This is a genomic window from Streptomyces albipurpureus (assembly GCF_023701525.1).
Lineage (GTDB): Bacteria > Actinomycetota > Actinomycetes > Streptomycetales > Streptomycetaceae > Streptomyces > Streptomyces albipurpureus.
Genome location: NZ_JAMQAW010000024.1, coordinates 63,408 through 120,151, shown reverse-complemented (window position 1 = coordinate 120,151; position 56,744 = coordinate 63,408). Strand labels below are relative to the sequence as shown.

The 56,744-nt window shown below is 67.2% G+C and carries 53 protein-coding genes and 1 tRNA gene (2 of these 54 cut by a window edge); 31 read left to right on the top strand and 23 right to left on the bottom strand.

Annotated features, from left to right (window positions below):
* From mshC to NBG84_RS18970, 4 genes are all read right to left on the bottom strand, one after another.
* Positions 1-878 carry the 5' portion of a cysteine--1-D-myo-inosityl 2-amino-2-deoxy-alpha-D-glucopyranoside ligase gene (mshC, locus tag NBG84_RS18985; protein WP_250920686.1) on the bottom strand. It extends 352 nt beyond the left edge of the window, so the window shows 878 of its 1,230 coding nt (coding positions 1-878); it begins with the start codon at positions 876-878; the stop codon falls past the left edge of the window.
* Positions 879-1,376: 498 nt separating this feature from the next.
* On the bottom strand, positions 1,377-2,195 hold the full coding sequence (locus NBG84_RS18980; RefSeq protein ID WP_250920685.1) for an SCO1664 family protein: 819 nt from the start codon (positions 2,193-2,195) through the stop codon (positions 1,377-1,379).
* Positions 2,159-2,749: a DUF3090 domain-containing protein gene (locus NBG84_RS18975; protein WP_250920684.1), complete on the bottom strand. Its 591-nt coding sequence runs from the start codon at positions 2,747-2,749 to the stop codon at positions 2,159-2,161. Before NBG84_RS18975 ends, NBG84_RS18980 begins: the two co-directional genes overlap by 37 nt.
* Positions 2,750-2,861: 112 nt before the next feature.
* Positions 2,862-3,614 carry a histidine phosphatase family protein gene (locus NBG84_RS18970; RefSeq protein WP_250920683.1) on the bottom strand — a complete coding sequence of 251 codons (753 nt, stop codon included), beginning with the start codon at positions 3,612-3,614 and terminating at the stop codon, positions 2,862-2,864.
* 128 nt (positions 3,615-3,742) lie between these two features.
* On the opposite strand from NBG84_RS18970, the gene NBG84_RS18965 reads away from it, so the two are divergent.
* Complete coding sequence (locus NBG84_RS18965; protein ID WP_250920801.1) at positions 3,743-4,804, top strand: magnesium and cobalt transport protein CorA; 1,062 nt, start codon at positions 3,743-3,745, stop codon at positions 4,802-4,804.
* A 107-nt stretch (positions 4,805-4,911) separates the two neighbouring features.
* Here NBG84_RS18965 and NBG84_RS18960 read toward each other — a convergent pair whose 3' ends face one another.
* The gene (locus tag NBG84_RS18960) at positions 4,912-5,697 is read right to left on the bottom strand and encodes a ferritin-like domain-containing protein (protein WP_250920682.1); all 786 of its coding nucleotides are present in this window, start codon (positions 5,695-5,697) and stop codon (positions 4,912-4,914) included.
* A 367-nt stretch (positions 5,698-6,064) separates the two neighbouring features.
* A complete protein-coding gene (locus NBG84_RS18955) occupies positions 6,065-7,114 on the bottom strand; it encodes an LLM class F420-dependent oxidoreductase (protein ID WP_250920681.1) in 1,050 nt (349 codons plus the stop codon).
* A 154-nt stretch (positions 7,115-7,268) separates the two neighbouring features.
* On the opposite strand from NBG84_RS18955, the gene NBG84_RS18950 reads away from it, so the two are divergent.
* Both NBG84_RS18950 and NBG84_RS18945 read left to right on the top strand, forming a co-directional pair.
* Entirely contained in the window at positions 7,269-8,252 is a 984-nt protein-coding gene (locus tag NBG84_RS18950) for an aldo/keto reductase (protein ID WP_250920680.1), read from the top strand.
* Positions 8,249-10,585: a helix-hairpin-helix domain-containing protein gene (locus tag NBG84_RS18945; protein WP_250920679.1), complete on the top strand. Its 2,337-nt coding sequence runs from the start codon at positions 8,249-8,251 to the stop codon at positions 10,583-10,585. The genes NBG84_RS18950 and NBG84_RS18945 overlap by 4 nt, the downstream gene beginning before the upstream one ends.
* A gap of 112 nt (positions 10,586-10,697) precedes the next feature.
* Here NBG84_RS18945 and NBG84_RS18940 read toward each other — a convergent pair whose 3' ends face one another.
* A complete protein-coding gene (locus tag NBG84_RS18940) occupies positions 10,698-11,357 on the bottom strand; it encodes a hypothetical protein (RefSeq protein WP_250920678.1) in 660 nt (219 codons plus the stop codon).
* Positions 11,358-11,404: 47 nt separating this feature from the next.
* On the opposite strand from NBG84_RS18940, the gene NBG84_RS18935 reads away from it, so the two are divergent.
* Complete coding sequence (locus tag NBG84_RS18935; protein WP_250920677.1) at positions 11,405-11,593, top strand: DUF5703 family protein; 189 nt, start codon at positions 11,405-11,407, stop codon at positions 11,591-11,593.
* A gap of 224 nt (positions 11,594-11,817) precedes the next feature.
* Here NBG84_RS18935 and NBG84_RS18930 read toward each other — a convergent pair whose 3' ends face one another.
* The 3 genes from NBG84_RS18930 to NBG84_RS18920 form a co-directional block, all read right to left on the bottom strand.
* Complete coding sequence (locus tag NBG84_RS18930; protein WP_250920676.1) at positions 11,818-12,648, bottom strand: chaplin; 831 nt, start codon at positions 12,646-12,648, stop codon at positions 11,818-11,820.
* A gap of 142 nt (positions 12,649-12,790) precedes the next feature.
* On the bottom strand, positions 12,791-13,024 hold the full coding sequence (gene chpH / locus NBG84_RS18925) for a chaplin ChpH (protein ID WP_250920675.1): 234 nt from the start codon (positions 13,022-13,024) through the stop codon (positions 12,791-12,793).
* Between the two features lie 232 nt (positions 13,025-13,256).
* Positions 13,257-14,579 (bottom strand): M20/M25/M40 family metallo-hydrolase, encoded by a 1,323-nt coding sequence (locus NBG84_RS18920; RefSeq protein ID WP_250920800.1) that lies wholly within the window; start codon positions 14,577-14,579, stop codon positions 13,257-13,259.
* A 261-nt stretch (positions 14,580-14,840) separates the two neighbouring features.
* On the opposite strand from NBG84_RS18920, the gene NBG84_RS18915 reads away from it, so the two are divergent.
* A tRNA-Leu gene (locus tag NBG84_RS18915) sits at positions 14,841-14,928 on the top strand.
* A gap of 88 nt (positions 14,929-15,016) precedes the next feature.
* Here the strand turns inward: NBG84_RS18915 and NBG84_RS18910 are convergent.
* Both NBG84_RS18910 and NBG84_RS18905 read right to left on the bottom strand, forming a co-directional pair.
* Positions 15,017-16,246 (bottom strand): tyrosine-type recombinase/integrase, encoded by a 1,230-nt coding sequence (locus NBG84_RS18910; RefSeq protein WP_250920674.1) that lies wholly within the window; start codon positions 16,244-16,246, stop codon positions 15,017-15,019.
* A 40-nt stretch (positions 16,247-16,286) separates the two neighbouring features.
* The gene (locus tag NBG84_RS18905; protein WP_250920673.1) at positions 16,287-16,850 is read right to left on the bottom strand and encodes a helix-turn-helix domain containing protein; all 564 of its coding nucleotides are present in this window, start codon (positions 16,848-16,850) and stop codon (positions 16,287-16,289) included.
* A gap of 153 nt (positions 16,851-17,003) precedes the next feature.
* Between NBG84_RS18905 and NBG84_RS18900 the strand changes: the two genes are divergently transcribed.
* From NBG84_RS18900 to NBG84_RS18885, 5 genes are all read left to right on the top strand, one after another.
* Positions 17,004-17,168 carry a helix-turn-helix domain-containing protein gene (locus tag NBG84_RS18900; RefSeq protein WP_308312084.1) on the top strand — a complete coding sequence of 55 codons (165 nt, stop codon included), beginning with the start codon at positions 17,004-17,006 and terminating at the stop codon, positions 17,166-17,168.
* Between the two features lie 1,470 nt (positions 17,169-18,638).
* A complete protein-coding gene (locus tag NBG84_RS18895; protein ID WP_250920672.1) occupies positions 18,639-19,544 on the top strand; it encodes a phage major capsid protein in 906 nt (301 codons plus the stop codon).
* Between the two features lie 445 nt (positions 19,545-19,989).
* Entirely contained in the window at positions 19,990-20,724 is a 735-nt protein-coding gene (locus NBG84_RS41575) for an Lsr2 family DNA-binding protein (protein WP_425608659.1), read from the top strand.
* Between the two features lie 62 nt (positions 20,725-20,786).
* Positions 20,787-21,137, top strand: a complete 351-nt coding sequence (locus tag NBG84_RS18890; protein WP_250920671.1) for a hypothetical protein — start codon at positions 20,787-20,789, stop codon at positions 21,135-21,137.
* Entirely contained in the window at positions 21,134-22,498 is a 1,365-nt protein-coding gene (locus NBG84_RS18885) for a DUF3987 domain-containing protein (protein WP_250920670.1), read from the top strand. The genes NBG84_RS18890 and NBG84_RS18885 overlap by 4 nt, the downstream gene beginning before the upstream one ends.
* Before the next feature lie 59 nt (positions 22,499-22,557).
* Here NBG84_RS18885 and NBG84_RS18880 read toward each other — a convergent pair whose 3' ends face one another.
* A complete protein-coding gene (locus NBG84_RS18880) occupies positions 22,558-23,898 on the bottom strand; it encodes a tetratricopeptide repeat protein (protein WP_250920669.1) in 1,341 nt (446 codons plus the stop codon).
* A gap of 444 nt (positions 23,899-24,342) precedes the next feature.
* Between NBG84_RS18880 and NBG84_RS18875 the strand changes: the two genes are divergently transcribed.
* Positions 24,343-24,465, top strand: a complete 123-nt coding sequence (locus NBG84_RS18875; RefSeq protein ID WP_250920668.1) for an inorganic phosphate transporter — start codon at positions 24,343-24,345, stop codon at positions 24,463-24,465.
* 732 nt (positions 24,466-25,197) lie between these two features.
* A complete protein-coding gene (locus tag NBG84_RS18870; protein ID WP_250920667.1) occupies positions 25,198-25,410 on the top strand; it encodes a DUF397 domain-containing protein in 213 nt (70 codons plus the stop codon).
* A gap of 499 nt (positions 25,411-25,909) precedes the next feature.
* On the opposite strand, the gene NBG84_RS18865 is transcribed toward NBG84_RS18870, so the two are convergent.
* Entirely contained in the window at positions 25,910-26,788 is an 879-nt protein-coding gene (locus NBG84_RS18865; protein WP_250920666.1) for a hypothetical protein, read from the bottom strand.
* A 1-nt stretch (position 26,789) separates the two neighbouring features.
* On the opposite strand from NBG84_RS18865, the gene NBG84_RS18860 reads away from it, so the two are divergent.
* Positions 26,790-27,164 (top strand): hypothetical protein, encoded by a 375-nt coding sequence (locus NBG84_RS18860; protein WP_250920665.1) that lies wholly within the window; start codon positions 26,790-26,792, stop codon positions 27,162-27,164.
* Positions 27,165-28,219: 1,055 nt separating this feature from the next.
* The gene (locus NBG84_RS18855) at positions 28,220-29,053 is read left to right on the top strand and encodes a recombinase family protein (RefSeq protein WP_250920664.1); all 834 of its coding nucleotides are present in this window, start codon (positions 28,220-28,222) and stop codon (positions 29,051-29,053) included.
* Positions 29,054-29,400: 347 nt separating this feature from the next.
* Here the strand turns inward: NBG84_RS18855 and NBG84_RS18850 are convergent, their stop codons facing one another.
* Positions 29,401-30,612 (bottom strand): helix-turn-helix transcriptional regulator, encoded by a 1,212-nt coding sequence (locus NBG84_RS18850; RefSeq protein WP_250920663.1) that lies wholly within the window; start codon positions 30,610-30,612, stop codon positions 29,401-29,403.
* A 345-nt stretch (positions 30,613-30,957) separates the two neighbouring features.
* Between NBG84_RS18850 and NBG84_RS18845 the strand changes: the two genes are divergently transcribed.
* From NBG84_RS18845 to NBG84_RS18830, 4 genes are all read left to right on the top strand, one after another.
* A complete protein-coding gene (locus NBG84_RS18845) occupies positions 30,958-31,131 on the top strand; it encodes a hypothetical protein (RefSeq protein ID WP_250920662.1) in 174 nt (57 codons plus the stop codon).
* 54 nt (positions 31,132-31,185) lie between these two features.
* Positions 31,186-32,094, top strand: a complete 909-nt coding sequence (locus NBG84_RS18840; protein ID WP_250920661.1) for a radical SAM/SPASM domain-containing protein — start codon at positions 31,186-31,188, stop codon at positions 32,092-32,094.
* 26 nt (positions 32,095-32,120) lie between these two features.
* Positions 32,121-32,462, top strand: a complete 342-nt coding sequence (locus NBG84_RS18835) for a hypothetical protein (RefSeq protein WP_250920660.1) — start codon at positions 32,121-32,123, stop codon at positions 32,460-32,462.
* A 444-nt stretch (positions 32,463-32,906) separates the two neighbouring features.
* On the top strand, positions 32,907-33,845 hold the full coding sequence (locus tag NBG84_RS18830) for a pseudouridine synthase (protein WP_250920659.1): 939 nt from the start codon (positions 32,907-32,909) through the stop codon (positions 33,843-33,845).
* Here NBG84_RS18830 and NBG84_RS18825 read toward each other — a convergent pair.
* On the bottom strand, positions 33,839-34,477 hold the full coding sequence (locus NBG84_RS18825) for an MBL fold metallo-hydrolase (RefSeq protein WP_250920658.1): 639 nt from the start codon (positions 34,475-34,477) through the stop codon (positions 33,839-33,841). The genes NBG84_RS18830 and NBG84_RS18825 overlap by 7 nt on opposite strands.
* Entirely contained in the window at positions 34,477-35,562 is a 1,086-nt protein-coding gene (locus tag NBG84_RS18820; RefSeq protein ID WP_250920657.1) for an S-(hydroxymethyl)mycothiol dehydrogenase, read from the bottom strand. Before NBG84_RS18820 ends, NBG84_RS18825 begins: the two co-directional genes overlap by 1 nt.
* Positions 35,563-35,777: 215 nt before the next feature.
* On the opposite strand from NBG84_RS18820, the gene phsA reads away from it, so the two are divergent.
* On the top strand, positions 35,778-37,730 hold the full coding sequence (gene phsA, locus NBG84_RS18815) for an O-aminophenol oxidase PhsA (protein WP_345780616.1): 1,953 nt from the start codon (positions 35,778-35,780) through the stop codon (positions 37,728-37,730).
* A 134-nt stretch (positions 37,731-37,864) separates the two neighbouring features.
* Here phsA and NBG84_RS18810 read toward each other — a convergent pair whose 3' ends face one another.
* Complete coding sequence (locus tag NBG84_RS18810) at positions 37,865-38,596, bottom strand: FadR/GntR family transcriptional regulator (RefSeq protein WP_250920656.1); 732 nt, start codon at positions 38,594-38,596, stop codon at positions 37,865-37,867.
* 145 nt (positions 38,597-38,741) lie between these two features.
* Here NBG84_RS18810 and NBG84_RS18805 point away from each other — a divergent pair, with 145 nt between their 5' ends.
* Together NBG84_RS18805 and NBG84_RS18800 are read left to right on the top strand one after the other, a co-directional pair.
* Positions 38,742-39,251: a gluconokinase gene (locus tag NBG84_RS18805; protein WP_250920655.1), complete on the top strand. Its 510-nt coding sequence runs from the start codon at positions 38,742-38,744 to the stop codon at positions 39,249-39,251.
* A gap of 134 nt (positions 39,252-39,385) precedes the next feature.
* Positions 39,386-40,783, top strand: coding sequence for a GntT/GntP/DsdX family permease (locus NBG84_RS18800; protein WP_250920654.1), 1,398 nt, complete (start codon positions 39,386-39,388; stop codon positions 40,781-40,783).
* 150 nt (positions 40,784-40,933) lie between these two features.
* On the opposite strand, the gene NBG84_RS18795 is transcribed toward NBG84_RS18800, so the two are convergent.
* Positions 40,934-42,589: an FAD-binding dehydrogenase gene (locus tag NBG84_RS18795; protein WP_250920653.1), complete on the bottom strand. Its 1,656-nt coding sequence runs from the start codon at positions 42,587-42,589 to the stop codon at positions 40,934-40,936.
* 144 nt (positions 42,590-42,733) lie between these two features.
* On the opposite strand from NBG84_RS18795, the gene NBG84_RS18790 reads away from it, so the two are divergent.
* The 6 genes from NBG84_RS18790 to NBG84_RS18765 all read left to right on the top strand — a co-directional run bounded on the left by NBG84_RS18790 (position 42,734) and on the right by NBG84_RS18765 (position 48,509).
* Complete coding sequence (locus NBG84_RS18790) at positions 42,734-43,279, top strand: NUDIX hydrolase (protein ID WP_250920797.1); 546 nt, start codon at positions 42,734-42,736, stop codon at positions 43,277-43,279.
* On the top strand, positions 43,279-43,677 hold the full coding sequence (locus NBG84_RS18785) for a YidH family protein (protein WP_250920652.1): 399 nt from the start codon (positions 43,279-43,281) through the stop codon (positions 43,675-43,677). Before NBG84_RS18790 ends, NBG84_RS18785 begins: the two co-directional genes overlap by 1 nt.
* Positions 43,674-44,072, top strand: a complete 399-nt coding sequence (locus tag NBG84_RS18780; RefSeq protein ID WP_308312083.1) for a DUF202 domain-containing protein — start codon at positions 43,674-43,676, stop codon at positions 44,070-44,072. Before NBG84_RS18785 ends, NBG84_RS18780 begins: the two co-directional genes overlap by 4 nt.
* 152 nt (positions 44,073-44,224) lie before the next feature.
* Complete coding sequence (locus tag NBG84_RS18775) at positions 44,225-45,484, top strand: exo-beta-N-acetylmuramidase NamZ family protein (protein WP_250920651.1); 1,260 nt, start codon at positions 44,225-44,227, stop codon at positions 45,482-45,484.
* Between the two features lie 516 nt (positions 45,485-46,000).
* Entirely contained in the window at positions 46,001-47,347 is a 1,347-nt protein-coding gene (locus NBG84_RS18770; protein WP_250920650.1) for a serine-threonine protein kinase, read from the top strand.
* 550 nt (positions 47,348-47,897) lie between these two features.
* Positions 47,898-48,509 carry a hypothetical protein gene (locus NBG84_RS18765; protein WP_250920649.1) on the top strand — a complete coding sequence of 204 codons (612 nt, stop codon included), beginning with the start codon at positions 47,898-47,900 and terminating at the stop codon, positions 48,507-48,509.
* Positions 48,510-48,709: 200 nt separating this feature from the next.
* Here the strand turns inward: NBG84_RS18765 and soxR are convergent, their stop codons facing one another.
* A complete protein-coding gene (soxR, locus tag NBG84_RS18760) occupies positions 48,710-49,186 on the bottom strand; it encodes a redox-sensitive transcriptional activator SoxR (RefSeq protein WP_250920648.1) in 477 nt (158 codons plus the stop codon).
* Positions 49,187-49,728: 542 nt separating this feature from the next.
* Between soxR and NBG84_RS18755 the strand changes: the two genes are divergently transcribed.
* The 3 genes from NBG84_RS18755 to NBG84_RS18745 all read left to right on the top strand — a co-directional run bounded on the left by NBG84_RS18755 (position 49,729) and on the right by NBG84_RS18745 (position 51,398).
* Positions 49,729-50,190, top strand: coding sequence for a MaoC family dehydratase (locus NBG84_RS18755; protein ID WP_250920647.1), 462 nt, complete (start codon positions 49,729-49,731; stop codon positions 50,188-50,190).
* Between the two features lie 211 nt (positions 50,191-50,401).
* Entirely contained in the window at positions 50,402-51,106 is a 705-nt protein-coding gene (locus NBG84_RS18750) for a DUF998 domain-containing protein (protein ID WP_250920646.1), read from the top strand.
* 79 nt (positions 51,107-51,185) lie between these two features.
* The gene (locus NBG84_RS18745; RefSeq protein WP_250920645.1) at positions 51,186-51,398 is read left to right on the top strand and encodes a DUF4287 domain-containing protein; all 213 of its coding nucleotides are present in this window, start codon (positions 51,186-51,188) and stop codon (positions 51,396-51,398) included.
* 146 nt (positions 51,399-51,544) lie between these two features.
* Here NBG84_RS18745 and NBG84_RS18740 read toward each other — a convergent pair whose 3' ends face one another.
* On the bottom strand, positions 51,545-52,189 hold the full coding sequence (locus tag NBG84_RS18740) for a TetR/AcrR family transcriptional regulator (RefSeq protein WP_250920644.1): 645 nt from the start codon (positions 52,187-52,189) through the stop codon (positions 51,545-51,547).
* Between the two features lie 214 nt (positions 52,190-52,403).
* Between NBG84_RS18740 and NBG84_RS18735 the strand changes: the two genes are divergently transcribed.
* Positions 52,404-53,063 (top strand): TetR/AcrR family transcriptional regulator, encoded by a 660-nt coding sequence (locus tag NBG84_RS18735; RefSeq protein WP_250920643.1) that lies wholly within the window; start codon positions 52,404-52,406, stop codon positions 53,061-53,063.
* 1,569 nt (positions 53,064-54,632) lie between these two features.
* Here NBG84_RS18735 and NBG84_RS18730 read toward each other — a convergent pair.
* Together NBG84_RS18730 and NBG84_RS18725 are read right to left on the bottom strand one after the other, a co-directional pair.
* Positions 54,633-56,003, bottom strand: a complete 1,371-nt coding sequence (locus NBG84_RS18730; protein ID WP_250920642.1) for an ABC transporter ATP-binding protein — start codon at positions 56,001-56,003, stop codon at positions 54,633-54,635.
* Between the two features lie 441 nt (positions 56,004-56,444).
* Positions 56,445-56,744: the final stretch of a CitMHS family transporter gene (locus NBG84_RS18725; RefSeq protein WP_250920641.1), read on the bottom strand. Its footprint extends 1,221 nt past the window's final position; 300 of the gene's 1,521 nt are visible here — the last part of the coding sequence; the start codon falls outside the window, past its right edge; it ends in the stop codon at positions 56,445-56,447.

Below are 56,744 nucleotides of genomic sequence, written 5' to 3'. Positions count from 1 at the left end.
TTGCCCTTGGACTTCGACATCTTCTCGCCGTTGAGGGCGACCATTCCGGCGTGCACATACGCCTGGGCGAAGGGGTGCTCGCCGGTGAGGGCCTGGGCGTGGGAAGCCCCCATCTCGTGGTGCGGGAAGACCAGGTCGGAACCGCCGCCCTGGACGTCGAAGCCCATACCGAGGTGGTCCAAAGCGATGGCGACGCACTCGATGTGCCAACCGGGCCGGCCGGGCCCGAGGCTACCGCCGTCCCAACTGGGCTCGCCCTCGCGGGCGGCCATCCAGAGCATGGGGTCGACCGGGTTCTTCTTACCGGGACGGTCCGGGTCGCCGCCGCGCTCGGCGGAGAGGAGCCGCATGGCCTCAGCGTCCAGGTGGGACACCTCGCCGAAGTGCGGGTCGGCCTCGACGGAGAAGTAGAAGTCGCCGTCGATCTCATAGGCCGCGCCCGCGTCACGGAGGCGCTCGACGAGCGGAACGATGCCCGGTATCGATTCGACGGCTCCGATGTAGTGCTGGGGCGGGAGCATCCGTAGCGCGGTCATGTCCTCGCGGAAGAGGGCCGTCTCGCGCTCGGCGAGCCGGGTCCAGTCCTCGCCGTCGCGGATGGCGCGCTCCAGGAGCGGGTCATCGATGTCGGTGACGTTCTGGACGTAGTGAACCTGCCGCTTGGTGTCGAGCCACACGCGCTGCACGAGGTCGAACGCGTTGTAGGTCGCCGCGTGTCCCAGGTGGGTGGCGTCGTAGGGCGTGATGCCGCAGACGTAGATACGGGCGACGGGACCGGGGGCCAGGGTGAGTGGACCGCCGGTCGCGGTGTCGTGAATCCGAAGGTCGCGGCCCGTGCCAGGCAGGGCGGGGACCTCAGAAGCGGGCCAGGCATACATGATCTGAGCCTAACCGGACGGGTGATCCGGATACGAACCGGATCACGCCGGTTGGCCGGTTAGGCACTCTTGTGAGTTCTCTGCGCGCTGTGCTGCACCCGTAGAGTCCTCGGGCCGTCCCGCCCGAAGCCGGGTGGGCGAACTCGGGCGAGGGCTGCGGATGGGGGCAAACCCGAACCGGGGGCGAGGGCTGAAGGGCCTGCCCAGGAGAGAGGAAACTCACCAACCGGCGGCAGCGCGGCCGCTCCCCCGCATGGGATCGGAAGGGGTTCGGTCGACGATTTCCGCCGGACGATTTCCGCCGGACGGTTTCCGCCGCAGGTCTTCATCGGAGGTCTTCATCGCAGGAGTTCTGCCGAATGAGCCCGGGCCTGCGTACCCCGGCGGCGGGCGTGGTACGGAAGGCGAAGGGGCGGAAGGGGAAGGCGCGGAAGGCGAGATGTGGGCACCTGCCGTCCCCCGGACCAGGTCAGGGCTGGCGGTCGTCCGTCTCGGTACTCACACCGGTGGCCAGGGAATCGCCGGCCACTCCCCCGACGGCACCGGATGCCTTCCGGTGTCCCGCAGCGCCGACACCCGGGCCCGGACCGCGGTCACCTCCGCCGGAGTCAGCAGTTGCGCCAGCCGGGTGTCCAGCGGCTCCCCGACGGTCAGGGCCGCCGAGAGCGCGCCGAGCGCGGTTACGGCTTCACCGGACAGCGGTTCCCCCGCCCAGCCCCAGAGCAGCGTGCGTAGTTTGTCGTCCACATGGAAGGTGACCCCGTGGTCGATGGCGTACAGCGCACCGTCCGCGACGGGGAGAAGGTGCCCGCCCTTGCGGTCACCGTTGTTGATCACAGCGTCGAGCACGGCCAGTCGGCGCAACCGGATGTCGTCGGCGTGCACCAGAAGGGCGGTGCGCCCCTGGCCCACCTCGGCGAAGCCGACCGCCTTCCAGCCCTCGCCCGGCTCTTCGCCTTCGACCAGCCCGAGCAGGGACGCTGAGGTGTCCGCCTCGATCCAGAGCTGGACCATGCCTTGGCCGTAGGGGCCGTCCCGCAGGACCGTCGGGGGGATCAGAGACCATCCCAGCGCCTCGGAGACCTCGTACGCGGCAACCTCGCGCTGGGCGAGGTTGCCGTCCGGGAAGTCCCACAGCGGTCGCTCTCCGGCGACCGGCTTGTAGACGCAGGAGGCTTCCTCACCCGCGTGGGAGACCGAGCCGAACAGCACCGCGTTGGACGCCTCACGGACCTGGCCGCGGATGGTGAGCTCGCCCTGGGCAAGCAAGTCGAGGGCGGTCACACTCCTCGGCGGTATCCGTTCTGGCGCGGGCATACGTGTCCTTCCGGATCGAGCGGCAGACTGCACAGCGGGCACGGGGGGCGACCGGCGTTGACCACGTCCAGGGCGCGCTTGGCGAAGGCGCGGGCCTGCGCCCCGCTCAGCCGTACCCGGAGCATGGGCGGGCCGTTCTCCTCGTCCCTCAGCAGCCGCTCCTCGGCATCCGCGAGGTCTTCGTCGGATTCCGCTTCCAGCTCTACCAGCGCCTGCGCCTCGACGATCATGCGCTGTTCCTCACCGTCCCAGGCCAGCGCCATGGTGCCGACCCGGAACTCCTCCTCGACCGGGGAGTCCAGGGGCGCGGTGTCCGCGACATCCGTCGGCGCCACCGCGGGTACGGGCGCGTTGCCTCCGGTGCGGCGTACGACCTCGTCGAGGAGTTCATCGATGCGTTCGGCGAGCGCGGAGACCTGGGTCTTCTCCAGGGCCACACTGGTGACGCGCCCTCCGGCCGATGCCTGGAGGAAGAACGTACGGCGTCCAGGCAGCCCGACCGTACCGGCCACAAACCGGTCCGGTGGGTCGTAGAGGAACACCTGACGGGACACGCTCTGACTCCCTCAAAACTCGGGAACGACCTGCAAGGACTTGTGTGGACGGCCCGCGAGGCCGCCCCGGCGGTGCTGGCGCACTCGACCCGTCCACCCTACTGCCAGGCGATCACCGGGCGCCCGTGCCGCCACCGACGACGGCATCCCCGTCGCCGGTTCCGGTGTCCACGGTCCCCTCACCGTCGCCTCCATCGGCACTTCTGCCACTGCTCGCGCCCTCACCTCTGTCTCGCGGGGCCAGCGAGCCGAGTTCGCCGGAGTCTCCGAGACGCAGAAGAAATGGCCGCGTACGGGTGTAACGGATCGCTGTCACGGAACAAGGTTCCACATGGACCCGCTGGAAAAGATCGAGATGCATACCGAGTGCGTCCGCGACGATCGACTTGATGATGTCCCCGTGCGAACAGATCGCATAGACCGCGTCCCCGCCGTGCTCGGCGTCGATGCGCTGGTTCCAGTCGCGTACGGCGTCGACCGCCCGCGCCTGCATGGCGCGCATGGATTCACCACCAGGGAAGACCGCCGCAGAAGCATGCTGTTGCACCACCTGCATCAGTGGTTCGTCGGCCAGTTCACTGAGTTTGCGCCCCGACCAGTCCCCGTAGTGGCACTCCCCCACCCGGTCATCGGTTTCGAACCGCAGCTCCGGGCGGGCGTCCAGCAACGGTTGCACGGTCTGCACACAGCGTTCCAGCGGGCTGCTGACCACGGTGGCGAGCGGCAGACCGGCCAGCCGGTCCGGCAGGGCGGCGGCCTGTGCGGCGCCGTGATCATCGAGATGAACACCAGGGGTCCAGCCCGCGAGTATCCCTGCGGTGTTCGCGGTGGAGCGTCCGTGTCGTACCAGAATCAGCGTGGCCATGCCCGCCAGCCTAGGTCGTGTCGTCAACGTCCTGGTCGCCCACCGTGCGGGGGCAGGTCTTCACGCTCGTCGGCACACCCGGCGGCGGCCCGCCCGCCGGGGTGCGCAGGCCAGGCGCTCACGGAAGAATACGCACCGTGATCGTCGACTGCGCCATCTATCGCGAGGGGCGCCGCACCGAGGGCCCGGCCGACCTCTCCGACGCACTCGCCGAGGCCAGATCAAGCGGTGACGCCTTTCTCTGGATCGGCATGTACGAGCCGACAGACAAGGAGTTCGACCTGGTCAAGCGGGAGTTCGGGTTGCATCCCCTGGCCGTGGAGGACGCCTTGAGAGCACATCAGCGCCCCAAGTTGGAGGTGTACGACGACTCCCTCTTCATGGTTCTCAAGCCGGTGGTCTATGAACCGAAGACGGACACCGTGACCACCGGTGAGCTGATGGTTTTCATCGGTGACTCCTTCGTGGTCACCGTCCGCCACGGGGAGGGCTCACCGCTCGCTGCCGTACGCCAGCGGTTGGAGGCGGAACCCGAGGTGTTGGCGCACGGTCCGACGGCTGTGCTGTACGCGGTCAGTGATGCCGTGGTCGACCAGTACATCGAGGTGGCGGGCGAGCTCCAGGTGGACTTGGAGGAGATGGAGGCGGAGGTGTTCGCCCCGGCCAGCAAGGACTCCCGCCCGTCCGAGAAGGCGAAGCGGGATCAGAAGACCGGCGCGGGCGAACGGGACGGCACACCGGCAGGCCCTCCGACGGCGGCTCGGATCTACGTCTTCAAGCGCCAGGTGCTGGAGTTCCGCAGGGCGACCGTGCCGCTGGGTGGACCGATGTCCCGGCTGGCGAGCGCGGGGGTGCCCTTTGTCCATGAGCGCTCGCAGCCGTTCTTCCGCGATGTCAGCGACCATCTGACCCGTGCCAATGAACAGGTGGAGGGCTTGGACCGGCTCCTGTCGGACATCCTCGCCGCGCATCTCGCACAGCAGAGCGTCCGGCAGAACGACGACATGCGGAAGATCTCGGCCTGGGCCGCGATGGCCGCGGTGCCCACGATGGTCGCGGGGATCTACGGAATGAACTTTCAGCACATGCCCGAGCTGGGTTGGGTGTGGGCCTATCCGGCGGTGTTGCTGTTGATGGCAGGGGCGGTCTACGGCCTGTTCCGACTGTTCAAGCGCCGCGGTTGGCTGTGAGGGCGGCGCTTGCGCAACTGGCTCCCGGGTACCGCGACGGGTGTCGTGCACAGGTGGGTTCCCGCAGGAGAGGGGACGCGTCTTCACCAGGACCAAGGACTGGCAGGTCAAAAGGCGGGGGCGGCGGTCGGTGGTCCGTCGAGGGCGCCGCGCCGCTCCGGCAGGGCGAGGCTGATCATCCGGTGCCAGCCGCCGAAGCGCTCATACGCGTACATCCCGTGGATACCGGCGGCGAGCGCGGCGGACTTGGCCTTGGGCCAGTTCAGCAGTCGGCCCATGTGTGACATGACGGCGAGGCTGACATCGCGATAGACCTGGATCTCCGCGAGGGCGCTCGCGCGCAGGACGTGATGGATGGTACGGCCGTGGCCGTCGGCGGCGAGGCGAAGTAGCTCCTCGTGGCAGTAGGCGAGGTGGTTGTCCTCGTCGTTGCAGATCATCCGGATGGCATTGCCGAGCTCTGGATGGTCGCCGAAGTGCTTGACCAGCATGTCCATCTGGTCGGCCGCGCGCTGCTCGGTGACCCTGCTGTGCGCGAGGTAGATGACGATGTCCTCCTCGGTCAGGGGCTCATCACGGCGCAGCTTGTCGTGGGCGAGGCCGATGCCGTGCTGTTCCAGGAGCATCGTGTAGTCGGTCTCGGGCGGTACGGGCACCGCTTCGAGCCCGCGCTTCTTCAGCAGGGCGTTGAAGATCCTTCCGTGCTTGTCCTCGTCAGCGCCGTGCCGGGCGATCTTGGGCGCGAGGGTGGCCATGCCCGGAGGCACGAGGGCGGCGATACGGGTGTTCTCCCAGCCGCCTTGGGCCTCGCCGCTGGCGGCGATGGAGCAGAACAGTTGAAAGGAATCGTCGTGATCGATGATTTCCTGGAAAAGGCTTCGAGCCGAGAGCATCACTGCCACCTCCTGAAGGAGTCCGCAGAGAAAGAGTCAAATGCGGGAAGGAGGGCAAGGCAACAGGTGCGTCGACCAACTGCGCCGAACGGGGGATATGACCGTCTACGAACGGCTCACCCGGGTGGGCTTGGTGGTGTCACAGCGGCAGCGGGGTATCACGGGCCGACCCGGCCCTTCGGCACGGTGTCCACCGCGCCGAAGGCGACCGGCCCATCCCCGTAGGGCCTGTCCGGCCAGGGTCCGGGTTCGTCTGAAGCCGCTCGGAGCCCCGCTTCGGGGGCCCACCGTTCTCGTGGGGGCCTTTCGACCCGCAGCGGGGACGGACAGAGGTTCGTAGCGCCGGGCCCGGGGACTCGCTGCGGACCTACGCGAGCCCGGAGCGCTCCAGGGCCTCGGTGCCCGCGCGCAAGGCGGCGATGCGCTCGTCGAGGGTGAACCCGGCCGGGGCCAGGGTCAGGGTGGTGACGCCTGCCTCCGCGTACTGCCGCATGCGGTCGGCGATCCGCTCCACGGAGCCCAACAGGGTGGTGGAGTCGATCAGTTCCTTCGGGACGGCCGCCGCCGCTCCGTCCTTGTCGCCGGAGAGATACCGGTCCTGGATGTCGGCGGCAGCCTTCTCGTAGCCCATCCGCTGGGCAAGCTGGTTGTAGAAGTTCTGCTGGCGACTACCCATACCGCCGACGTACAGGGCGGTGTACGGACGGAACACGTCGGCGAGGGCGTCGACGTCGTCGCCCAAGGCCAGCGGCAGGGTGGGACAGACGTCGAAGCCGTCCATCGTCTTGCCGGCCTTCTGTCGGCCAGTCCGCAGATGCCGGATCGCGGTCTCCTCCAGATGGTCGGCGGATGGGAAGATCAACAGCGCTCCGTCGGCGATCTCCCCGGTCTGCTCCAGGTTCTTGGGGCCGATCGCGGCGATATAGAGGGGGATGTGCTCGCGCTCGGGGTGCACGGTGAGCTTCAACGGCTTCCCGGGGCCGTCGGGGAGGGGCAGCGTCCAATGCTCTCCCTCGTACGACAGCCGCTCACGGGTCATCGCCTTGCGGACGATCTCCACGTACTCACGGGTGCGGGCGAGGGGCTTGTCGAACTTCACGCCGTACCAGCCCTCGGAGACCTGCGGGCCGGAGACCCCGAGGCCGAGGCGGAAGCGGCCGTGGGAGAGGGAGTCGAGGGTGGCGGCGGTCATCGCGGTCATCGCTGGCTGGCGGGCCGGGATCTGGAGGATCGCGGAGCCCACGTCGATGCGCTCGGTTTGGGCCGCGACCCAGGCGAGGACCGTGGGGGCGTCGGAACCGTAGGCCTCCGCGGCCCAGCAGACGTCATAGCCGAGCCGGTCGGCCTCCTGGGCAACAGCGAGGTTGTCGCCGTCCATCCCCGCGCCCCAGTAGCCGAGGTTGATGCCGAGTCGCATAACCACTCCCTCTTACCGATCAGTAACTTCTGCCTTTCGGGGACTCTAGCGCGGGTGACGTAGATCCGTCAGGGGGGACCGGGCTGGCGGGGCGGGAGGGCGGTTATCCACAGGGTCCCTCAGGGGCGTCCCCTGGCCAGTAATCTCAGCGCTCATGGAGCAGAGGCATCTCGGCCGCACTGGCCTGCGCGTGTCCCGGATCGGACTCGGCACCCTGACCTGGGGCCGGGACACCGATGAGCATGACGCCGCGGATCAACTGAAGGCGTTCTGGGAAGCGGGCGGGACACTGGTCGATACCGCCGATGTGTACGGCGGCGGGGATGCGGAGTATCTACTGGGGCAATTGATCGAGCGGTTGGTGCCCCGGCGGGACCTGGTGATAGCCACCAAGGCGGGCAGCGTGCTCGATCCGGACCGCCGCTTCAATGGCTCCCGAGGGCATCTGCTGGCCTCCCTGGACGATTCGCTGCAACGGCTCGGGACGGATTACGTCGATCTCTGGCAGGTCCACGCGTTCGATGTGCTGACCCCGTTGGAGGAGACGCTCCAGGCGTTGGACATAGCCGTGAGCAGCGGCCGGGTCCGCTATGCGGGGGTGTCGAACTTCTGCGGTTGGCAGTTGGCGAAGGCAGCGACCTGGCAGATGGCATCGCCCGGTCCGCGCACCCGCCTGGCGAGCACACAGATGGAGTACTCACTGCTTCAGCGCGGTGTGGAGCGTGAAGTCCTGCCCGCGGCGCTCGATCTGGGGGTGGGCCTGCTGCCGTCGTCCCCGCTGGGTCGTGGGGTGTTGACCGGGAAGTACCGGCACGGCACTCCTTCGGACTCACGAGGTGCGTCGGAGATACTGGGCCCTTTCGTCGAGCCGTATCTCGACGAGACCGCGGATGGCATCGTGGACGCGGTGCTCACGGCTGCGGATGGGCTGGCGACGACGGCGTTGCATGTGGCGCTCGCCTGGGTGCGGGACCAACCCGGAGTGGTGGCCCCGATCATCGGCGCGCGCAACGCGCAGCAGCTTTTGGCCGCACTGTCAGTGGAGGCGCTTACGCTTCCTGACGAGATCCGGCGGGCGCTCGACGATGTGTCGGCGCCCGTGCACCGCTATCCCGACCAGGACTGGAGCATGTTGTGACCGCGTCACCCTTGGGGCAGGGCCCCGGTCCCCATGCCGAGTCCGCACCCGCACCCGCCGCTGAACCCGTATCCGCACCCGTATCCGGCGCTGAACCCGCACCCGCCGCTGAACCCGTATCCGTATCCGTATCCGTATCCGGCGCTGAACCCGCACCTGAGTCCGGATCCGCCGGTGAGGCAGACCAGACCGATGAGTCAACGACCGATGGGGCGACAACGGCCGAGCCCACCGAAGCGTTGACCACTCCCCCGCCCGCCGCCGACACCGATGGCGAAGGTCTGCCGTCGGACGGGGTCGATACCACCGCCGCGGGTGGCAGCGACGCCGCAGAGCCTTCCGAGGCGGCGGCTGCGTTGATCGCCCAGCGGGAGTTGCGGAAGCGGATCGAGCAGCGCAAGGCGGAGAAGGACGGACCGATCGCGAGCGGCGCCAAACTGAGCGGGCAGGCGGCGGATCTGCTGGCGGCCGTGCGAGCGGTGGAGAGCGGGGAGAAGCGAAGCAGCGCCTTCTACGACGCCCCGGCGCCGAGCCGCGCGGCGTCCGCCGAGCCTGCCCGCGCCGCGGCCACCGGGCCGACCCGCCCGCCGCAGTCACCCCAGGCCCCAACGGAGTCCGGCGCGGTGCGGTCAAGCTCCCCGGAGACCCTTGCCGCGGTACGGACGGTGCTCGGCGCGGGCGGCGCGCCCGAGGCCCTCGCGGTGCAGGCGGCGGACGTGCTGGGTGACCAGGCGGGGGCGGTCCTGCGGGCGGACCCCTGGCAGCTGCTGTCGGTACCCGGCGTCTCCCCTGAGCAGGCCGATGGATTCGCTCGGGCCCTCCTCGGCGCTGAGTGCGGCCCCGGTGACGATCGCCGGTCGGCGGCGCTGGTCATGTGGCAGTTGGAGCGGGCCGCCCGGCAAGGACACACCGCGGTGGACTCCGCATCCGTCTGCGCCGCACTGGCCGAGCGGTCGGTGCCCGAGCCGGAGGAAGCGCTCCATCGCGCGGCGGCGGATGGGGTGGTGCTGATCTTTGACAGCCACTCCACGGACGGTGAGGAGGAACCGGCCGACGACGACTCGGAGGAAGCCCCCGCGGCTGGCCCGGTACTGCTGGGGCTCGACCGCTACGCGCTCGCGGAGGAGAGCCTGGCGGACGGTCTGGCCCGGCTGGCGCGGTCGGATGCGGACGACCGGTGGGCGGCCGTCGGATCGGATGAGCTGGCCCGGGCCGTCGTCGCGAGTGGTCTGGTGGTCCACACGGGCGGTGAGGCCGCACGGGCCGAGCCGGTCGCCCTGGCCGGGGCCGCGGCCGCGCTCGGGCTGCGTACCGTCGTCGCGGTCCACAGTGAGTACACGGTCCAGGACGAGCACGGCGTGCGGGGCGCGGTCACCGTGCCGGGTCTGCTCTCCGGTGCCCAGGGGCCGGGTCGGGACAAGGACGGCGCGCTGGCGCTGGACCTCCTGGTGGTGTTGGACGCTCCCCAGTTGGATGTGGAGACGGCGGCGATGCTGGTGGAGTCGCTGCCTGACGGCAGTCGGCTGCTGCTCAGCGGTGACCCGGGGCAGTTGGGCTCGGCGGGAGCCGGACGGGTGTTCGCGGATCTGCTGGCCGCCCGGGTGTGCCCGAGCGTCTCCTCACGGACGCCGGATCCGGGGCCCATCGGCGAGTTGGTCTCGGGAATCGGGGCCGGGGAGCTCGGTGTGGTGGACGCACCGGGCAAGGAAGTCGTCATCATCCCCGTGCGGGACGCGGGCGAGGCCGTACACCGTACGGTGCAGTTGGTCGCCGACTCGGTGCCGAGGGCCATCGGCGTGCCGACGGAACAGACCCAGGTGATCACGGTGGGCCATGGCGGTTCCGCGGGCACCCGTGCGCTCAACGCGGCGCTGAAGCAGCGGCTGAACCCGGGCCCCGGTCGATTCGGCGGCTTCGACCCGGGCGACCGGGTGGCGTACACCCCGGCGCTCGGCCGGACCGTACCGGGCACGGTGGTCTCAGCGGACGCCGAGGGCCTGCGGCTGGAGTGCGGGAACACACCGGTGACCGTGCCCAAGGAGCGGGTCGACACGGCCCTGCGCCATGGCTGGGCCATGACGGCCCACCAGGCGGCCGGGATGCGCTGGCCCGCGGCGGTGGTGGTGCTGCCCGGGGACGCCGTACCGGGGTTGAGCCGCCCTTGGGTGTACACGGCCTTCGGCCGGGCCGCGCGCCATCTGTCCGTTGTGCACGGTGTGGATCGGGCGCTGCCCCATGCGGTGGCCCAGATCCCGTCCCAGGAGCGCACCACCCGGCTGCGGACGCTGCTCGAAGGTCTGCTCCTGCTGCCCGAACCGGCCCCGGAGTCCTAGCGGGGTAGCGCTCCGGGCAGGAGGCGGATCGACGCCCCACGGCTCGGGCCCCGCCCCTCGACGCTGAGGCGTCAGGGGGACGGGCCCGAGCCGTCCGGGGGACGACGCCTGGTCAGAGGCCGGTCTCATCGAGATCGTCGAGGTCCTCGCCCAGATCGTCTTCGTCGAAGACCGCGCTGACGTCGAACCGGATCACCACCCGCTGCGGGTCCGCCTGCTCAAAGGGCGCGCTGAGCCATTCGCCTGCCTCGGGCAGATCCTCCAGGGCCGACACCCACAGGGTCGAGTCCCCCTCCTCCAGACCGAACTCCTTGTGCTGCGAAACGATCTCGTCCGGTTCATACTCCGCGAAGAGCACTCCGAGTGCCGCATGAACGCTGCTCGCCGCCGACTGGGAGTCCTGCGGGCCGGCGTCGTCAGGGTCGGCAGCGGCGATGCGATGCGCCTGGGCAAGCAGTCGCTGGGGCTCCACCACCGCGTAGTCACGGCGGATCAGCACACTGAGGGCATTGGGTTCCTCCGGGCCCGCGTACGGCGGCAGTGCCTCATCCGCACCCGGGATCTCGAAGGGCGTCACCTCGTCATAGCGGTCATAGAGTCGCTCGTCGTACGTCTCCGCCGCCACGGCCAGAGCGTTGAACGCGTCGTAGACGGCCGGGTCGTCGTCTCCCGTGCGGCTCTCGACCGCCGCGAGGTGACGGTCCAGTGCGGCTTTGACGGCCTCGGCGGCGGCGCGTACCTCGGCAGCGGTGGGCTGCGCAGCATCAGACATAGTGCAGACGCTATCCGTACTGGGCCTCTGCCCGCACAATAGATGCGATGCCGGAATACGAATTTGTCGATGTGTATGTCCCGCGCGGGGTCTCCCGCCAGGAAGCGACACGCCTGCTGACCGACCATGCCGAGTACGGACACTGGGAGTTGGACCGACTGACCCTGCACCGCGACGGCAGCCGCCGGGTGCGGTTGCGCCGCCGTATCATCCGCCAGGTTCGCGCCACCTGGTGATCACCGCATCAGTACGGAGCAGGCCCCGCCACCGCGGAACCCACTCCGTTCCCACTGTTTCCCGCAACCGTGTCGGTTGCCGCTCGCGCTGCTGATGTCGCCGTTTTCCCGCCGTGCCCGCGCTCAGCGCGGTGCGCACCGGGGAACAGCGGCATCAGCCATGAGGGCTGTCCCGCAATCCCTGACGGGCGCGTGGTGATCCGCCCCGGATCGCCGGACCTGCGCTAGGCGGCGGCGCGGGCGCGGCGGTAGAGCACCGCTCCCGCGAGCAGCATGGCCGCGCCGGCGGGGACGGCCGCACCGAGCGTCCCCATACCGGTCTCCGCGAGCGCCCCCCTGTCGTCTGTCTGGGCGACCGCGCGGGGGGCGGGGTCATCAGCCTTGGGCGGGGTGCCGCGCTCCCCAGGGGTCTTGGGCCCGGTCTGGGTGCCGGAGGTGTCCGGGGGCACGTTGCGGGGCTCACTCGGGCCGGCCGGGTTGCCGGGGGCGGGCTCGGCGGGCTTGGGGCTACCCGGGGTTACGGGCTGCTGGGGGGTGCCCGGCCGGCTGACCGACGACGCGTTGGCGCAGTCGTTGCCGAACGTCGGGTTGAGCGCGCCGACGACGTCCACGGAGTTGCCGCAGGCGTTGACGGGAACACTCACCGGTACCTGGACCGAGTTCCCGGAGGCGACACCCGGGGAGTTCGACGTCCCCCCGCTCGCCTGGGCGCCACCGCCCTGACCGCCGGTGCTCACCGACCCGCCGGCCTGAGTGCCACCGCCGTTCTGGGAGCCCCCGGCGTGCGCGCCACCACCCGGCTTCGCCTGGCCGGAGGAGCCGTTGTGGCACGAATTGCCGAACGCGGGGTTGAGCGCGCCGACGACGTTCACCGAGTTGCCGCAGGCGTTGATCGGAACGTTCACCGGTACCTGGACCGAGTTCCCGGAGGCGACACCCGGGGAGTTCGACGCCCCGCCGTAAGCCCCGGAGTCCGCGTGGGCGTAGCCGCCGAGCGCCATCGCGCTACCCGCAGCCGCCATGGTGATCAGGCCTTTGCGCGTGACCTGTCGCATAGGTTGATTCCTTGCCTTCTTGCTGGACTGCCTCCGGGCCCATCGCCCGAAAGCGGAAAAGCCCGGGCGGTCCCGGAGTGCTGGTGAGCACTCCGGGACCGCCCGGGTTCAAACCCAGGCCCCGATGGGCCGATTCACAACATCAAGAGTTGATGCAGGTGTTGCCGAAGGTGGGGTTCAGCAGCCCGATCACGGAGATCGTGTTGCCGCACACGTTGACCGGCACGTGGACGGGCACCTGGACGAGGTTGCCCGAGAGCACGCCGGGAGAGCCCACAGCGGCGCCCTGGGCACCAGCGTCAGCCATGGCCACGCCCGCACCCGCGAGAATCAGGCCACCAGTGGCAGCCGCAGCAGCGACGACCTTCTTGATCATTTTTCCTCCTTGTTGGCAATGCGGTCCCAGCCGCGGACCGCACCACTTGTAACGAGGAGAGACCGATGGGGCTACGAGCCCCAAGGTCGTTTCACTCTTCTCAGTCAGTCACGCACAGATTGACGATTGTGGGAGTTTCGTTTCAGTACACCGCGCACGGCAGCACGGCAGGAGTACCCGTGCCCGGTGGCCTCTCGCTGGATCTCTTGAGGTCTCTTGGGATCTCTCTCGGCTAGCTCTGGTCGATAAAGCGGTCGAGGACGCGCACCCCGAAGGTGAGGCCGTCCACCGGAACCCGCTCGTCAACGCCGTGGAACATGCCCGCGAAGTCCAGTTCCGGCGGCAGCTTCAGGGGCGCGAACCCGAAGCAGCGAATACCGAGATCGTCGAAGGACTTGGCGTCGGTGCCGCCGGAGAGCATGTACGGGACGGCCCGAGCGATCGGGTCCTCGGCCCTGAGCGCGATCTGCATCGCGTCCACCAGGTCACCGTCGAAGCTGGTCTCCAGCGCCTTGTCACCATGGACGTCCTCCCTCTTGACCCGTGGCCCGAGCAGCCGGTCCAGGTCGGCGAGGAACTCCTCCTCGTACCCCGGCAGAAATCGGCCGTCGACATGTGCCGTGGCCTGACCGGGGATGACATTCACCTTGTAGCCGGCGCCCAGCATGGTGGGGGCGGCGGAGTTGCGGAGGGTCGCGCCCACCATCTTGGCGATTCCGCCGAGCTTGGCGAGGGTCGCGTCCATGTCCTCGGGGTCGAGCGGGGTGCCGAGGGCATCGGACAGCTCGTCCAGGAACGACCGTACGGTCTTGGTCATGCGCACCGGCCACTTGTGGCGACCGAGACGGCCCACGGCCTCACACAGCTCCGTGATGGCGTTGTCGTTGTTGGTCATCGAGCCATGGCCTGCCGTGCCGTCCACGGTCAGCCGCATCCAGTGCATCCCCTTCTGGGCCGTCTCCACGAGATAGAGCCGTAGCTGCTCATTGACGGTGAAGGAGAATCCGCCGACCTCGCCGATCGCCTCGGTGACGCCCTCGAAGAGGTCGGGGTGCTTGTCCACGAGATGACGGGCGCCATAGGTGCCGCCCGCCTCCTCGTCGGCGAGGAAGGCCAGCACGATGTCGCGCGGGGGTTTGCGGCCGGTGCGCATCCGATCGCGGATCACGGCGAGCGTCATCGCGTCCATGTCCTTCATGTCCACCGCCCCCCGCCCCCAGACGCAGCCGTCGGCGATCTCTCCCGAGAAGGGGTGGTGGGTCCAGTCATCGGCGTTCGCCGGTACGACGTCGGTGTGGCCGTGGATGAGCAGCGCGGGCCGGGAGGGGTCCTCGCCCTCGATCCGGGCGACCGTGGACGCACGGCCGGGGTGGGATTCGAAGATCTTCGGTTCCAACCCCACCTCGGCGAGCTTCTCGGCGATGTACTCGGCCGCGGCCCGCTCACCGGGACCGGAGTGGTCTCCGTAGTTGCTGGTGTCGATCCGGATCAGCTCACGGCAGAGGTCGACGACCTCGTCCTGGCCCGAGACGGCACGGGCCGTCGACTCGCTCACGGACTCGCTCACGCTGATTCCTCCCGCTGTCGCTGCTGGTGGTTCATGCCTATCCTGCCGCGATGGGTCGCGGCCCCCAAGGGTCGCACCACTCACGAGGGGTCGCGGCCGGGCGGGACGAGCGCCGGAGCGGCATCACGGCGGTGGACGTCGAAGGCCGCGGGGAGCTTCCGAGAGCCCCATGGGACGTGATCGAGCACTCCGAATGTTTGCTATGGTTTTCCACGTCGCGACGGCCGAAAGCCAGGCGACAGACACCTTGTCCGGGTGGCGGAATGGCAGACGCGCTAGCTTGAGGTGCTAGTGCCCTTTAACGGGCGTGGGGGTTCAAGTCCCCCCTCGGACACCAGCTGAGACCCCTGTTGATCAGGGGTTTTCTGCATTTCTAGACTGCGGCGTGACCAACCACGTGACCAACAGCCAAGAAATTCCCCAGGTCAGACCAGGGATGACAGGCCGAGTCGGCCCGCCCCGGAGGCGGCCAAGCGGCGCGCTCCATCCTTACGTGTGTGGCCGTACCGGGCCATGGTGTAGCCCGGCGAGTGGTGCCGAACGTTCGCGGAGACCTCTACCGGGTTCTCTCCGGCCTCTAGATCGTTCGTGACCTTGCTGTGCCGCCAGTCATGCAGCCGGAAGTTCTCCGGCAGGTGCAGCCGGTTCCGCAGGGTGCGCCAACGAGCCGAGACCTTCTCGGGGTCCTGAGGTCCGCCCGCCTCACCCCGGTACAGCTTGAAGCCGTCCCGGGCGAACACGAGATCACTGTCCACCCAGGCATCCCCAAGTCGGGCACGCTCCACGTTCTGTCGTTCTCTCTGCCGCTTGAGAACATTCATCACGGACTGATCCACATAGATCCGCGCGTTGTCGTCCCCATCCTTGGGCAGCCTCCGTAGCAGGAAGGTGTTGCCTACCTCCACCACTACCCAGCCCAGTTCAATGACGCCCTGGTCCCAGTTGATGAGCGACCATCTCATTCCCATGGCCTCACTGCGCCGAACGCCCGTCACCGCGATCGTGGTCCAGAGTGCCGCGTCTCGAAGGCAGTGGTGCAGCGGCCCGCACCGGCGCCCGCCACACGGCTCCCAGACCGCCGAAAGGAACCGTCGAGTCTGGTCGTCGTCCAGTGTTGGGAACTTGGATTCCTGCGCCTTGATCTGCCGGGCGGTTGGCGGGTGTGCTGTCGCGGCTGGGTTGGTCGGTATTAGTTTCGGCACGGCTGCGCCGAGCGCTCCGGACAGGATGTTGTGGATATGTCTCACGCTCTTGGCTCCAAGAGGCTTTCCCCAGTTGGTGGGACACGGGGCAGACTCCAAGAGCCGATAGAGGTCATCCAAGGTGTCATCGGTAACCTCGCACAGCTTGACTCCGCCGATGTGCGGTTTGATGTGCAGCCGTATCTTTGTCTCGTATCCGGCCAAAGTGGTTCCCTCCTTCCTGTGATTGCTCAGCCACTTGTCGAGCCAGTCACCCAACTTCATGTCCGAGCGGGCCGCGAGCTTGCCCGCGTCATGGTCGGTCATCCACTTCCGTGAGGCCCTTTCCGCCTCGGTCTTGTTCTTGAACTCCCTGCCTATCCAATAGCGCTCCTTCTGGCCTGTGGCCTTGTTGAGGTGCAGGGGAGTACGTACGCCCCAGGTGTTCGGTCGTCCCTTGCGCGGGATCTCCACCGGAGTCCCCCCGAGCCCATTACCGCGTTTAGTCAAAGCTCTAGCTGCCTTTCTGGTCATGACGCCACTGGATGAGAATCTCGTGAGCCTTTTCGGTTAGCCGCCGTCCGTCCCAGAGGCCAAGCTCCTTGGATCGTTTGATGCGTTCGGACATTGTGGCTTTGCCGATGCCTAGGTTGGCAGCCAACTCCCCTTGCGGGGCAGTGGTACCGGTTGCGCGCATACGGGCCAATTCTGCGACCAGTAGCGCGTAGTCCTCTTCGGTGTGGCAGCGTGCCGGGACTGGGTAGTGGTCATTCATGGCCCTGTCCTCCTGCCGGGACAAGGCGGCGCGAGCTTCCGCCTTGATCTCTGCAAGCGGGATCTGACGCAAGAGACTGGCGGGGATGCCATCTGTCTCCAACGCTTGGTCCATGTCCTTCAAGATCGCCTTCTCATCTGTCCCGCCCACGGCGAGGCGGACGGTCAGTTCAGATGGGCCGTTGAAGGGGGCGTGCACCGGGCAGCGTGCAGTGACCAGCCAGGGACCGTAAGCGCGGTTCCAGACCAGTTCGTTGCCTTCTCGTTGCCAGCCGTCGGGCGGGTTGGCCTGTTGTGTGTTCATGTCTCCACCATACACGAAAGCGAACTAGATGCAGGGAGTTCGGGAAGTGAAATGAACTTGACGCAACCAGTTCGGCTTGTGTCATCTTGATTGAGCGTCAGGCAGTAACGGGCGGAACGGCCGCCCCTACTGAACGGCTCAGGGAGAACATCAATGAACAAGCTGATGACCGTTAACGATGTGGCTGAATATCTCAGTAAGCCCTGTTCCTGGGTGTACGGGAACTGGAAAAGGGAGTTGATCCCGTTCCGGAAGGTGGGCCAGTCTTTGCGCTGCCGTAGGAATGATCTGGAGAAGTGGCTCGACGAACAGTCTTGATTAGTTAGGTATCCAACTGGGGCCCCCGAGGCTAGTCGGGGGCTTTTTTGTTTCGAGAGGGCAATACGATCAGTGAAATGCCGCCACTAGGCGACCGGAAGCGCGACAGGCTGGAGCAGGAAGCAACGGATTTGTTGAACAAGGCAGGAGAGGAAAAGTGGGAGGACTGGCCTAGCCCCTGGCGGGGGCGCGAGAGAATGTCCTTCTCCCAGGTGGTCGCTTTCCTTAACCGGTTGGTTCATTTGCTGAAGGACCCCAGTGCGGCGAAACTGCCGCCCTTCGACTCGGAGCACAAGCGCAACGAGCTGCGCGACCTGATGTCGGGGCCTCCCGGTGTGGTCAGACCTGGTTTTCTCGGCGAACTGCGCTCGCTCTGGGCTGAATCGCAGAAGGCAGGGGCTAAGTACGGTTCGGGCTTCTTGATCGAACGCCGGAACTTTCCTTCGGAATGGTGCCGGTGGAAAGGCTGCGGGAGGCCCCTGTATAGCCCTCAGGAGCCGCGAGGGAAGGGGCGCCCTCTTAGGTACTGCCCTGGACACCAGAAGCACGCCAAGAGCCGCACACAGCGGCTCAGGCGGAAAGGAATTTTCATTGGCATCCATCGGAACTGGACGTACAGACCCCCGGAGATGCCTCCGGACATCGCCATATGGAAGAAGGCCCCGAAAATCGGGGGAAAGAGTACAGATCAGTTCCAACAGTCTCGGGAAGTGTGGGAGGGGATCATCCTGTCCCAAGAACGATGAAGCATTTATTCAGAGACTGTGGAGGGATTTCCCTCTGGGGCCATGCACACTCGGCGGTGTGCCTCTGGCACGGCCTACGGGCCGGGCAGTTCCTAAGTCGTTATGAGGCTCTGCGGAAACCTCCCTGTGAGGGGGCAACGTAGAGAAACAGCTCTTCTCTTGCTTCCTTCTGGTCACATCACAGTGGGGGGTAAGGGGGGCAGTGTTTCTCTTACGTTGTCCTCTTGTGAGGTAACAGGGCCGCCCTTAAGGCGGCCCTAGTGACAGAGACTCTAAGTCTTGGAAACTCCCTATTGGATAATTGAATAGTTGTTTTGATTCTTAGTTATCTCTATTTTGGGTGGGTGGTTTTATGGAGGGTCAGGGAGAAGTCGGGTCCGTAGGGAATCCAGGCTCTGTTGCGGATCATGCCGAGGCGATCCGTGCCGAGGTACAGAGTGAGTACGCCGGAAAGCTCGCACACGCCGAGTTGAGGGCTCAGGCAGCCAAGGATGGAATTAGCCTCCCCGAGGGGTTCACCGAATATCTAAATACTTCCAAACTGCTAGAGGAGGACGGTTCACCTTCAGTAAAAGAAATTGCCAAGCTTCTTGAGCCTTTCCAGCCCAAAGCGCCTACCTATCTGCAAGGGATTGGGCTTGGCCGTCAAGGCGGCTACGTCGGCCCCAGCAAGCCCAGCCTTTCCCTTGACGCTCGCAACCGATAGCCCCTAGCAAGGAGTGTTATGGCCTTCACCTATCAGAATCCTACTTCTCATACCTTTGTCCCTGAAATTTGGGATTCCGAACTACTTGTTGCTTTTGATTCTCTGCTTGTTTGGTGTTCCCGGCTCGTCTCGAATCGAAAGTATGAAGGAAAGATTCGTGAGCAGGGGGATGTTGTTCACATCAACTCTCTCGTCAGTCCGACTGTTGGCGATTACAAGTTGTCGGATGGGATGACTTCCCAGCGGCCCGAGACCGTGAAGCAGAGCCTTCCGATTACCGAGGCAAAGTACCTTCAGGTGCTTGTGGAGGATGCGGAGAAGGTTCAGCTTGCGGGAGGGCTCAACTCTCCCATCAACCAGCAGATGATTCGGGCGTTGGCGCGCGAGGCAGACAGCTTTATGAGCGGTGTCATCGCCACGAAAGCTACTGCGCTGCCCAATGTCACGCTCACTGCCGCAACCACTCCACAGGCCCTCTATAGCGCGATCCTGGACATGATGCTTGTGCTTGATGGCAGCGATGTTCCTGACGGTCGTTACGTCGTTGTATCCCCGAAGGTAAAGCGCTATCTCATTGAGCATCCTTCCATTGCGAATGCTGCGGCCTACGGTGAAGGTGGGGTGACAGCCAATGGTGTGGTTGCCCGTCTTGCCGGCTTCACGGTGGCCTCTACTACCGCTATGCCGGCAGGCGTGGACATCGTGGCCGGACACAGCGAATTCGCCACCTACGCATCCCAGTTCACTGGGTTCCGTGAAGGACAGAGCGAAAAGTATCGTGCGGACTATATAGACACCCTCCACCTGTACGGGGGAAAGATCACCCGCTTCCCCGGAATGGATACGAAAAAGACCGACAGCACTTGGAATGAGACCCTCCCAACCAAGGGAATCGTCAAGGCTGCCGTTACTTGGCCTACCTGAGCCACCAGGGCCCCCGCACACGCAGGGGCCCTTTTTCTTTGTTTATTGGACCTTCCGAGAGGCGCCTACGCGTCCTTTTCGGCGTTCCATCCCACGGACACGTAAAAGAGGCCTAAATGTGCCCCAAGGCGCTCTCTTGAACTCCTTACAGGCCTTTCCTATCCCATTCCGCAAGGGGAATTGCGGCGAATCTGATCACCATTCTTCAATTCCCTTGTTTTGTAATACCCGTACACGATGAATGGAAGGCGCTCCGGCGGTTCCCATTCCTCTTTCTATTCCCCGTTACCCCCGCATGCATAATCATTTAGTTATCTGCGTGTTATCGTTTCGAGATAGAGAGCGGGGAGGATGTTGGGAGTTTCAGTTTGAATGTGAGGGGCGGGCCTGAGTGGCTGGCTTCTGCTCCTGAGACTTCCTAGTCCGGTCGAATCAAAGGATTCCCATGCGTAGGACCGTTCTCGTTCCGGTAGAGAAGATTCTGTGTGACGCGCATCTGGCGCGTGACGGGAGTGAGGAAGAGGCAGCGGACACGCTCACGTTGGGGGAGCGAGCATGGGACTTGTGTGGGGAGCATGCAGTCACCTTTGGAAGGCACTTGATTGACACTCTGGGAACTGGTCTGCCCGAGAGTGACACTTCCGCTGTTGAGCCACTGCCCACCAGTGGCACGGACAGTGTGAGCATCCCTGAGACTGTCTCGGAGACGGAGACGGAGACGGAGCCTGTAGCCAAGCCATCCGTTGTCATGGCGGGTGAGGTTCCTGGGTACGACTGGGAGACTGCCCGTGATGCGGTCCGCAATCTTGGCTACACCGTGGTTGGGCGTGCTGATGAGTCCACCGTCCTGCTGATCTTGGGGGAGGGCGGTGAACGTAACGTGACCAAGATCCGGGACGCCTCCGAGCTAGGCATTCCGTGTATGGACGTGCGTGCTGTGGGTCGCTTCAAGTCCGCCGTATGCGCTGGTGTGTTGGCTGGTGGTGACCCCCTTCCGGAGCCTGTCACGGTCGTTCGTTCTGAGATGAGTGAGCGGGAACGCAACCGGGCGATCCGGGAATGGGCACGCAGCAACGGTTGGTCAACTCTGCGGGGCAGCGGTCGTATACCGGCTGACGTCCGTTGCGCGTATGAGATGGCCCACCGGAACGGTTCGGGGGGAAAAGCGGCAGCGGCCTGAGCGCCGCTGTCAGTACCGCCTCAACCGTTCCCGTAGTCCGTCGGCATCCCAGACCCGCCGACTTGAGTGTGTGGAAGAACGCCAAGGGCTACGGGTCGGGTAGCAGGCAGAGCAAGCGTGACTACGCACCCGGTAGCTGGGTGTCTTGGACTACTCCCCACGGCAGGCGACGTACGGGTGTCGTCACGGCCGATCCGTTCACTGTGGCAGCGGCCAAGCGAGCGGCAGGAGTCGGCGGGGCCAAGGAGTCCCGGACCCGTGTCGCTGTGGTTCCTTCCGATGGTGGGGACACCATTCCGTTGTGTCTGCCCAACGGCAACAACCCAGATGCCCTAGTCAAGGACGACGGCCGTTGGCGCCATGTCGCCACTGCTCACTATCAAACCCAGCGTGAGGAAGAGACAGCAGCATGAGCGTCCCCGTTCTCTACGGCCCTATCGGGCGTGCGGTTCGCAGGATCACCCCGTTCCTTGAAACGGACCCGCTGGGTGTGTACGTGGCTGCCCTGTCGATGTGGTCGGCTGCCATCGGTGGCACGGTCAAGGTGTCGTCTCGTGGAAACGCGCGCCCTGTTCTGATCTGGTCTGCACTGTGTGCCGGTACCGGAAGGGGCAAGGGAACCGCGCTAAGGGCAGCGCTTCATGTTCTTGACCGGTCTCTCGGTCGATTCCTCGCTACCCGCACCACATCAGGGATCACGTCGGGCGCGGCCCTGGTGAACATGCTGTGGGAGCAACAGGAAGCCACAGTGGAGACAGAACAGGGCCGTGACGTTCGGGCTTTGGTGCTGGAAGAGGAATGGACGGAAACGCTCAAGAGAGTCAAGCGAGATCCGTCGTTCACCACCAAGCTCAGGGCAGCGTGGGACGGAGCGACACTCCGCAACACCACCAAGGAAGGGCCTCAAGTGGTGAAGGACCCTGCCATGGTTCTCCACTCCCACATAACGCCCTCAGACTGGGCAAAATATGTTGCGGAATCAGATGCCGCCGGTGGCTCGTACAACCGTATCCTTCCGTTTCTGCTGGGTGCTGTTCCGATGCTTGACGATGATCGGGTCAGCCTGCCGGATGTGGACAGTTGGGAACTCTCCGACGCCTACGCATGGGCCACAGCACGACCCCGGATGATCGCCCTAGGGGAAGACGCCCGCCCCTTGTGGCACATCATCCGTAGGTACGCCCGCATCCTGGGTGAGACCTTGCCTGAGGGGCAGGCTGTATTCATCGAACGGACAGCAGAGCAGACACTCAGGGTTGCGGCCTGTCTCGCGGCCTCAGAGTGCTCCGAAACCATCACCGAAGAGACCCTGTCCGCAGCGTTCACCCTAGTTCGCCGTTCGGTTCAGGACGCTGTAAGGATCACTAGGGGCGCTACGGCACCAAAGGTGAGGCGTCAACCGCTCAGTTTGGCGGACAAGGTTCGGGCACGCATAGAACTGCACGGCGGTCGGGCAACGTCCACCCAGGTGTTGCCGTTCGTCGGTGCGACAGCGGCAGAGGTGAGAGACCTTCCGGGGATCGCGGTCACTGTGGAACGGAGCGGGAAAACAGGCAGACCCGCGACGGTTTTCACCCTGGATGAGACAGCCTCCCGTCAGCCGGAACCGAAAGCCAAGCCTGAACCGGAGCAAGGAACGGTAGCCGAAACGCAGAGCACGAACATCGTCCAGATGGCCACGTACCGCGCGACACCCGCCCAAGCCCCAGAGCCACAGCCGGTGACGGAACCAGAACCGTTCGGCCGCCTCAACCCGTTCCGGGCACTCCTCTAACCAATCAAGATATGAGCCCCCACGCCGAGTCACTCCGGAGTGGGGGCCTTCTGGTTCCGCTAGATCGGTAGCGATGCCGGAGTGACTAGCCGTGCACGCTCATACAGATTACGAGCGGCGTGATTCCTCAGATGGGGTTTGATTAGTCGCCGCATGTTCCGAACTTGCTGGTCAACCCGACCACTCTGAAGCAAGGGATATTCGTCAAGTACCTCGTTATAGGTGGCACAAGACTCTTCCAGGTGCCCGAGCTTTAGCTGAAACTCGGCCAGGGTCGCCCGCTCTTTCACCCTAGAACGTCGATAGACCGCTTCACACAGGTTGTCTGATTGCTTCATAGCGTCCACCGCGCCCGCCACATCGCCCAGTTCATGGTGAACGTGGCTCATGTGGTAGTAGAGCGCCGCTGGGTCATAGGAACCAAATGATTTCGCCTGTGACTCCGCCTTCTCCATCGCCACTTCAGCTTCCGAAAGGTACTTCAGAGCATCTGCGCTGTTCCCGAGTTGTGCCGCTGCATGGGCCTGTTGTCCGGCAAGGAAAGCGCGCATCCTTGGCCCTGCCTGGGGAGATGCAGCGGCGGCGGCATCGGCTAGTCGCAGGGCTTCCTTCCCGTGTCCTAGGTCCACGGCCTGAACGCTCATTCCCCGGAGCACATGGCAGAAGGTGAGGTGATCCTCGGATGCCCCTGCGAGTTCCAAGGCCTTTGTGTAGTAACTCTGGGCGAGACCGTGAAGCCCCTCGTCCACGGCCATCCAGCCAGTCACATAGCAAAGGTCAGAAGCGGCGGACATCATTGCTTTGCGAACCGACTGAGGGGCCTCGGCACGCAAATAGGGCGCAACTGTGTTGACGAGAAGAGATGCCGCCATGGGGCGCGCATGACGTCCCCCAAATTGATCATCCAATTCCGAGACCTTCTCGGTCATGGCAATGACCATCTGAACTTCGCCCATACCGAGACGTAGAGCACCACCGGTTTGGGCAGCTTCCATACGCCCGACGATGTCGGGCCAGTTGGGCAGGGTGAGCGCGACGGAGAACAAGCCTGCGCCCACAATGCCCCGACGGGACGGGGACATGTCTTGGCTGCCGAGATCAATGAGCCCTTCCACAGTACTCAGGTGCCCCGTCGCTGACTCTGTAGGCGTTGGGAACCCCGCGTCGGCGTGAGTGATCAGGCGCCCCAACTTGCGGGAGAGAGTTTCCAAGATCAGCGGACGGGTATCCGGTTTGGGAATGTACCCCTTGAGCCACTGGTGAACGGACTGCTCCCGACAAGTGAGAGGGGTGCCCCGCTCAGTCCCGATCCGGTTGACCGCTTGAGCGAACAGGCGCAGGTTCCATCCAGTCTCGCGGTACAGACGGGCAAGCGACTCGTTCGGCTCACGTGTGGCCACGGTTCAACCCCTCACGTTCAAGGTCCGTTTGAAGCTTTTGAAAACCGGTTGAGCCTCAACGGTACCGCTGTGCGTAGCCGCACGGTTGCCTAGTGCGAGGGCGGAACACCGCTCAGGCAAAACCCCCGCAGCCGCGTGAACGGCCCGGGGGCGTGGCCAGTCTGGAAGGACTGACATGCACAACAGTAGCGCCGTGGACGGCCCGTCAGAGGCCCAGGGGCACCCCTATACGCTCGAAGTCGGCTCTGTGGCCCGGGACACCCGTAGGGAGAACCTAGTGGGGCGGGTCATGGCTCATGACGGGGCCCGCTACCAACTCCGCCCCCTTAACGGCGGTGTGGAGTGGGAGGCCCCTGCCGAGGATCTTGTTCCCGCTGAACAGTCTGATGCGATGAGCGCTGAAGTAGCTCGGGCCAACGCACACAGCCGATCTAGGCCTTGACCGTGTGCCCCATCCGAAAGCTCCTCTACCAACTCGACATGGACTATGGCCACTACCTCTACTGGGCCATGATCGCGGCCCTACCCGCCGCGCTCCTGTGGGTCCTCTTCTCCTGGGTGTTGTGACCCACCTTTAGCTCCCGCCTCCTGGTGCTCCCGCAAGTCTGGGAGGCGGTGAAAAGGGCCCACCCAACAGGCACGCGGGTTCCTGTCGGGTGGGCCCCGAGACAACAGCGCGTAAGGAATCACATATGCGTCAGACAATCCGCCATGCCCTGACACGGGCACTGGATCTCTTACTTCCTGCCACTGGCCAACACAACGGCCACGACACAACACCCGGCCCCATACTCGGTGTGGATCTCGGGCCGTGGGCCCAACCGTGGCCCACCCCCACGCCACAACATGCCAGGGACCGACACACCCCGTTCCATGATGACGACCTTCCCCCGGCCCGGCCGTACGTGGGTGCCGATGACGGCACGGTCCAACTCAGAGTCACTAGGCCGAAGGGTCCCAGGGTTCTGGTCTACGCACCCCGAGGGGTGCACCTATGAACCTCGCCGCCTTGACCAGCTCGCCGCCACAGTCACTCTCAGCGGCCTGCCAGCGCTGTACCCGGGACACAGACGCCCCAGTGCCGGTCAGGTCCGCACAGGCCTCCTGTGGACGGACCAGGACCCTGTACGCCTGTCCTGACTGTGCGCCCCATCTGACCCCAGGACCGCACAGGGACGAGATCCCCCATCGCGGCACGCGGATTCCCACGAGTGCCCTCTAGAACTCCGCTCGTAGGTGACGGCTACGACGGAAACGGCGCGGGGACCGAATCCCCGCAGTACAACCAAAGGAACCGCTATGCAGTTACCAGAGTTTGAGTTCAACACCGCAGCACTGTGCCGGGACAACCGGGTCAACAACTGCCCTGAGATCGCGATCAACGTTCCGGGTGTTGTCGCGATCCGCGACAGTGAGGAGCCTGGAACCGTAGTGCGCATGACCCCCGATGGGTGGACTACCCTCACGGATGCCATCAAGGCAGGAGAGTTCGACCTAAGCGCAAGCGCCTGAGAGTAGGCCGTCCATGAGCGAGTGTCCCCGCTGTGGTGATCAAGCCACGCGCGACCCTGAAACAGGGCTGAGCTGGTGCGCTCGCTGTGGGCAGTTCTTCGGACTCAAACCGCCTGTTTGCCGGGGCCTGTGGTGGTGGCGTCAGCCAGCCACCCGGAAGCCCGTCACACCACGCAGGCACTGAGCGGGATAGCTAGATAGAGCCCCGTCCGTCCGGAGATGGACGGGGCTTCCCGCTGCCTCAATTCTGGTTGGCCACGTGACCAACGCATGACCAACAGCGGTCAGGAACAGGCAGTAATAGCAGGTGAGGATGACCAACCGAGGTAGGCCCTAGATGGCCCCTAGAGGGGCATTGATGCAGGTCAGAAGAGCTAGAAGCTGGTGCCCGAGTGGAGAGTTCAAGTCCCCCCTCGGACACCAACGAAGACCCCACTTCATGTGGGGTTCTTTGCTTTACAGGGCTGTGGCGTGACCAACGGCCCAGCGAACTTCCTGGTCAGACCAGGGATGACAGGCCGATACGGCTGGCGCTCGAAACAGCCAGCTTCTTCGCTCCCTCAGCGCGACGCCTGCCGTAGCGCGCCATGGTGTAGCCCGGCGAGTGGTGCCGGGCGTTGGCGGAGACCTCGACCGGGTTCTCGTGGTTGTCGAGATCGTTCGTGATCTTCGATGCCCGCCAGTCGTGCAGCCGGAAGTTCTCCGGCAGGTGCAGACGGTTGCGTGCTGTCCGCCAGCGGGCCGACACCTTCTCCGGGTCCTGCGGTCCGCCCGCCTCGCCCCGGTAGAGCTTGAAGCCGTCGCGGGCGAACACGAGTTCATGGTCCGTCCAGAGATCCCCGAGTCGTTCCCGCTCCGCGTCCTGTCGTTCCTTCTGCCACTTGAGGACGTTCATCAGGGCTTGGTCCACGTAGATGATCGCGTTGTCGTCTCCGTCCTTGGTCAGCTTGCGCAGCCGGTAGCTGTTGCCTTCCTCGACCACGACCCAGGCCAGTTCGATGGCGCACTCGTCCCAGTGGATGAGCGACCACTTCCATCCCAGCACTTCGCTGCGGCGGCACGAGGTCGCGGCGTACGAGGTCCACAGCGGGGCGTCCCGGAGGCAGTGGTGGGTCAGTCCGCCGTCGCACGCCCGGTTGCCGCACGGCTTCCAGATGGCCGCCAGGAATCGCCCTGTCTCGTGATCGTTGAGGGTCGGGAAGTCCGGCTGCGCCGCCTTGATCTGGCGCTCCGTAGGCGGGTTGGCCGTGTGGGCCGGGTTGACCGTGAGGAGCTTTCTCGGTCCGGTCACGGAGTCCAGCGCGGCCGAGACGATGTTGTGGATGTGGCGGACGCTCTTGGGGCCGAGCGCGTACGCCGCACAGGAAGGGAATGCCACTGTGGGACGTAAGCCGTTCCAGTTCGAGGGCGATTACGCCGCCGTTTCTCAGGATGAGTACAAGCGGCGCGCACGAGACCCACGTTTCCAGTACCCGCATCGCATCGAGTACGCGGCCATCGGGTGGGCGAACGTGCTTGGGCACGCGGAGTTCCCGCCCGGGGAGCTGAACAAGATCATGGCCGACAAGAGCGGCAAGATCCCCAGCAAGGATGCTCTGAACCTGCACGTGGGCCGGGCGAAGGAGTGGGGTCTGGTCGAAGCAGAGTCGAACCGTCGATGCCTTGTGCTGCCCATGCACCGCTTTCAGAAGGGCATCGGGGACGAGACATGCGACGAGCACGGCATACGGCCAGCCAAGCGCTTCCGGCCGTAGCCGACACGTGAGGCATGTCGGTTCATCGGGACAGCGACACGCGAGGCGTGCCGATCAGGGGGTGAACGACACGCCCCGCGTGCCGATACAGCACTGTGACCTGCGGTGATGCGCGCCCCCTCTCTATCTCTCTGGGCAAGCCTGACCATGACGCAGGGCGGTAAAGCGAAGGGGCTTCCAGGCGGCGGCCCCGAAGGGGCCGACAGAGCAAAGGCGATGTACACATTCACATGCGGCGGCGAAGAGAAGTAGGGGCGCGCCAGCGCCCCCATCGACGGCGAGTGAGACGGCGAAGGAGTAGGCAGCAGGGGTGGCCTCCGGCCGCACAGTCGGAAGCCGCTTCAACAGAGCGGCCCCGAAGGGGGCCGACATCAGGAAGACCAGGAAGCCAGCCAGGCGGGGCGCTGTCGCGCCGCAACAGGGGGAAGCCCTTTCGGCTTGCACTAAAGGCTTGGGCCGCTTGCGCGGCCACAGAGCGAAGCCGCTTACGGCAAGTCCCGAAGGTGTCGTTCTCGTGCAGGCTCCGGGTGCCAGCCAGACTCGGCGCAGCACCCCCACCTGCAACTTCTCCGCCATCATCTTGCTTCGCCGCCGCCCTGACGGGGTCTGGAACCGTGGCAGAACCTGAGCTGCTAAGACACAGCGGTCGGGCAAGGCCACCTTCGGGGGTCATACCCCACCCCTTCGCCGCCGCCCTGCCTGCCCTCTTCGCCGTCGTCCACTTGTCCGCCTCGCAGGTTGTTCAGCCCTGCCCTACGGCAGGCGAACGGCCGTACGCCTCTGTCGGTGGCCGACGGGCCGCACGGCCTCACGGCAAGGCCAGGGTGGGGCGCGGCTGCGCCCCCTTGCCGAAGGTGTCCGAGTGCAAGCACCAGGACCACGGAGCGCGGCACATCGAGGGGCACGGAGGGTGTCCCGTAAACCCTCGTTATCGGGACGCTCGGCACGCCCCTGGCGCATGTCCGGTTCGACCACCCTCCGGCGTTCCGAAACCCGTCCCGAAAGACGCCCTCCCGATCTAGCTTTCGGTACACGTTTATGGAACAGCCCTGATCATGACCACGAACACCCCGGCCGATCAGGTCGAGCGCCACCCCTGCCCGAAGTGCGACAGCCCCGCAGGAAGCCCCTGCCGTACCGGTGCGGGCAAGGTGGCATCCAGCTACCACACGGGCCGCTTCATCCTGGTGCCCGCGCTCAAGGCAGAGCTGTCGGTGAAGACCCCCGCCGACAGGCACCCCGGCAGTGCATGGAAGCAAGGCGCACCTGTGGTGCAGGCACCCGCCCCTATGCCGGGTGCAGCGATACGCATCGGCTACGCCCGCTGTTCCACGGTCGGGCAGGAACTCCAGTCCCAGTTGGACGCCCTTGCCCGTGCCGACTGCACCCGCGTCTTCTCGGAGAAGATCAGCAGCCGGATCAAAGAACGCCCGGAGCTGGAGAAGGCGCTCACTCTCGCCCGGGAGATCAAGACGGCCGCGCCCCATCAGCCGGTGATCCTCACGGTGGTGGAGATGAAGCGTCTCGCCCGCAACGCCGCTGAACTCATGACCCTGTCGTCCGCCCTTCAGACGGACGGCATCCAACTGGAACTGCTCTCCGGCCCCCTCACAGGGGTGTACGACCCGAATGGGGCGGGAGCGATCGTGTTCGCCGTCCTGGCCGTGGCCGCTGAAGTCGAGCGGGAGGGCATCCGGGAGAAGACGTTGGAAGGACTCGACACCGCCGCCCGCAAGGGCAACGTGGGTGGACGCCCGTCCGTGATGGACGACGACAAGCTAGCCGTGGCCCGTGCCCGGTATGCCAAGGGTGAAAGCGTCACCGCCATCGCCAAGGCCCTGAGCATCGGGCGCACCACCTTGTACCGCCACCTGGGAGAAAGCGCCTGAGACAGGCGCACAGCCCCTTGGCGGCATCACGGACAGGCCCCGTCGGGGCCGTTTGTCGTTCCCGGCGGCGTGCCATCGGTACGTTATGTGGTTCACGTACCGGGCGGGGCGATGACGTACACGACCAGCGCGGCCGGACTCACCGGCCACATCACCGCCCCTGGGTATCCCGTCCAGGGGTCTCGGCATTCTCCGTGTCGGCACAGAGGCGCGGAGGGCACGGGCGGGCCGTCGCCAGTCGCATGGAGCGAGAGTTCAGTTCGGGCCCGTGAGCCTCATTGGGGCGCTCAACCCCAGCGCTGCGGGCAAGCGTCATCGGTCCGGCGAAGGCGTCGTGGTTCCCCTGCTCACGCCACGCTGTCGAGTATCGCTCGTACATCGGGCACGTGTGCGTACTCGGCAAGTCGGGCCAGCACGACCCGTCCCCGTTCCGCTGTCCGCTCGCTGGCCACGTCCGCCGACAGGCTGATGACCCGTTCGGCGGTCGCCGCCGCCTCCTCTGGTTCGTTGGCGTCGGCGTAGGCCACGGCGAGCCACGACAGGTACAGCGCGAGTTCCCGTGTGTGGGTCGCGTCGTACCGGCTGAGCACATCCCGCAGGAGTGGCACGGCCCGGAGCGGCCGGTGCAGTTCTGTGTAGACCCGGGATTCCATGACCTTGAGTTCGCCAGCGTCCACCCAGTACAGCCAGGTCGGGGACTCGGTTCCCTCGCTGTCCTCGGCCAGCGCTTCCCCGGCTTCTCCGAGGGCTCGCATGGCGTGCTGCGCGCTGTCAGTTCCTCCGGCTTTCGTGTGTGCCCAGGCGACGCGGTCGAGGTACAGCGCGCGGGCTTTCGGGGGTGCGTCCGGCCCGGCCTCGGCCAGGGCCGCGCGAGCGAGGACCAGTCCTTCCGCTTCGCGGCCGGTGTTGCTGAGCTGGTAGGCCAGTGAACCGGCAAGGTTCCCGGCCAAGGTGTGGTCCTCGGCTTGCTGAGCCGCGCTCAGCCCCAGCCGGTAGATGCGCTCCGCGTCGGCGTGCTGCCCGGCGTCGCTGGCGATCCATCCGGCGATCTGCGCGAACTCGCCGATCAGACTCAAGAGGTGGCGGCCTGTGCCCTCGGCGTATCGGGCTTCCCGGTAGAGGGTGATGGCGGCGCGCAGGTCCCGCATCGCCCGCCCGATGAGATCCAGTCCGTAGACGACATCGTCGGCAAGGCGGAGCCCGTGAACCCTTTGGTGCAGGTCGAGCACGACCCCTTCGCCGATACGGCGCCCGCTCCTGGCGCTGAGCGGAGCCAGTGGGTCCCCTTCGGGCAGGTAGTCGGCCAGCGTCGGCATCGCCGGTTCCGGGGGCACGGGAGGGCCTGTGAGCACGTCTTCGGAAACCCCCAGTACAGCAGCGAGGAACGGAAGCCAGTCGCGCGGAGTGCGCCGACCGGCTTCCCACCTACTGATCTCTTGGGCACTGACTGGCTCGCCCTGGACCCCCGCCGCACGGCACAGCTCCCACGCTAAGCGTGCCTGAGTCCATCGGCGCTGTTTCCGTAGACGCCTGATATTGGCCCCGATCACGGTGGTCATCGACCCAGTGTGGCCTACAACTTGGCCCATACGGGGGCCCATGCCGGGCCAATGGATGCCGGTCCTCCGCAGGCCGACGCTGAACGGTATGAAGCCCAGCACTGAGGCCCGACGAATCGTGTCCCGTCTCTCCGGAGCGCGCGGAGTGGCCGGGGTGCTCCTGGTGCAGAAAGCCGACCCCGACCCGGAGGGAGCAGACCTCGTTCCGGGGGATGCCCTGCGGTGGCCGAAGTGCCGGTGTGGATCAGAGCGGTGCCCGGACTACGTGCCCCTGGCGGAGCGGACCGCGAACGGTCGGCGGAGCAGGCTCGCGGCGGCTAACCAGAGGAACCGCAGGAGCAAGCCGTGATCCGGTCACCGGTCGCCGAGCGGCGACCCGAAACCGCACGGAGTTCCGCCCGGGGGACATGGGCGGTCGTCAAGCGCTTCCTTGGCCGCGCCGCGTGGCCGACGTTCGCGTTCGGCGTGGTCGTCCTTCGCTGCGCCACCGTGGCGCTCGCCATCACGGACAACCTCTGACACTCGCTCCCCGCACAGCAGAAAGCACCATCCCAAACCATAAGGAGTCTCCCCATGAGCGCTGCTCAGAACCTGCTGAAGTTCGCGTGGTTAGAGGTGACGGGACTCTGCAACGAGTTCTGTGATCACTGCTACGCCGATTCGTCCCCCAAGGGGACGCACGGCACGATGACCGTGCCGGACTGGAAGAACACGATCGATCAGCTCTCGGCCATCGGAGCACGGGACGTTCAGTTCATTGGTGGGGAACCGACGCTGTACCCGCATCTCCGTGAGTTGATCGAGCACGCACACGGGGCGGGGCTGGGGGTCGAGGTGTTCTCGAACCTGACCCACATCCGGGAGGAGCTGTGGGAGACCTTCACGGAGTGCGGCGTCAAGCTGGCAACGTCGTACTACTCCGACAGCGCGGAGGACCACGACACGGTGACCCGGCTCAAGGGGTCTCACAGGCGCACCCGTGCGAACGTCGCCAAGGCGCTTGAGCGGGGCATCCCGCTGAGGGGCGGAGTCGTCGCCGTGAACCCGGGCCAGCGCGTCCAGGAGGCCGCGCGGGATCTGGCGGCACTCGGAGTCGAAGAGATCGGCGGCGACCGGACCCGCGCGTTCGGACGGGCCAGCCGAGGAGCCGCACCGACCATCGCCGACCTGTGCGGACACTGCGCCCACGAGAAGTGCGCCATCGGCCCGACCGGCGACGTCTGGCCCTGCGTCCTGGGACGGTTCCTCACCATCGGCAACGTGCGGGATACGTCGCTCGCCGACATCTGGGGCGGCCCGCAGATGGCCCGGGTGACCGCCGACATCACGGCCGTGCACGGGGAGGGGGCGCAGTCCTGCACGCCCCCGCAGTTCCTCCCGATGTGCGGACCGTGCCAGCCCTGTGTTCCCTCGGTCGGGCACTGCGATCCGAGGGAGGCGGACACGGGAGCCGAAGCCGCTACGATCGGCGCACCCGCTTGACCCTCCGAGAACCCTGGGGTGCGCAGATGGACGACCACGGAGACGACTTCGGCAGGTGGGGGACGGAAGCCTCCCCCGACGCCGTCCAGCGGAGCGACGAGGAGTGGGCGGTCGTCGCCGGGTACATCCGGCACGCCGCGAACAAGGTCGGTCCCACGCTTCCGCTGTGTCTGCCCGGGGAGCCGCAGGAGTGCGGGCGTACCGCGCAACAGCACGTGCTCGCGTGGTCGGCACACCTCAAGGCCGTGGCCCATCACCTGATCGAGCAGTCCGCCCCCAGCGAGGCACGCGCCGCCCATGTGGCCGGGCCGCTGTACCAACGGCGACTGACCGAGCTGCGTTCCCTGAACGCGCCCCAGCACGTCTAGCGAGATCCACGACGCCCCGTCCGCGCGCTGCCCCGTGGCTGTGCGGGTGGGGCGTCCGGCTCGACGGACCGGAACGGTCCCGGCGCGTCCGAGAAGGGCCCGATCGACGGGCAGGGTCGGCTTGGTCACGCATGACCAACGGATGACCAACAGAGGCCCGAAACCGCAGGAAACAGCAGGAAAGAAAGGGAGAAGCGCCCGGCGAAATCCGGCTTGACGGAGGGTGTTTCCCCAGGTCAGAGACTCTGTGGGCCGGTGCCCGAGAGGAGAGTTCAAGTCCCCCCTCGGACACTCTGCTTCACCGTCGGCTCGTGTCATCGAGGTTCTCTTCGATACACGAGCCGTTCTGTTGAGAGACGGCCACAGGCGGGCCAGCCCATCGGCCATCGGCCGGGATAGTCGGCGAAGGCCCGTGGGTCGCAGCAGGCGGCCTACAGTCACAGGGTGAGACGGCGAAAACCACCCCCACCCGCCCCGCTCCCCCAGCGTGAGGGCATCGACCCCGTGCGGGTTCGGCTGCCCGCTGATCCGGACGGGGCGTGGGCGACCGTCTATGACCATCTGGCCGCTCGGTACGGCGGCGCCATCGGGCGCGAGCGAGTGCGGGCATTCTTTGACCAGGGGCGCGTTGTCGGCGTCGAGGGACCGGTCGGGGCGGTGGAGCCCTACACGCCGGGGCGGTATCTCTGGTTCTACCGGGATTTCGCACCTGAGGAGCGCGTTCCCGGAGAGATCGGGATCGTTCATCGGGATGAGCGGTTGCTGATCGTCGACAAACCGCATTTCCTCGCCACCACTCCACGAGGTGGGCACATCACCGAGACAGCGGTGGCGCGGCTGCGTCGGGATCTCGGGTTGCCGCTGCTCCAGCCCGCGCATCGGCTGGATCGGCTGACCGCCGGTTTGGTGCTCTTCGTCGTACGGCCCGAGGATCGGGGCGCCTATCAGACGATGTTCGGCGATCGACGGGTGCGCAAGGAGTACGAGGCCGTGGCGGCGTATGACCCGGACCTCCGGCTGCCGGTGACCGTACGCAGTCGAATCGTCAAGGAGCGCGGGGTGCTCACCGCCCGTGAAGAGCCCGGTGAGGCGAACAGCGAGACACGGGTCGAGCTGGTCGCCCACCGGGGGCGGGTGGGCCGGTACCGGTTGTTGCCGGTGACCGGCCGCACCCATCAGCTACGGGTGCATATGAACGGCCTGGGGCTGCCCCTGTTGAACGATCCGCTCTATCCGGTGGTCCGGGAGCAGGGGCCCGAGGAGTACACGCGTCCCCTCCAGTTGCTGGCGAGGGTGTTGGAGTTCACCGATCCACTGACCCATGAGCGGTATCGCTTCGAGAGCCGGCTGCGGCTCTCGCAGGCCCCGCTGACCTCTCAGTGACCCCGCTGGATCCACTCCGCCAGCCGCGGGGACTCATCGCCCACCGTGGTGGAGTCGCCGTGGCCGGTGCGGACCACGGTTCCCGGGGGCAGGGTGAGCAGTCGCTCGCGGATCGAGTCGATGATCGTCGGAAAGTGGGAGAAGGAACGCCCGGTAGCTCCGGGGCCGCCGTGGAAGAGGGTGTCTCCGGTGAAGACGGTCTCCAGTGCGGGGGCGTACAGACACACCGCGCCGGGGGCATGGCCCGGGGTGTGCAGCACGGTCAGTTCCACATCACCCACGGCGATGACCTGACCATCCGCCAGTTCGCGGTCGGGGGCCCGGTCGGGGTGGGTCTGCTTCCACAGCGGCAGGTCATCGGGGTGCAGCAGAATGGGCGCGCCGGTGGCCGCGGCGAGTGCGGGGGCCGCGTCGATGTGGTCGTTGTGGGCGTGGGTGCACACGATCGCACGCAGCGTACGGCCGCCGAGCGCGGCTTCGATCGCCGCGCTGTCGTGGGCCGCGTCGATGACGATGGCCTCGGTGTCATCGCCGACGATCCACACGTTGTTGTCGACGTCCCAGGTGCCGCCGTCGAGGGAGAAGGTGCCGGATGTGACGAGGTGGTCGATGCGGGTGGTCGCGGAGGTCATCAGAACTGCACCACCGAACGGAGTACGTCACCCTCGTGCATCCGGGCGAACGCGGCTTCCACATCGCCGAGACCGATGGTCTCGGTGACGAACGCGCCCAGGTCGATCCGGCCCTGCTGGTGCAGGTCGATCAGCAGGGGGAAGTCCCGGGACGGCAGGCAGTCGCCGTACCAGGACGACTTCAGCGAACCGCCGCGGCCGAAGACATCGATCAGCGGTAGCTCCAGTTTCATCTCCGGGGTGGGGACGCCGACGAGAACGACCGTGCCGGCCAGGTCACGGGCGTAGAAGGCCTGCTGGTAGGTCTCGGGGCGGCCGACGGCCTCGATGACCACATCCGCTCCGTGGCCACCGGTCAGTTCGCGGATGGCTTCGACGGGGTCGGTGCTGCGGGAGTTGACGATGTGGGTGGCGCCCATCTTCTGCGCCGTCGCCAGTTTCCGGTCGTCGATGTCGACGGCGATGATCCGGGCCGCACCGGCGAGCCGGGCACCCACGATGGCCGCGTCGCCCACTCCACCGCAGCCGATCACGGCGACGGAGTCACCGCGGCCGACTTCGCCGGTGTTGATCGCGGCGCCGATGCCCGCCATGACTCCGCAGCCGAGCAGTCCGGCGACGGCTGGGGCGACCTCGGGGTCGACCTTGGTGCACTGTCCGGCGGCGACGAGGGTCTTCTCGGCGAAAGCGCCGATGCCGAGCGCCGGGGAGAGTTCGGTGCCGTCGACCAGGGTCATCTTCTGCCGGGCGTTGTGGGTGTCGAAGCAGTACCAGGGGCGGCCCCGCTGGCAGGAGCGACAGCGTCCGCAGACGGCGCGCCAGTTGAGGATGACAAAGTCCCCGGGGGCGACATCGGTGACGTCCGGGCCGACCGCCTCGACGACGCCGGCGGCCTCATGGCCCAGGAGGAACGGGAAGTCATCGTTGATCCCGCCCTGCTTGTAGTGCAGATCGGTGTGGCAGACACCGCACGCCTGCACCTTCACCACGGCCTCACCGGGGCCAGGGTCGGGAACGACGATCGTCTCCACCCGTACCGGCTCGTTCTTGCCCGGCGCGATCACACCTAGCACCTGCTGAGACATCAAAAAACCTGCCCTTCTTCGCCCATCGACCGGCCCCCACTGTGGCGCGCCGCGGCGGCATGCCGCGATGGCCGGTTTGTACGTTACACACTGAGCCATTCGGGGGTTGTTTCAGGCAGATTGTCCGGTGGAGGCAACTCCGCTCGCCCGGTCCCCGTCTTGGCCGGTGCGGAGACGGCTCCGCACGACCGCCACACGGGACTACGGGGGAACGTATGACCGAAGTGACCGAGACCGTACAGCCGAACCAGCCCGCGCGGGCCATCCTGGCCGACGCGGGCCCTGACAGCACCGATCACATCGCGACCATCACCGAGGCCGTCATCGAGCAGGCCACGGCGGAGGGCAGCCGCGAGCTGACGCCGTATCTGGACCAGATGCCGGTTCCGCAGGTGCTGCGACCGGACGAGCCCGATGTGCGGCGCGAGATCGAGATCGCACTGCGGCCGACCTGGGTGCGGATGCACTCGCAACTGCCGCCGACCCTGATGTGGGGTTACAACGGCACGGTGCCCGGGCCGACCGTCGAGGTGCGGCGCGGGCAGCGCATCCGGATCGCCTGGACCAACCGCATTCCCCGGGGCAGTGAGTACCCGGTGACCGCCGTCGAAGTGGGACGCGCACGGCCGGACGACATCCTTCCCCACAACCGGCCGGGGCGTGAGGGAGTGGAGCCCAACAAGGACGTCGCCGCGCTGCCCGCCTGGTCGGTGACCCATCTCCACGGTGCCCAAACGGGTGGCGGCAACGACGGTTGGGCGGACAACGCCGTGGGCTTCGGCGACGCCCAGCTCGCGGAGTATCCCAATGACCACCAGGCCGTGCAGTGGTGGTACCACGACCACGCCATGAACATCACCCGCTGGAACGTCTACGCGGGCCTGGTCGGCACCTATCTGGTCAGGGATGACGAGGAGGACGCCCTGGGGCTGCCTTCGGGAGAGCGGGAGTTGCCGCTGATCCTCGCCGACCGCAATCTCGACACCGACTCCGACGGTCGGCTCAATGGCCGGTTGCTCCACAAGACCTCCATCCTGGTACCCAAGCACCCGGAGACCGGGAAGCCGGTGACCCTGCCCTTCGTGGGCCCGTACTCCACGGTGAACGGGGTGATCTGGCCGCATCTGGACGTTGACGCCGGCTGGTACCGCTTCCGGCTGGTGAACGCGTCCAACGCACGCATCTACAACCTGGTGCTCGTCGACGAGGATGACAACCCGGTCCCCGGTGTCATGCACCAGATCGGCAGTGACGGCGGGCTGCTGCCCCGCCCGGTGCCGCTGGACTTCATCGATGGCGCGCCCTTGATCGCCGCTCCGGCCGAGCGCTTCGATCTGCTGATCGACTTCCGGAAGTTGGCGGGTCGAAAGGTCCGTCTGATCAACAAGGGACGCAACAAGCCGCTCGGAGAGCCGGACCTGGTGGACTCGATCCCCTATCCGCAGGTGATGGAGTTTCGGGTGGACAAGTGCGACACTCCCGAGCGGTTCGCCCTGCCGTCGGTGGTCTCCGGTTCCTTCCGGCGCTTTGACCACGACCACGTCGACCACGGCCATCGGCTGATCGTGCTCACCCCGCCTTCGACGGTCGGGGGCGGCGGGCATCCGGAGATCTGGGAGATGGCGGAGTTGAAGGGCCTGCAAGCCGCCGCGATCGACAAGCCCACCGCGGGCATCGTCCAGGTCCAGGGGTCGGACGGTCGGCTGCGCACCTATCGACGCACCTCACGCACCTTCAACGACGGGCTCGGCTTCACCATCGGCGAGGGCAGCTACGAGCAGTGGTCCTTCCTCAATCTGGGGTTCCCGGTCCATCCCATGCACATCCATCTCGCCGACTTCCAGGTGCTGGCCCGAGAGGCGTACGACGTGACGGGCTTTGACCCCGCACTCGGTGGCACCCGTAGGCCGGTGACGGTCGATCCCAACCGCGAGATCCCGGTACCCCCGAACGAGCAGGGCTGGAAGGACGTGTTCCGGGTCACCGCTGCGGAGTTGGTGAAGGTGATGGGGCACTTCGACGGGGCCTACGGACGGTTTATGTACCACTGCCATCTACTGGAGCACGAGGACATGGGGATGATGCGCCCCTTTGTGGTGATGCCTCCCGAAGCACTGAAGTTCGACCATGGCACAGGGCATGGCGGGCACCACGCCTGGACGCCTTGAACATCTTGAATGCCTTGAACGCCTTGACTATGTGAGGGCTTGAGGGCTTGGGCGCACCGAGGAAGGGCCCTGCGGGAGGTGGCGGACTCCCGTGGGGCCCTTGCGATGTGCCTCGCGGGGGCCGTAGGGCGAGTTCAGCGGGGCGGGTCGGGGGCCAGCACATCCAGCTCGGCCAGTGCGCCGACCGCGATCTCACGGGTGATCTTCTCCGCCCGCACCGCGTCCCCTTCCCGCACCGCTTCGGCGACCTGCACATGCAGGGTCACCGCCGCCGGGTCCGGGTCGTCGAACATCACCTGGTGGTGGGTCCGCCCGGTGAGCACCTCGGCCACCACATCACCCAGTCGCGCGAACATCTCGTTGCCCGAGGCGTTGAGGATCACCCGGTGGAAGGCGACGTCATGCCTGAGGTAGCCCGCCAACTGGTGCCCACGCGAGGTGGCGACCATCCCCAGGGCGCACTCGGTCAGCTCGGCGCACTGCTGCGGGGTGGCATGGCGGGCGGCCAGTCCGGCGGCGACCGGCTCGATGGCCGAGCGAAGGACGGTGAGCGAGCGCAGTTGGCGGGGCCGATCGCTGCCGGCGAGCCGCCAGCGGATGACTCGGGGGTCGTAGACGTTCCACTCCTCGATGGAGCGGACGGTGACGCCGACCCGGCGCCGCGACTCGACCAGACTCATCGACTCCAGGACCCGTACCGCCTCGCGTACGACGGTCCGTGAGACATCGAAGCGCTGGGCGATCTCATCGGTGCGCAGCACGCTGCCCTGCGGATACTCACCCGCGGTGATGGCCAGGCCAAGAGTGTCGAGTACGAGCGCATGCAGGCCCTGGCCCGTCGAGGCCGTCTGGCCCGCTGTGGTCATGGAGCAAGGGTACGGGGCGGAGCTCCCCCAACAAAAAGTATGACGTTTAGGTCTCAGCCTCTTGAATATGTCGTACCTAATGGGTTTCAGTAGCGCGACGGACAGATGTCGACAGCGGTGTCGACACAGGACAGCGAGGCATGTGATGAGCACCCCCCACGTCGTTGTGGTGATGGGCGTCGCAGGGACCGGCAAGACCACGATCGGTCCCCTGCTCGCCGATGCACTGGGCGTTCCCTACGCCGAGGGCGACGATTTCCACCCCCCGGCGAACATCGCCAAGATGTCGGCCGGCACCCCGTTGGACGACAGGGATCGCTGGCCTTGGCTCGATGCGATCGGGGCCTGGGCCCACGATCGGGCGGGCCTCGGCGGTGTGGTCTCCAGCTCGGCGCTGAAGCGGGGCTACCGGGACCGACTGCGGGTAGCCGCCCCGGACGCGGTCTTCCTCCATCTGACCGGGGACCGGGAGCTGATCGAACGCCGGATGAGCGAGCGCAAGGGGCACTTCATGCCCACCCAACTGCTCGACTCCCAGTTCGCGACGCTCCAGTCGCTGGGGGCGGACGAGACGGGCGTCGCCATCGATGTCTCCGGGACCCCCGAGGACATCACCGCCCGGGCCGTCGCAGCCCTGCGCGGACTGGACAGCTGATCAGCCCCACCCCCCTTCCCTCCCCGTACGGACCGGCTCCCGCAACGGCCCGACTGCCCCGACGGTCCGAACCGTTCTCCCGCGGTCCACTTCGCGCAACCGCCCCTTTCCCTCAGTTTCCCTAAGGAACCACCGTGACCAGTCTCAGCGTCGAGATGCTGGCAGCGGACGCCACAGCGCCGATCACCTCGGCGGGCAACGCCCAGCTCGGCATCGCCGTACTGACCGGCATCGCCGTCATCGTCCTGCTCATCACCAAGTTCAAGCTCCACGCGTTCCTGGCGCTCACCATCGGCTCGCTCACGCTCGGCGCGCTCGCCGGGGCACCTCTGGGCAAGGCGATCGAGTCCTTCTCCAAGGGCCTCGGCGCGACGGTCGCCGGTGTGGGTGTGCTGATCGCGCTCGGTGCGATCCTCGGCAAGCTGCTCGCCGACTCCGGCGGTGGCGACCAGATCGTCGACACCATCCTCGCCAAGGCCAGTGGGCGCACCATGCCCTGGGCCATGGTGCTGATCGCCTCGGTGATCGGTCTGCCGCTCTTCTTCGAGGTCGGCATAGTCCTGCTGATCCCGGTCGTGCTCGTGGTCGCCAAGCGCGGCAACTACTCCCTGATGCGGATCGGTATCCCCGCCCTGGCCGGTCTCTCCGTGATGCACGGACTGATTCCGCCGCACCCCGGTCCGCTGGTCGCGATCGACGCGCTCAACGCCAACCTCGGCGTCACGCTCGCCCTCGGTGTGCTGGTCGCCATACCCACCGTGATCATCGCCGGTCCGATCTTCTCGAAGTACGCGGCCCGCTGGGTGGACATCCAGGCGCCGGAGAAGATGATCCCGGCACGCCCCTCGGAGGACCTGGACAAGCGCCCCGGCTTTGGCGCGACCGTCTTCACGGTGCTGCTGCCCGTGGTCCTGATGCTGGCCAACGCGCTCGTCGAGATCGTCGTGGACAATCCGGAGAACCCGGTTCAGAAGGTCACCGAGGTCATTGGCTCCCCGCTGATCGCCCTGCTCGCCGCAGTGCTCGTAGGCCTGTTCACGCTGGGCCGCGCCGCCGGATTCACCAAGGACCGGATGGCGTCCACCGTCGAGAAGTCGCTCGCCCCGATCGCGGGCGTGCTGATGATCGTCGGTGCCGGCGGTGGCTTCAAGCAGACGCTGATCGATGTCGGTGTGGGCCAGATGATCCTGGACTTCTCCAAGGACTGGGCCATCCCGACCCTGCTGCTCGCCTGGCTGATCGCGGTGGCGATCCGGCTGGCGACCGGTTCGGCGACGGTGGCGACGATCTCCGCCGCCGGTCTGGTGGCTCCCCTCGCGGCGGGTATGTCCACCAGTGAGTCGGCCCTGCTGGTACTGGCCATCGGTGCGGGTTCCCTCTTCTTCAGCCATGTCAATGACGCCGGGTTCTGGCTGGTGAAGGAGTACTTCGGGATGACCGTCGGCCAGACGATCAAGACCTGGTCGGTGATGGAGACCATCATCTCGGTGGTCGGCATCGTCTTCGTCCTGCTGTTGTCGCTGGTGCTGTAGCGCTGTCGGTCACCCGGGTGCGAGAGCACCCGCGGTCGTCGCGCTTGGGTGGGCCCCTCCGATCGGAGTGGCCCACCCAAGCGTCGTCGGCGGCCCGTCCCGGGGCCGATGGCGGCCCGGCCGCGGCCGTCGGTCCGCGGGCCGGGCCGGCTACTCCACCGCCCTGGCGGCGGCTCGCCCGGCCGCGCGCCCGGAGAAGATGCACCCGCCGAGGAAGGTTCCCTCCAGCGAGCGATAGCCGTGCATCCCGCCGCCACCGAACCCCGCGGCCTCCCCTGCCGCGTACAGCCCGGGCAGTGGTCTTCCCTGCCCGTCGAGCACTCGGGCGCAGAGGTCGGTCTCCAATCCGCCCAGGGACTTACGGGTCAGGATGTTCAGCCGTACGGCGATGAGCGGCCCGGCCTTGGGGTCGAGGACGCGGTGGGGAGCGGCGGTGCGGATCAGTTTGTCGCCGAGGTAGTTGCGGGCGCCGCGGATGGCCATGACCTGGAGGTCCTTGGTGAAGGGGTTTCTGATCTCCCGATCCCGGGCGGTGATCTCCCGCCGTAGGTCCTCCTCGTTGATCAGGGACTCCTTGGTCAGCGCGTTCATCCCCCGCACCAGGGCGGGAAGGTCGTCCCTGACGACGAAGTCGACGCCGTTGTCCATGAAGTCCCTGACCGGACCGGGTACGGCGGCCCTGGCCCGGTCCAGGACACCGCGGATCGACTTGCCCGTGAGGTCCGGGTTCTGCTCGGACCCGGAGAGGGCGAACTCCTTGCCGATGATCCGCTGGTTGAGGACGAACCAGGTGTGGTCATGGCCCGACCTCATGATGTGTTCCAGGGTGCCGAGGGTGTCGAAGCCCGGAAAGAGCGGCACGGGCAGACGATGCCCCCGGGCGTCGAGCCAGAGCGATGAGGGGCCGGGGAGGATGCGGATGCCGTGTCGCGCCCAGATGGGATCCCAGTTCTCGACGCCCTCGGTGTAGTGCCACATCCGATCGCCGTTGATGTGGTGGGCACCGGCCCGCTCGGCGACACCGAGCAGCAGTCCATCGACATGGGCGGGGACGCCGGAGAGCATCCGCGCGGGCGGAACCCCGAGCCGCCCCGGCCACTGGGCACGGACCAGATCGTGGTTGCCGCCGATGCCTCCGCTGGTGACGATCACCGCCTGCGCACGGTACTCGAACGCCCCGGCGACCTCCCTGCTGCTCGGCGTGCCGCGCTCGGCCGCCGAGGGTTCCAGCACCTCGCCGCTGACGGTGTCGAGGGTGCCGGCGGGTCCGCTCAGACCCGTGACGCGGTGGCGGAACCGTAGCTCGACCAGACCACGGTCGACGCCTTCGCGCACCCGCTGCTCAAAGGGGGCGAGGATGCCGGGTCCCGTCCCCCAGGTGATGTGGAACCGGGGTACGGAGTTGCCGTGGCCAAGGGCGTCATAGCCGCCGCGCTCCGCCCAGCCGACCACCGGGAAGAACCGTACGCCCCGGGCGCGCAGCCAGGCCCTCTTCTCGCCGGAGGCGAAGTCGACGTAGGCCTGCGCCCAACGGCGGGGCCAGTGGTCTTCGGCCCGGTCGAAGCCGGCGGTACCGAGCCAGTCCTGGAGTGCGAGATCGCGGCTGTCCCTGACCCGCATACGGCGCTGCTCGGGCGAGTCAACGAGGAACAGCCCGCCGAAGGACCAGTGGGCCTGCCCGCCCATCGACTGCTCGGGTTCCTGGTCGACGAGGATGACCTTGCGTCCCGCGCCCACGAGTTCCGCGGTGGCGACGAGCCCCGAGAGCCCCGCCCCGATCACGATCACATCAGCGTCATACGCCATGGTTGTTGTCCTTCGCGGGCAGGTGGCGGCGGTTGCTGTCCCGATTTTCGGTACGGGCCGGTAACCGCGTCAACAGCTGCGGACAGCGAGGCCGGTCAGTGGTATACCGGGTGCTCACCCCGGGACAGTGGTTGTATGGCACACATGATTCCTGGGGATGAAGTGCTGGACGTGGTCGATGAGCAGGACCTGGTGATCGGGCAGGCCCGGCGGGACGAGGTCTATGCCCGCGGGCTACGCCATCGCTGTGTGTTCATCCTGGCCACCGATGCCCAGGGCAGGATCTTCGTACACCGCCGGACGGCGACCAAGCTGGTCTTCCCCTCGCTGTACGACATGTTCGTCGGCGGGGTCGTGGGTGCGGGCGAGAGTTATGACGAGGCAGCGCTGCGTGAGGCCGGTGAGGAGTTGGGGGTGCCCGATCTGCCCCAGCCCGAGCCGCTCTTCCGCTTTCTCTACGCGAACGACAGGCAGAGCTGGTGGTCGGCGGTCTACCAGGTGCGCTGCGACTCCCAGGTGAGGCCGCAGACCGAGGAAGTGGCCTGGCACGCGTTCCTCTCCGCGGCGGAGTTGGAACAGCGACTGGACACCTGGGCGTGGGTCCCCGACGGATTCACCGCGTATGAACGGCTGAAGGCCCACCGCGACCAGGTCAAGGCCGCGAGAGACGTCCGCGGAGAGGCCTGTTGATGAGCGACTTCCGACGCAGCCTGCGACTGTGGTTCGCCCCCCAGCGGGTGCGGGAGGAGGGCACCACCCCCGACTACCGCTTCTCACTCGCCAACGAACGCACCTTTCTGGCCTGGCTGCGTACGGCGCTCGCGCTGATCGGTGGCGGCTTCGCCGTGGACCAGTTCCTGCCGGACCTACGCTGGGGAGTGCGGGCGGGGTTGGCGTTCGGACTGCTGGGCGCGGGTGTGCTGTGCGCGTTGCGGGCCGTGAACCACTGGGTGCGCTGTGAGAGGGCCATGCGGCGCGGCGAGGATCTGCCGGTGTCACGGTTTCCCACGGTGGTGAGCCTGGTGGTCGCGGTGGTGGCGGTGGCGATGATCGTGATCGTGTTCCTCGGCTGGGAAGGCGACTGGTGAGGGCGCCCGGGGGCGAGGGCGGTTCGTCCGGGCCTGACCCCGGCCCGGCGGCTTCCGATGGAACGCCCGGTTCATGGGACGAGGCCCGCGATCCCGGCCTCCAGCCGGAACGCACTCGACTCGCCTGGCGGAGGACGACCCTGGCCTTCACGGTGGCGGCGGTACTCGCCGCGCGCCAGGTGGTGAGCACGGACCACGGCGGGCTGGACGCCTGGGGAACCGTTGCGGTGGGCCTGGGTGTGCTGCTCTGGGTCGGCTTCATCTGGGCAGCCCATCGGCGGATAGGAGTGCTGGGGTCTTCGGCACACCCCTCGTCGCTGCCGACCCGGATGGCGCTGACAGCGGCGGGATGCACCATGCTGCTGGCCGTCTTCGCCCTCTCGATGTTCTTCTAGCCGCGGTGTGCGGGCGGGCTCACCGGGGATGGCACCGGCCGGTGCCGCTGACTGCGCGACAGGAGAGGGCGACGGGGCCCAGGTCGTTCCCCGGGGCCGTCAGGGGCACTAACGTGCGTGCCCATGACAGGCAGCAGCACGGAGGGAGTCATATGAGGCTGTCCAGAAGGGGATTGCTGGCCGTCGGTGGGGCCGCGGGTGCCCTGGCCGCGTCCGGTTCCGCCGCGGCCGCCGCGACGGCCCGGGGAGAAGAACACCGGAGCCGACGGGTTCGTACTGGTTTCGACAGACTCGCCGCCGATGGGTTCGCGCTGCTGTCGGGGCAGCGCGTGGGTGTGGTCACCAATCCAACCGGTGTCACCGCCGATGTCCGCCATATCGTGGATGTCATGCACGGCGATGACAGGGTCGATGTGACCGCGGTCTTCGGTCCGGAGCACGGCTTCCGCGGCACGGCACAGGCAGGTGGTTCCGAGGGGCGCTATGACGACCCGGCGACCGGGTTGCCCGTCTACGACACCTATCAGGCGAGCGGGCAACGGCTGGCGGACATCTTCACCGTGTCGGGCGTCGACACGATCGTCTTCGACATCCAGGACGCGGGAGCCCGGTTCTACACGTACATCTGGACGCTGTACGACTGCATGCAGGCCGCCGCACTCGCGGGGAAACGTTTCGTGGTGCTGGATCGACCGAACCCGGTGAGCGGTAGGGCCGCGCTGGGCCCGGTGCTGGAGCCGGCCTTCGCCACCTTCGTCGGGCGGGAGCGGATCGCGCAGGCGCATGGAATGACGGTGGTCGAGCTGGCCGCGCTCTTCAACGGGGAGTTCCTCAAGAGCAACCCGGTGGAGCTGGCGACCGTGGCGATGTCGGGCTGGCGGCGCTCGGACTACTTCGATGACACCGCGCTGCCCTGGGTGCCGCCCAGCCCCAACATGCCCACGCCCGAGACGGCCCTGGTCTACTCGGGCACCTGCCTCTTCGAGGGCACGAGCCTGTCGGAGGGCCGGGGGACGACCCGTCCCTTCGAACTGCTGGGGGCACCTGAGATCGACCGCCGCTGGGCCGCGGCGGCGAACGCTCTGGAGCTGCCGGGCGTGCACTTCCGCGAGGCGTACTTCACCCCGACGTTCAACAAGCACACGGGCAAGACCTGCGGCGGGGTTCAGGTGCACGTCCATGACCGGGACGCCTTCGATCCGGTGCGTGCGGGCATCGGGCTACTGGTGACGGCCAGACAGTCCTGGCCCGGTTTCCGCTGGGTGAACAACAACTGGATCGACAAGCTGACCGGGTCCACCAAGGTCCGCACCCTGATCGACGCCGGCGCCCCAACGGCTGAGGTCGTGGCGTCGTGGCGGGACGAGCTGGCCGCGTTCCGCAAGGTCCGTCGCAGGTATCTGCGGTACTGAACCCTCTCGGGGCACTGGTCCAGAGGGGTTTCGGGCTCGACGGAGGTGCAGGGCTGACTCCACCCCCTCCGGGGGCCCGCCCTGTTCACGAGCAGGCAGGCCACACCGGCAGGGGCCGAGCGCCGAGGCGGTGTGGGGGCGCGTCTCCCCACGGGACCACCACCTCGATACGGGCTCGGCGTCTGTCGTTGCCGGAAGTGACTCGACGGGGACCCGTCCGGTCCGAGGCACCGGGGCCGGATGGCCGGATGGGCTCCAGGCGGTACGGCTGGCTCCGTCGTACGACGTACTGGTCCACCTCCGTCGAGCCACCGCCGCGAATGGGCTCTGAGCAGCGGCGACGAGACCCCGCCAAGAGAACTACCGGGTCGGGCGGGCAGCCGGTTGGGAGGTGCGGTCGCCATCCAGGCCCTGAGCGACTCGGCCGAGTCCTACTGTCCCGGTCAGAGGTATGGCCGTTCCCTCCGGTACGCAGGATGCTGCTCACAGAAGCGGACGTACCGGGGGAGGCACCGTATGCCGGGGATGAGCGTGGCGCCCTATCAGGACATCACCTTCGACAAGGACGGCGATGTCAACACCGCCCAACGGGAACGGCTACTGCGGCTGGATGTCACCGATCTTGTGCTGTTCGCCCATGGCTGGAACAACTCACCGTCAGTGGCCCACCGGCTGTACTCGTCCTTCTTCGCCCCGTTCCCCGCGCTGCTGAGGCCGAGAATACGGTTGGGGTACGCGGGGGTGGTCTGGCCGTCGATGCGGTTCGCCGATGAGCCCATCCCCGACTTCGACCCGGCGGCGCTCACCGCGCCAGGGGCGGAGTCGTACCCCGGTCAACTCGACCCTGTCGGCGATATCCCGGACCCGGTGGCACTGGACCCCGCCAGCCGAGAAGCCCTACGGACCGTCTTCCCGGGGCATGAGGCCACCATCGCCCGGCTGTCGGGGTTGCTCGCCGAGCGACCCTCGTCCAGGGAGGCGTTCGCAGAGTTCGGGCGACTGGCGCGGGAGCTGACCGAAGCCCCCGCCGGAGGTCTGGAGACCTGCTTCACGGTGGATCTCCCCCAGGACGAGCAGGGCCCGCCCGCCGTGCTCTACGAGGACGCCTTCGACCTGTGCCGGTTGTTCGCCCTGGCACTGGACGAGACGGAGCCCGGCGGCCTCGCGGATCTCTCCATCGACTCCCTGGGCAACGGGTTCCAGAAGACATGGAAGGGCGCCAAGGAACTGCTGCGCCAGACCACGTACTACGCGATGAAGCGCCGGGCGGGTGCGGTCGGCGAGCTGGGGCTCGGGCCGCTGCTCGGGCAACTCGCCAAGAACAGGCCGGGGGTGCGGGTGCATCTCGTGGGCCACAGCCAGGGCGCACGATTGGCCTCCTTCGCCCTGAAGGGGCTGCCGGACGGGGTGCGCAATGTGAAGTCGGTGACCCTTCTGCAAGGGGCCTTCTCGCACTATGTGTTCGCACCGAGCCTCCCGCACGCCGCGCACAACGCGGGCGCGCTGCGCACCATGGAGCAGCGAGTCGACGGGCCGCTGGTGGCCTGCCACTCCCGCCATGACAGCGCGCTGGGCGTGATCTACCCCCTGGCGTCCCGGCTGGCCGGGGACGACCGCGGTGCGATCGGCCTGGATCGGCGCTGGTGGGCGGTCGGTTATGACGGCATCCAGGCCGCCAGGCCCCCATCGGCGCGGCTGACCCTGGCGCAGGCACTGGCGCGGGGAGTTCCCCCGTCGGGATGCGTCAGTGTGGACGCATCGTCGGTGGTACGCCGCGGGGGGCCGCCGTCCGGGGCTCACAGCGACATCTGCCATGAGGAGTTGGCACGGATCGTGGTCTCGGCGGGGCGCATCGGGGCCTGAGCCAGGCGCCGTGGTCAGGAGCCAGCGTATGACGATGCGGAGCGCGGCAGCGAGACACCCTGAACGCGGCCCGGTACGAGGGGTCCAAAGGGCTCCGCGCCGGCTGCCCGGTCGACGACGCCCGCCTCAACGGTCAGGCGGTCAGGCGGTCAGGCGGTCAGACCCAGACCGGGACAGCCGGCCATCCGGTGGCGAACTCGGCGACCGGGGCGTTCCGCACCCTTCGGCGAGCGCCGGCAAGCGCCTCGATCCAACCGGCCCGGCGGGGCGGGGCTTGACCGCGGACCCGCGCGAACGACGCCCGTTCACAACTCGATCCCTTGATCGCTGACTTTCGGGGCAGTCATCAGAAGGCAGTCTTCCCACGGTGGATTCGGGGCCGCGGGCTCCGAGGCGGGAGGGATGCAAAGACATCGGCGCAGGTGCGACCCCACTCACCACCGTAGGAACGTTTCATTAATGGGCTCCATCGGATTTTCGATGGAGCCAGATCGGGCAGTCGTACGTCCATACACCAACGCCGATGTACCAGCGACGGAGGTGGCAGTGCATGGCCGGTTTCCGGAGTCTTGCGAGACAGGTGCGCGATGCGCGATGTGATCTGGCGCTTCGTCGCTACTCACTGCGCAAGTGCCTAGAGCGGTTTGCCCCTTATGGGCACCGGGCGACTTGGGATCACCTATGTGCCCGGTACGGTATCGAGCCCGAGGACCGGGCTCCTGACCCGGCGCGGCTGGTGGCCGCGCTCGAAGAACTGGAGCGGGCGCGGGCCGTCTGGCTCGCGTACGAGGAGAGTTTCGCGGATCGGCGCAAACGGGAGAAGCACGATGGGCTGCGCCGGCCGTCGTCGTTCGATGACTGGCACCGACGGACCTGGGGCGGACACGGTGTCGCGCGCTGCGACAGGCCCACCATTCACCCCGCCGCACCACTGGACGAGGTACTCCACCGGTTGATCTCGGCACTGGGCGAAGAGCCCGGTGCGGCCTGCCCGGTCTGCGAGGCGACCGAGATCGTATGGCGGCAGGATCTCGCGCACGAACCGTTGAGCGGACCGGTCTGCCTGGGTTGCGGGATCGTGGTGCCCCGGCCGGTGCTGACATCCGAGGCCGTGGCCGCGGCCAAAACGGCAGGGCGCGTGGAACTGGCATCGGTGGCCTGAGGGCGCGGGGGCGGGCCGCACGGGGTGGTGGCCCCGCCCCCTCTCCGTCACGTCACGTCATCCCACACCGTGAGATATCCGCGCGGAGCCTCACAGGGCGGCGAGGCAGCGTCATGCGCGGGCGAGGGCGCTCTCCGGGACGGGGAGGCGGGCGATCGCGTACGGCTCCCGCCACGCTGGGAGCAGCGACCGTCGGGAGCTCACTCGGAGCTCTCGACGGAACGGCGCACGGGTAGCAGACGTGAACCCGCCATCTTCTGACCGAAGGTGTCGTCCGGATTGGAGAGGACGCAGTTCTCCAAGGAGAGGCAGCCACAGCCGATGCAGTCGGTCAGATGGTCACGCAGTCGCGCCAACTGCTTGATGCGCGTGTCCAGTTCACCGCGCCACGCCTGGGACAGACGCGCCCAATCATCACGGTCCGGGGTCCGCTCCTCGGGCAGTTCGGCGAGCGCGTCCCGGATCGTCGCCAGCGGGATTCCGACCCGCTGCGCAGCACGGACGAACGCCACCCTGCGCAGGGTGTCCCTGCTGTACCGCCGCTGATTCCCGGAGGTCCTACGGCTGCTGATGAGGCCTTTGGACTCATAGAAGTGCAGTGCGGACACGGCGGCGCCGCTGCGCTGTGACAGTTGGCCGACGGTCAGCTCTTGGGTGGTCTCGGGAAACGGTGGCACCCCGTGACCCTACTGGTCCTCCTTCGGCGGAGAAAACCTCAGGGCCGGGCCCGTGAGCGGGCCGCCGGGCCCTGCCTCAGCCGAGCGGGCCCCACTCCTCGATCTCTGGTCGGCCGAGCGGCAGGGCAAGGGGAGGCCCCGCTGCCGCAGCGCTGCGGATCATCGCGATCGGGCTCCCCGCCCCTACCCGCGCCACCGAGTACGGAGGTGACCGCTCGGAAGCCGATCGGCTCAGGACCGACCGCCGCGGCCCGGTCCGGCCGCCCGGCTTCGTGGTGCCGTTTGCAGGGGTGGCCTTCTGGCGGGTCGAACACTCGGGCAGGACGAATGCGGCGACACGGGCGGCGCGGCCGGTGACGGAGCCGGTGGCCAAGCGCGTCCACGCAGGCCATGCCCCCGGAGCCAGGCATTCGAGGGGAGCGGAGGCTGCTCTTTCTGACGCTGTATCACCAAGCGATTTCGACGGATCGGAGGCTTCTGTACGGTGGGGCTCCGGACCGGGCTCCCCCGGGAGCCAGATGTGTGAAAGGCAGGGACCAGCGATGGCCGAGCCGAGGATCTTCACCTCCCCGAACGAGCTGAGCGCCGCGGTCGGTGAACCGCTGGGGCAGAGCGACTGGCTGGAGATCGACCAGAAGCGCGTCGACCTCTTCGCCGACGCGACCGGCGACCACCAGTGGATTCACGTGGATCCGGCCCGGGCCGCCGATGGCCCGTTCGGGTCGACCATCGCCCACGGCTATCTGACCCTCTCGCTGCTTCCGGTCTTCATCCCCCAGGTGATGCGGGTCGAGGGCATGAGGATGGGCCTCAACTACGGGACCGAGAAGGTACGCTTCCCCGCCCCCGTGCCGGTGGGGTCGAGACTGCGGGCGACAGTGACCCTCCAGAGCGTCTCGGAGGCCGGCGGTGGGGTGCAGGTGACCGCGCGGGTCACGGTCGAGCGCGAGGGCGGCGAGAAGCCGGTGTGTGTGGCCGACTCGGTCACTCGCTACTACTTCTAGGCGCCGCACGGACGGTGCGACCGCCCTGAGCCCGAGGTACCCGCGTCGGCGCCAGCCACTGTTCCCCAGGACAGGTCACATGTGACCCAGGTCACCCCTGGGCAATCGATGACTCCGCCCCTTCCCCCTGGTCATACCCGCGACAACACCGCAGTGCCGTGGGCGCCCTGGCGCCGAGGTCGGAGCACCGCGAGCGAGGGAAGGGACCCTGATGACCCACACACTCACCGCCCCGATCAGCAGCGCCCAAGCCGCCGCCCCGGCCGCGCGGCGGACACGGCGCCTGGTGTTCGCCGGCGCCGCGGCAGGGCCGCTCTTCCTCGGAGTGGGGCTGATCCAGGGCCTGACACGCGACGGCTTCGACTTCACCCGCAATGCCATCAGCCAGCTCAGCATCGGCGACCTGGGTTGGATCCAGATGACCAGCTTCGCGCTGACCGGGGCCCTGGTCATCGCCGGTGCGATCGGGATGCGACGGACATTGCGCGACGGCCCCGCGGGCACCTGGGCACCCTGGCTGGTGGGCGTGTTCGGCCTCTCGTTCCTGGTGAGCGCGGTGTTTCCGGCCGATGCCGGAGCGGGGTTCCCCGCCGATGCCGCCGAGGCCCCGGCCGCATCGATCAGCACCGATGGCGCCATCCATATGCTCGGCGGCATGGTGGGCTTCCTCGCCCTGTGCGCCGCGTTCCTCGTCCTGGCCCGGCACTTCGCAGCCCAGCAGGAGCGAGGCTGGGCCCTGGCCTGCCGCCTGATGCCGGTGGCGGTGCTCGCGGGCTTCATGGCCTCCGCGGCCAGCGTGCTGGCCTTCACCGCGGGAGCGGGCCTCGGCCTCATCTGGCTCACCGCGACAGCCGTCCGGCTGGCGGCTGGGCCCCGGCAGTCGAGCCCCAACGACGGACGCTCTCCCCGCTCCTAGCGACTCATCACCTCAAGATCACCCATGTTCAGATGGACCAGCCGGACAGCTGGACCGGATAGATAGGACACTTGCCACCATGAAGGACACTGTGAAGGGCCCTGCCAGCTACTTCCCCTCCATCGAGAAGAAGTACGGCCGCCCCATCGCGGAGTGGAAAGACCTCATCCGCGCCTCGCCCCTGACCAAGCACATGGAGCTCGTCTCCTGGCTCAAGGCCGAACACGGACTCGGGCACGGCCACGCCAGCGCCCTGGTGGCCCATACCCTCGCCGAGGACAGCGGCAAGTGAGCCGCGCCCGCGGGCCGGCTGCGGGTACGCCCGAGCGCGTACCCCCCGCATCCCCCAGCAAGGGGAGAGCCCCGGCCCCTGGGCCGGGGCTCTCCCCTTCACCGCACTACCCGCTCGTCAACCGGTGGACCAGGGGCCCGCGTCGATCAGTCCCGGCCGTCGCCGGACGAAGACCGTGCCGACACCATGCGCAGGACGAGACCCGCGTAGAGTTCGCCCACCTCATCGGGGGTTCGATGCCCCCTGGTGTTGAACCAGCGCGCCACGTCGACGCAGAGCGAGAGGACCGCGAGTGTGGTACCCGGCACATCGGGCACATCGAAGTCCCCGGACTCCACGCCGTCCCGCAGGATGCCTCGGATGACGGCATCGCTGCGGCGGCGCAGCTCCACGATCTCCGTGCGGTGCTCCGGTGAGAGGGCGTCGAGTTCGTACTGCACCACCCGGGCGGTGTCATGGCGTCCGGCATGCCAGCGGACAAAGGAACTGACCGCACCGGCGAGCCGCTCCCCTGGTGTTCCCTCCCGCTCGGCGGCGACGGAAAGGATCCGCAGTGCCCGGTCGTGCCCGATCCGGCTGATGCGGTGGAGCAGCTCTTCCTTGGTCTTGTAGTGGATATAGAGGGCGGCAGGGCTCATTCCAGCCCGGCCGGCGATATCGCGGGTCGTCGTGGCGTGGTAGCCGCGCTCAGCGAAGGCCTCTACGGCGGCGATGAGCAACTTCCTTGCCGCCTCGGGTGAAACCTCGCCCCATGGCACGTCCTCGCAGGTCATGTCGTCGGCCGCAGTCATCACACGCCCTTTCCTGTTCCGCAGGAGGAAACCATACCCTCACGGGTGAGCAAGCGCTTAGCGCTTGACGAGAGCTTGCCGACCCACATCTTGGTCAGCGATATCGAGCCAGAACACACCCGGAAGTGGTTGGTGCCTCGTCGGCCGGCCCGGCTTCCCCCCACCGGCGTGAGCGGCGCTGGTTCCCTCCGCGGCAGGCCCTACGATGTGCCGCATGGCCCGACCGCGGAAGCCCCTCCTCAGCAGAGAACGCATCATCGAGACAGCGGGCGTACTGATCGATGCCGAGGGTGTGGAGGCGATCTCCACCCGCCGACTGGCAGCCGAGTTGGGAGTGAGCGGCCCCTCCCTCTACAACCACTTCCGCACCAAGGACGAGATCCTTGAGGCGGTCGCCGACGCCGTCCAGGCACAGGTCGACCTGTCGATGTTCGACGCCGGGGCGCACCCGGAATCCGGCGACTGGGGCTGGGACACCGCACTGCACGACTGGGGCGTCGCCTACCGTGCGACGCTCAAGGCCCACCCCCATATCGTTCCGGTGCTCGCGTTGGGGCCCGGTCGCCGGCCCGCTGGGTTGCGGGTGGCCGACGCCGTCTTCGGCGCCATGGTCCGCGCGGGTTGGCCCCCCGCGCAGGCGACCTCCATCGGCGCACTGATGCGGTACTTCGTCACCGGCTCGGCGCTGGGCTCCTTCGCCCGGGGTTTCGTCGACGATCAGGCGGCGTACGACCCGACGGACTATCCGCATCTGGGCCAGGCGCATCTGCTCGCCGAGCGCCAGGAGCAGGTGGACGAAGGGGCCTTCGAAACGGGTCTGCGGGCGATCATCGACGGACTGAGGGTTCAGTTCGCGGCCATCGCCGAGAAGTGAGCGCCACCGGGAACCGAGCACCGCGTCGCACGGGCCGGTCGGCCCGGTGCGCGGTATGCCGAGGTCCCCTGGCCCCCAGGTGCTCAGCCCGGCCCCTGGAGTGAAGCCCCAGGCCACCCATCGCTGACGCGAACACTCCGAACGGCCCCGGAGCGCCCCTTCGACCCGAGCCGCACCCACGCCGTGGACGGCCCGGCCAACTGCGGCAACCGGATCGGGCACCCCTGTCATCGAGTGCTGCAAATTCCCGTTGAGCGCGAGTAAATACAACGTTCTTTCATTTGTGGAAACGGCGTCAAAACCTCTGGAGCGCCCCGCCGACGGAAGCCGTACAAGCCCGTCCGAACCGCTCCCGCTGCGAGCGGTTGATTGAAAGTTGCCATCTCGGGTAGCGGAATGAGCTGTTATCACAATCACCCACTCCGTAAATGGCCGGAACCGAACCGAGGGTCCATCGATCCGGCCGTTCGATGTGTTCTGGAAACATCACCCCAATCCACGGGAGAGCTCATCGATGGGACCGCTGGACCCATCAAAACAAGCCGGAACGCACGTGCATGCTCCATAGAACCGACCGGGCCTTGGTGGCCTGCAATTCACAATGCCGCAGACCGGGTACGAAAGGGTCTTGCGTAAAGAGGGGTACGGACAGGCGCACAGGGCCCTTCTCCGCCATCGATACCGGCCACCGTCGGCCGGCCGACGGGCTTCCAGTCGGCCCGGGTGGCACGGCGACCGTAGGTAAGGACCAGGCCACTGAGCGGCGGCATCCGCGCCCTGGACGGTGGGGCGCACGGCCTATACCCCGGGGTCAGGGCCCCCGAAGCGTGATCGACGGCGACCGGAGGTACCGGAACACGGACCGGAGGCTCGTGTCGAACCCGTTCCGGCGGCTCCGGCCCGCCAGCCCACCCGCTCGTGGCCGGCTTGGACGCCAGCGGACGCAGCCGGGCTCGGCAAGGCCGCCCGCCTGCTGCCCAAGGGGGCGTCCCCGGCGTATCGGCTCCTTGGGCTGCCACGGACTCTCGATCGACGATGGCGCTTCCCCTCCGCGCTTCGCAGGGGCGGAGACCTCTGGCCCATCACTTCAAAGGCGTACGGGCGTAACGGCGTCGGCGGGCGGGCGGGCTCCCGATCGGCGAACGTGTGCGGGCCGCGGTCGGTGAACGGTGGCGGCGATCTTGTCCTCGCGGGCCTGGAGCGCGTCACTCAACAGGCGGCGGGTGCGATACGGACGGCAGTCGGGGTGTGGCGCAGACGGGCACATCGAACCTGGCGGGCCCCACGGTGCTCTCGGCGACCGTATCGGTGGGGCGCGGGAGCTATGCCTGCTCATCTCCCAGGCCGGTTCGCGGGCCCAGTTGGCGGGCCGTCAGCCGGCTGCCACGCGGGGTTTCAGCACCGCGTCGGCATCGATCCTGGCCGTGCCGGTCCATCGCCGGCTCTTGAACATCGATCTCATCGCGGGGTTGGCCTGAGCTCCCCCACCGCGGTGGCGGTAGTGCGTTCACACAGCACTGGTTTCCCATGCCATGGGCCCCGGCCCGAGGGCGCAGGGGCCCATCGACCTCAGCTTTCTATGCCGAGCAGCTCAGCGGGGGCAGGACAGATCCTTCTCCCGTGGTGGTCGAAGACGTAGAGATGGGCGAGATCGACCAGCAGCGGCACCCGGGCACCCGGCTGGAGCCAGAGGTTGGGGCTGGTCCTGACGACGAGCGAGTTGGCCGGGACGGGCGGACGTCCCGGGTCGTGCGGCCCGTACCCGGCGGGCGGCCCGTAGGGCTGCGGTCCCGACTCTTCCAAAATGGCCGGGGGACCGGAGAGATAGGTGTTCATCCGCTCCTTCCACCTGGTCAGCATGGTGCCGTTGTCCTTCCCGCGGTTTCTGAGGCGGCGCGGAGAGATGGTGGGTCGGGGCGACTCCAGGTTGGGCACGATCGCCGATCGGGAGCCGATGTTGACGTAGACCAGGGCCTCGTGCCCCTGGTACTCGGTGTACTCAACGGTGCCCGTCAGTGGCACCTCACCAGGGCGGGCCTGGCTGGGCAGGCCGACCCTGGTGGCCTCGGAGCGCAGCCCGACGATGATCTGCCGCCCTTGCTGGATGCGCAGCAACTGGTGGTCGACACTGAGCGGTTCGGGCAGGTTCAGTCGCTGTCTGCCGAGGTCGAGTGACATTCCACCGTCCAGTGGCGCATGCACGACAGCCTGGAGGAGATTGATCCGCGGGGTGCCGATGAACGCGGCGACGAAGACGTTCTCGGGTACGGCGTAGATATCGCGCGGGGTGCCGACCTGCTGGAGCACACCACCGCGCATCACGGCGACCCGGTGGCCCAGTGACATGGCCTCGGCCTGGTCCTGGGTCACGTAGATGGTGGTGACGCCCAGTTCCTTGGTGAGCTGGGCTATCTCGGCCCGGAGCCGATTGCGCAGCTTGGCTTCCAGATTGGACAGCGGCTCGTCCATCAGGAAGACCGACGGCTGCCGGGAGATCGCCCGCCCCATGGCGACCCGCTGTCGCTCTCCGCCGGAGAGTTGGTAGGGGTAGCGGTCGAGGACGTCCTCGATGCCGAGCATCCGGGCGGTGGCGTCGACGTGGGGGCGGCGGTCCCCACGAGGGTCGCCCACCCGAAGGGGGAAGCCGATGTTCTCGCGGTTGGTCATGTTGGGATAGAGGGCGAAGTTCTGGAAGACCATGGCGATGGATCGATCGCCCGGAGACAAATGGTTGGCGGGCTCTCCATCGAGGAGAAGCTCGCCGTCGGTGATCGTTTCCAGTCCGGCAATCATGCGGAGAACGGTCGTTTTCCCGCAGCCCGAGGGGCCTAGGAGCACGACGAATTCGCCCGGTTTGACGTCGAGAGTGAATCGATCGACGGCACGGGCAGCTCGTCCGTATCGCTTGCTGACACTCTGCAGGGTAATAGAGCGAGTCATATGTTCCGCCGGGGGATGTGGGGAGCGGCTGGGGGCTTGAAAATAGTCGAATAATCCCGGCCGGGGAATAACATCGACGTAAATTGGAACAGTGCTTTCGGTCCGGAGCAGCTACACCGGCGCCTTGCCCTGCCGGAATCTTGAACGGCTTTCATTTCCCCACGAGTTGGCTTCCGCACACATCATCGGCGCCCTGACCGCCGACAGGAGCACGCCAAGCGTGACAAAAAGAGCCCTCACCACCTCGGGCGTCTCACCAGGCGATACTCCGATGCGCCGGCATGGACACCGCCGCACCAGCCAACGGACAGACGGCAGTTCCCTGGGTGTGTGGGAACGCGAAAGCGTCAGGGGTGCGGGAGCCGAAGTGATCGAATCGGCTCCCACACCCCTGACGCTCTGGCCTCTATCCGTGGCACTGTGCAATCAGGGCGACAGACCTCAGATGATCCCGATCACCACCCCGGCGGCAAGTACCACCAGTGAGGTGAGTGCGGCCCATTTCACGGTGAACCGCGTGTGGTCGCCAAACTCGACCTTGGCCATACCGACGAGTACATAGACGGCGGGCACCAGCGGGCTGGACATGTGCAGCGCCTGTCCCACGAGCGAGGCGCGGGCGATCTCCAACGGCGAGACACCGTGGGCCGCTCCGGCTTCCGCGAGCACCGGAAGCACTCCGAAGTAGAAGCCGTCATTCGACATGAAGTAGGTGAGAGGAAGACTCAACAGTCCCGTGAC

Bases quoted from the DNA above. Each gene is read 5' to 3' on its own strand.
- NBG84_RS18980 (WP_250920685.1), bottom strand. From the start codon at position 2,195: ATGCCCGCGCCAGAACGGATACCGCCGAGGAGTGTGACCGCCCTCGAC.
- NBG84_RS18970 (WP_250920683.1), bottom strand. From the start codon at position 3,614: ATGGCCACGCTGATTCTGGTACGACACGGACGCTCCACCGCGAACACC.
- NBG84_RS18960 (WP_250920682.1), bottom strand. From the start codon at position 5,697: ATGCTCTCGGCTCGAAGCCTTTTCCAGGAAATCATCGATCACGACGAT.
- NBG84_RS18955 (WP_250920681.1), bottom strand. From the start codon at position 7,114: ATGCGACTCGGCATCAACCTCGGCTACTGGGGCGCGGGGATGGACGGC.
- NBG84_RS18950 (WP_250920680.1), top strand. From the start codon at position 7,269: ATGGAGCAGAGGCATCTCGGCCGCACTGGCCTGCGCGTGTCCCGGATC.
- NBG84_RS18940 (WP_250920678.1), bottom strand. From the start codon at position 11,357: ATGTCTGATGCTGCGCAGCCCACCGCTGCCGAGGTACGCGCCGCCGCC.
- NBG84_RS18935 (WP_250920677.1), top strand. From the start codon at position 11,405: ATGCCGGAATACGAATTTGTCGATGTGTATGTCCCGCGCGGGGTCTCC.
- NBG84_RS18930 (WP_250920676.1), bottom strand. From the start codon at position 12,648: ATGCGACAGGTCACGCGCAAAGGCCTGATCACCATGGCGGCTGCGGGT.
- chpH (WP_250920675.1), bottom strand. From the start codon at position 13,024: ATGATCAAGAAGGTCGTCGCTGCTGCGGCTGCCACTGGTGGCCTGATT.
- NBG84_RS18905 (WP_250920673.1), bottom strand. From the start codon at position 16,850: ATGAACACACAACAGGCCAACCCGCCCGACGGCTGGCAACGAGAAGGC.
- NBG84_RS18900 (WP_308312084.1), top strand. From the start codon at position 17,004: ATGAACAAGCTGATGACCGTTAACGATGTGGCTGAATATCTCAGTAAG.
- NBG84_RS18895 (WP_250920672.1), top strand. From the start codon at position 18,639: ATGGCCTTCACCTATCAGAATCCTACTTCTCATACCTTTGTCCCTGAA.
- NBG84_RS41575 (WP_425608659.1), top strand. From the start codon at position 19,990: ATGCGTAGGACCGTTCTCGTTCCGGTAGAGAAGATTCTGTGTGACGCG.
- NBG84_RS18885 (WP_250920670.1), top strand. From the start codon at position 21,134: ATGAGCGTCCCCGTTCTCTACGGCCCTATCGGGCGTGCGGTTCGCAGG.
- NBG84_RS18870 (WP_250920667.1), top strand. From the start codon at position 25,198: ATGCAGTTACCAGAGTTTGAGTTCAACACCGCAGCACTGTGCCGGGAC.
- NBG84_RS18855 (WP_250920664.1), top strand. From the start codon at position 28,220: ATGACCACGAACACCCCGGCCGATCAGGTCGAGCGCCACCCCTGCCCG.
- NBG84_RS18850 (WP_250920663.1), bottom strand. From the start codon at position 30,612: ATGACCACCGTGATCGGGGCCAATATCAGGCGTCTACGGAAACAGCGC.
- NBG84_RS18840 (WP_250920661.1), top strand. From the start codon at position 31,186: ATGAGCGCTGCTCAGAACCTGCTGAAGTTCGCGTGGTTAGAGGTGACG.
- NBG84_RS18835 (WP_250920660.1), top strand. From the start codon at position 32,121: ATGGACGACCACGGAGACGACTTCGGCAGGTGGGGGACGGAAGCCTCC.
- NBG84_RS18825 (WP_250920658.1), bottom strand. From the start codon at position 34,477: ATGACCTCCGCGACCACCCGCATCGACCACCTCGTCACATCCGGCACC.
- NBG84_RS18820 (WP_250920657.1), bottom strand. From the start codon at position 35,562: ATGTCTCAGCAGGTGCTAGGTGTGATCGCGCCGGGCAAGAACGAGCCG.
- phsA (WP_345780616.1), top strand. From the start codon at position 35,778: ATGACCGAAGTGACCGAGACCGTACAGCCGAACCAGCCCGCGCGGGCC.
- NBG84_RS18810 (WP_250920656.1), bottom strand. From the start codon at position 38,596: ATGACCACAGCGGGCCAGACGGCCTCGACGGGCCAGGGCCTGCATGCG.
- NBG84_RS18805 (WP_250920655.1), top strand. From the start codon at position 38,742: ATGAGCACCCCCCACGTCGTTGTGGTGATGGGCGTCGCAGGGACCGGC.
- NBG84_RS18795 (WP_250920653.1), bottom strand. From the start codon at position 42,589: ATGGCGTATGACGCTGATGTGATCGTGATCGGGGCGGGGCTCTCGGGG.
- NBG84_RS18790 (WP_250920797.1), top strand. From the start codon at position 42,734: ATGATTCCTGGGGATGAAGTGCTGGACGTGGTCGATGAGCAGGACCTG.
- NBG84_RS18785 (WP_250920652.1), top strand. From the start codon at position 43,279: ATGAGCGACTTCCGACGCAGCCTGCGACTGTGGTTCGCCCCCCAGCGG.
- NBG84_RS18775 (WP_250920651.1), top strand. From the start codon at position 44,225: ATGAGGCTGTCCAGAAGGGGATTGCTGGCCGTCGGTGGGGCCGCGGGT.
- NBG84_RS18770 (WP_250920650.1), top strand. From the start codon at position 46,001: ATGCCGGGGATGAGCGTGGCGCCCTATCAGGACATCACCTTCGACAAG.
- NBG84_RS18765 (WP_250920649.1), top strand. From the start codon at position 47,898: ATGGCCGGTTTCCGGAGTCTTGCGAGACAGGTGCGCGATGCGCGATGT.
- NBG84_RS18755 (WP_250920647.1), top strand. From the start codon at position 49,729: ATGGCCGAGCCGAGGATCTTCACCTCCCCGAACGAGCTGAGCGCCGCG.
- NBG84_RS18750 (WP_250920646.1), top strand. From the start codon at position 50,402: ATGACCCACACACTCACCGCCCCGATCAGCAGCGCCCAAGCCGCCGCC.
- NBG84_RS18745 (WP_250920645.1), top strand. From the start codon at position 51,186: ATGAAGGACACTGTGAAGGGCCCTGCCAGCTACTTCCCCTCCATCGAG.
- NBG84_RS18740 (WP_250920644.1), bottom strand. From the start codon at position 52,189: ATGACTGCGGCCGACGACATGACCTGCGAGGACGTGCCATGGGGCGAG.
- NBG84_RS18735 (WP_250920643.1), top strand. From the start codon at position 52,404: ATGGCCCGACCGCGGAAGCCCCTCCTCAGCAGAGAACGCATCATCGAG.
- NBG84_RS18730 (WP_250920642.1), bottom strand. From the start codon at position 56,003: ATGACTCGCTCTATTACCCTGCAGAGTGTCAGCAAGCGATACGGACGA.